Raw genomic sequence first — 53,071 nt, forward strand, 5'->3', positions numbered from 1 at the left:
TTGGCTTCCAGGCCTTCGGCGGTCTGGAAGCTGATGCTGATTTCCGGCCCCGCCGAGAGTGAGTTGTGCACCACCATCGACAGCCCCACCAGGGCCGCGACAATCGGCACCAGCCACACCAGCGAGACATTGAAACGCCGCGTGCGCAGCGCCGGAGCGCCAGGAACGGGCGGGGGATTTGCTGCGTTGGAACCTGGATGATCAGACATCTTCAACCTCTGCGTCCCAGATAAGCCGGGGATCGAAACTCATGGCCGCCAACATCGTCAGCACCACCACCAAACCAAAAAACAGAATACCCATGCGCGGGTCGATCGAACTCAGGGCGCGAAACTGCACCAGGGCCGCCACCAGGGCCACCACCAGCACGTCGAGCATCGACCAGTAGCCGATCAGCTCGATGAAACGATAGAGCTTGGCCCGCTCGCGCTGGGCCCAGAGGCTGCGGCGCTGGCAGGTCACCAGCAGGGTGCCGAGGACAAAGAACTTGCTGCAGGGCACCACCACGCTGGCGATGAAGATCAGCAGGGCGATGTCCCAGGAACCGTGTTTCCAGAACTCCACCACGCCACTCATGATGGTGTTTTCACTGGCGCTGCCAAAGATGCTGGTGTGCATCACCGGCAGCAGGTTGGCCGGAATGTAGAAGATCAGGCTGGCCAGCAGAAAGGCCCAGGTGCGCGCCAGGCTGTTGGGCTTGCGCGCATGCACCGGCGCATCGCAGCGCGGGCATTGATGCTCGGACGCCTGGCAGACCTGGCCGCAGGTGTGGCACAGCATCAATTGGTGGTCCCGGGCGTAGGGTGGAGCGCTCATCAGTAGCGGCCCTCCAGGTCATCCCAGAGGTAGCGGATGTCCTTGCCGGAAATCAGGATGATCAGCACCGTGAGCATCGCCAGGGCCCACAGCCCCAGCCCCGGATGCACATCGAGCATCCCCGCCAGCTTGACGATGGCCACCAGGATCCCCAGCAGGCACACCTCCAGCATGCTCCAGGGCCGCAGGTGCTCCAGAGCGCGCATGCTGGCCTTGAAGCCGGGCGCGGCGCGCCCCACATTGGCAAACCCCAGCACCCAGCACAGCAGGATGATCTGCAGGCACGGCGCAAGAATGATGGTCAGGCCGGTGATCGCGGCAATCAGGCTGATGCGGCCCTGGGCCAGGGCCTCCACCGATTGCCAGAGGGTTGCCTCGTTGCTCAGACCTTCGAGGCTGATCTTGATCACCGGAAACAGGTTGGCGAAGACGAACAACAACCCGGCGGTGATCGACAGGGCCAACAGCTGCTGCACACTCAGCCAACGGGCACGGGCCAGTACCGCGCCACAGCGCGAGCACTGGGCCGTCTGGCCTTTGCCGAGCGGCACGGACTCGTACAACGAATCGCAGTGTTCGCAGATGATCCAGTTGCGGGAAATAGTCATGGCCTTCAGATAGTCAGGAGGACAGCAGGTTCACTGAACGGAACCCGAAGCCGGGTATTTTCTGCAAAAGTAGAGGATGGTGTCTAGTTTTCTCTAGGACTGCACCCCACGCTCTACGCCATAATAGGCGCCCCCGGACATTTCGCTGACCATGACCGAATCCATTCCCTCCCCCGCCGCTCCCCACCGAACCCCCAAACAGTCCCGTGGCCACGAACGGGTGATGGCGATCCTCGACGCTTGTGCCCGGCTACTGCCCAGCCAGGGGGCGGCGAACCTGACCATGCACGGCATCGCCCGGCTGGCCGGTACCTCCATCGGTTCGCTCTATCATTTTTTCAGTGACAAGCAGCAAGTGCTGGAGGCCCTGGGCCAGCGCCACATCGAAGCCCTGAGCACCATCACCAGCGACCTGCTGGCGGTTGCTCCGCAGGTCTGGACGGGGTCCAGTGGCCGGCAAGTGATAGAGCGCATGGTGCTGCCGATCCTCGAATACCTGGAGCAGCACCCCGACCTGCTGCTGATGATCAACCCGGGGTTTGCCATGGGCCAGTTGCAGGCCCCGGACCTGCGCCTGCAGATCAAGAGCGTCTATCGCCAGGTCCTGGCGCTGCGCCTTCCCCGGGCCAGTGCCGCCGAGCGCGAGGCCTACGCCATGGCCATGCTCGGCCTGCCCATCGGCCTGTTCCAGCTGGCCCTGGAACACCCCGAGTTCAAGAGCCAGCTGCTGCTCGAAGAAGTACCGCGGGCGCTGGAAGCCTATCTGGCTGCCATCGAAGGGCGGCACCCGGCACCCTGAAACCGGCTCAGTGAGCCAGGCGCTGTTGCAGCCACTTGTCCCGCAGCACGTCGTAGACCCAGTGATAGACATAGGTGTACGGCAGGAAGAACAGCAGCACGCCGATGTCCAGGATGAACGCCTGCAGCAGGCTGATATTCAGCCACCAGGCAATCATCGGTACGCCCACTGCCACCAGCCCGCCTTCGAACATCAACGCATGCAGGACCCGGGTCCAGCCGTTGTGGACCCACTGCAAGCGCTTGAGCAACCGGTCGAACAGGCCGTTGAACACCACGTTCCAGGCCAGGGCCAACAGGCCGATGCCGATGGTCACCAGGCCCATGTCGGCCATGGGCTTGTCCATGATCCAGGACAGCAGCGGGGTGCAGATCAGCACCGCCAGCAGTTCAAAACCTACCGCCTGGAAGATGCGTTCGTTAAGGGATTTCTGAAGGCTCATGGTCGGCTCCTTGAATGAATGTGTTGCCGATCTTCCAGGACAAGGCCGATACTTCATAATCAATAACCATCGAGCAGGGCGATAGTTCATGGCCTCACATGAAGTGCTCCTGGCGTTTGTCCAGGCAGCCACCCAAGGTTCCTTTTCCGCTGCCGCGCGCAAGCTGGGCAAGAGCCAGTCCACCATCAGCGCGGCGGTGGCCAGCCTGGAGATCGACCTCGACGTGCAGCTTTTCGACCGTTCCAGCCGCAAGCCCGGCCTCACCCCGGCCGGGCATGTGCTGCTGCAGCGTGCCGAAGCAATCCTGGCTGCCACCAGCCGCCTGGAAATGGCCGCCAGCCAGCTGTCCCAGGGCATTGAGGCGAAACTCACGGTGGCGCTGTCGGACACCTACCAGTCGGATCGCTTCGAAAGCAGCCTGAGCGCCTTCGAGCAGCGTTACCCGGACCTCGAGCTGGAATGCCTGATTGCCGAGTGCGAAGACCTGATCGCCCTGGTGCAGAGCGGCCGGGCGCAGATCGCCTTTGCCGAGATGCAGGCCGACTACCCGGCGGACCTGGAGCACAAGACCATGCAAGAGCGCAGTGAGATTTCCCTCTACGTGGCCTGCAAGCATCCCTTGGCGCAGCAGGCCCGGGTCGATGAGGAAAGCCTGCGCCAGCACCGTGAATTGCGTCTGGCCACCGTGCTCAACCCCTACGACAGCCGCTGCCAGGGCCGGGTCTGGTCGGCCCCCAGCTACCTGATGCTGCTGGAGATGGCCCAGGGCGGCTTTGGCTGGGCGCCCCTGCCGCGCTGGCTGGTGGAAGGTTTTGGCGCGGGCAAGTTGCAGGAGCTGAACGTGCGTGGCTGGCCGCGCACCGTGGCGGTGGACGCGCTCTGGTCGCGCCTGCACCCGCCAGGGCCGGCGGGCAGCTGGTTGCTGGCGCAGATGCTGCAATGACCGCGCTCGTCAGCGCCGCCCGCTAGCCGATTGGCCGCAGGGTGCGCAAGTAGTCATGCAGCGTGCGCAAGGTCGCCGACTCCAGCGCCTGCACGGCGTAGCACAAGCCGATCCGCCGGCTGGGCGCCGGCAGGTGCAAGGCCCGGCTTTCTACCCCCTCGCGGCCCTGCACCAGCGACAGCGGCAGCATCGCCACCCCCAGGCCCGCCGCCACCATGTTCAGCGCCTGTTTCAAGCTCCCGGCATGCCCGGCCTGGGCTTGCACAGCACCGCCATAGAGCGCCATCAGGCGCTGGTGCGAGGCGTGCTCCGGGCAAGTGACCCAGTCCTCCACCCGGGGCTGGGGCTGCTCTTGCTCCAGCAGCCTGTGCCCCACCGGCACCGCCAGCACATAAGGCTCCTCCCATAACGGCAGGAACAATTCGTCCTCGCAGCACAGCTCTTCCACCGCCAGGCGCGCGTCGCCGACACAGCCTTCCTGCAAGGTCAGCAACAGGTTGGGCAACGCCTGCTGGGCCATTCGTACGAAAGCGGAGATCTGGCTGTCGGCAATATCACCTTCTACTCCCAGCTCCAGCGCCAAACGGCTTTCGTCCTGGCGAAACAGACGGCTCAAGCTCTCGGCCTCGGCCACCATGCGCCGGGCCTGGGGATACAGCACCCGCGCCTGCTCGCTGACTTCAACACCCCGTGGCTGGCGCAGGAACAACTGCGCCCCCAACTCGTCCTCAAGCTGTTTGATGGTCACCGACAAGGTCGGCTGGCTGATGCACAAGCGCTGGGCGGCAGCGGTGATGTTGCGCTCCTCGAACACCGCAAGGAAGGCTTTGAGATGGCGGATATCCATAGGAAATACCGATGACAGACAGAGGAATAAGGCATTTTTCAGCCTCAAGAGGGCTAAATATACTGCCCGCCCCGTAAAGCCATGCATTTTTCTTATTCCTGGAGTCCTCCCATGAGCAAGCCTCTCGTCATCATCACCGGCGCCAGTTCGGGCATCGGCGAGGCCACCGCCCGCCTGCTGTCGGCGGCCGGCCATCCCCTCCTGCTGCTGGCCCGGCGCGTCGAGCGCCTGCACGCCCTGGAACTGCCCGACAGCCTGAGCCGCGCGGTGGACATCACCGACCGCGCCGCACTGCTGGCCGCCGTGGCGGAGGCCGAAGCGCGGTTCGGCCCGGCGGACGCCCTGATCAACAACGCCGGGGTCATGCTCCTGGGGGACATCAGCCGGCAGGACCCGCAGCAGTGGGAGCGCATGCTCGACGTCAACGTCAAGGGGCTGCTCAATGGCGTACACGCCGTGGTGTCCGGGATGATCGAGCGCCGCCAGGGCACCCTGATCAACGTCAGTTCGGTGGCCGGGCGCAAGACCTTTGCCAACCACGTGGCCTATGTCGGCACCAAGTTCGCGGTCCACGGGCTCTCGGAAAACCTGCGCGAAGAGCTGGCGCCACACAATGTGCGGGTCATCACCATCGCCCCCGGTGCGGTAGAAACCGAACTGCTGAGCCACACCACCGACGAGGCCATCAAGGCCGGTTACCAGGCCTGGAAACAGGACATGGGCGGTACGGTGCTGAGTGCAGACGACGTGGCCGGGGCCATTGCCTTTGCCTACCAGCAGCCGCAGCAAGTGTGTATCCGCGAGATCGTCCTGGCGGCGACCCGTCAGCAGGCTTGAGCCGGGGCGCGGTTGGCGCCCCGGCGGGTTCGGTCGCAGCCTTCGGCAGCGGCTACTGGGGGAGCTGGGCCAGGCGCTGTTCGAGGAAGCGCCGCTCGGGGGCTTGCCGGACCAGGGCCAGGGCCCGCTGGTAGGACTGACGCGCCGCGGCGATATGCCCCAGTTGCCGGCAGAAGTCGGCACGAGCGGCATGGGCCAGGTGGTAATCCTGCAAGTCGCCGCGCAGCAGGATCGCTTCCACTTGCGCCAGCCCGGCACCGGGCCCGTCGCGCTGGGCCAGGGCCACGGCACGGTTGAGCTCGATCACCGGCGAAGGCTGCAGGCGCAGCAGCACGTCATACAAACCGACGATCTGCGGCCAGTCGGTCTGTGCTGCACTCGGCGCTTCGGCATGCACCGCGGCAATCGCCGCCTGCAGGCAATAGGGCCCGGCCTGGCCGCTGCGCAGGCCGCGCTCTACCAGGGCACAGCCCTGCTCGATCAAGTCCTGCTGCCACAACCCGCGATCCTGCTCGTCCAGCAGGACCAGCTCGCCGTCGCTGGAAAGGCGCGCGCCACGCCGTGACTCGTGCAACAGCATCAGCGCCAGCAGGCCCATCACCTCCGCTTCCGGCAACAGTTCCAGCAGCAGGTAGCCCAGGCGAATGGCTTCGCGGGTCAGGTCCTCCCGGGTCAGCTCGGCGCCCATGGAAGCCGAATACCCTTCGTTGAACACCAGGTAGATCACCCGCAGCACGCTCTCCAGGCGCTCGGGCAGCTCGCTCAACGCCGGCACCTGGTAGGGAATCCGCGCATCGCGGATCTTCGCCTTGGCACGCACGATGCGCTGGGCGATGGTGGCCGGCGTGGCCAGAAAGGCCCGGGCGATTTCCTCGGTGCTCAGGTCGCAGATCTCCCGCAGGGTCAGGGGTACCTGGGCATCCGCCGCCAGCGCCGGGTGGCAGCAGGTGAAGATCAGGCGCAGGCGATCGTCTTGCACGTCCTCGGCGCTCCAGTCGTCCTGTTCCAGTTGCTCGAGCTGGCTGAGCAGCGCCGCCTGTGACGCCGCGAAGCGCGCCCGGCGACGCAGGGCGTCGATGGCCTTGAAGCGGCCGACGGACACCAGCCAGGCCCGCGGGTTGTCCGGCACGCCATCGCTGCGCCAGCGCTCCACCGCCACGAAGAAGGCTTCATGCAGCGCCTCCTCGGCCAGGTCGAAATCCCCCAGCAGGCGGATCAGGGTGGCGAGGATCCGCCGCGACTGCTCGCGGTAGACCTGCGCCACCGTTGCCGCGATGACTTCCCGAGGCTGGTCGCTCATCAGTCCGGCAGGTCCCGGGTGACCAGGGCCACCAGGCGCTCCAGGCTCTGCCCCCAGCCCTCGTGAAAGCCCATGGCCTCATGGGCCTTGCGATCGGCCTCGGTCCAGTGCATGGCGCGGGCAGTGTAGAGGGTCTGGTTGCCCTGCTCCTCGAAGGTCACTTCAGCGGTCATGAACGGCTTGCCCGAGGGGATCCAGCCCGGCAGGTAGGCGTCGGTAAACACCAGCCGCGACGGCGCGGCGATCTCCAGGAACACCCCCATGGTCGGGTACTCGCTGCCGTCCGGGGCGCGCATCAGGGTACGAAACTGGCCGCCGACCCACAGGTCCATTTCACACTCCGGAGTGGTCATGCCGTGGGGCCCCCACCATTGCGCCAGCAAGGCCGGCTCGGTCCAGGCGCGAAAGACCTTGTTGCGCGGCGCGTCGATCAGGCGGCTGATGGACAGTTCATGCTCGGCGGGCTTGCGGCCCGCGGTCTGGAAAGTCATCGCGAAACTCCTGTTTATCGTTGTTTTCAGGGATTCAATTCACGTACCGGACGCACTTCGACACTGCCGACCCGGGCCGCCGGTATCTGCCCGGCCACCTGGATCGCTTCGTTCAAGTCCTTGGCCTGGATCAGGTAGAAACCGGCCAACTGTTCCTTGGTTTCGGCGAACGGGCCATCGGTGATCGACAGCTTGCCACCGCGCATGCGCACCGTGGTGGCGGTGTGCACCGATTGCAGCGCCTCGGCGGCAAGCATCCGCCCGCTGCCCTGGACCGACTCGGCATAGGCCAGGCACTCGGCATCCTCGGGGCTGTCGGGCAGGCTGTGCAGCAACTGTTCGTCGCTGTAGACCAGGCATAGGTATTTCATGGGCACCTCCGGATTCGGGCTGAGCAACTATGGTCGCTGTTCGCCGCTTTGGCGAACCGCTGGTTGCTCAGGGTTGCAGGTCGAACTGGGTGGTCCCGGTGAGCATGTCGAACGGCGCCGACCAGTGCTCGTGCACCACCAGCCATTGGCCCGCACGGCGCTGGTAAGCGACACTCACCCGCATCCAGCAGGCCTTGGTCACGCCCTCGGCATCGGTGCCACCGCAATGGGCCAGCCAGTGGGCGAAGGCCAGCTCTTCGTCGGCCAGCACCTGCAACTGATGGAACTCGAAAATGCCCGGGCCGGGGCAGACCTGCATGCACGCTTCCCAGTGTTCGCGATAGGCGGCCTTGCCCTTGAATTGCAAGGCACCGACCGCGTCGAAAGACGTGATGTCGTCGGCGTAGTAGCTGACAATACGCTGGATATCCCGGGCCATCACAGCCTGTTGCCAGTGGTCGATCAGGCTGCGGATCTGCGCTTCGTTGGATGGATTGTGCATGGCGAAACTCCTCATGAATGGAATGAACCGCTGCTGAACACCCCCTGCACCCACGCCGTTGAATGTTCAGTTCACCCTTAGTCGTCTGGCCATTCGCGCAATCGACACTGCGCATAAAAAAATTTACCCGCGGGGCAAAATCGCTAGAATCCGCACCCTCCCCCCACCGGATCTACGTGCCCGTGACCACTCGCCTGGTGCCTTACGAACAGCTCGACAGCCACCAGCATGCCCGCTTGCTGGAGCTTGAGGTGCTGCCCGGACAGAAGGCGTTTAGCGGGGACATTCATGGCGCGCTGTACACCCTCGGCAACGCGCCGCGGGGAGCGATCAGGGGCTTTGCCCTGCTCAGCGAGGAGTGGCCGGTGGCCTTCCTGCTGCTCAAGCGCCCGCCCTGCCTGCCGGCCTGGGCCGATGCCGACAGCGCCAGCCTGCACGCCCTGCAAGTGGACCGGCGGCACCAGGGCCGGGGCTTCGGCCAGGCCTGCCTGCAAGCGGTGCCTGAGGCCGCCCGCCAGGCCTGGCCCGAACTCAAGGGCCTGACCCTGGCGGTGGACAGCGACAACCAGCCGGCCCTCAGGCTGTACCGCAAGCTGGGCTGGGTGGAAAACGGCGAAGCCTGCAAGGGCCGGATCGGCTATGAACGGCGGATGGCGCTGGCGTTCTGACCCCGGGCCCGCGGCTGCAAACCCGATATCCGCTCTACAGCGACTGCACCATCTCGTGCCAGGCCATACCGCCGTGGTCCGACTCCGACGCCTTGATGTAGACAAAACCAAAGCGCTGGTACAGCGGTACATGGCGTTCCTTGCACATCAGGTGGATGCGCGCCTTGCCCAGTTCGCGCATGCGCGCGATGAAGGCTTGCAGCAGTTGCCGGGACAGGCCCAGGCCCTGGAAGTCCGGGTGCACCACCACCGACATGATCACCACTTCCGGGCCCGCCGGGTCGTGGCCGATCAGTTCCTTGAAGGCCTCGTCGGCCATCTGCACATCGAAGGTAGCGCCGGAGTTGATGAAGCCGGCCACCACACCCTGCACTTCGGCAACGATGAAACCTTCGGGCCAGGTGGCGATGCGGGTGGCGATCTTGTCCCGGGTCGCGGCCTCGTCGCCTTCGTAGGCCAGGGTCTCGATGGCAAAGCAGCGGTCCAGGTCGGTGGGCAGGACGGTGCGGATCAGCGGAGTCGAAGCGGTCATGGGCGGCAACCTGGGGTCGGAGAAGGGCCGCCGATTCTACCAACAGTGCAGCCTGCGTATGCATTACATAGGGATCGAAGGGGCCGCCGTAAAGCTTTCATATAAGCCCTGGCAACGCCTGCGCCAAGGGCTTATCTATCAGCTCCCCGACGTCAGGGTGGCCGGCCCGAGCGGGCTGGAACCGCCCCGTCCTGCCCCCAGGAGCTTTCCCATGAGCAATATCCAGATCGGCCTTCTACTGCTGTTCGGCATTGCCGCCTTCGGCTGCATCACCCTGTACATCGACTTTGTCCACGAACGGCGCCGCGGCGAAAAATCCCTGGGCCGGGATCACAGCCCCACCAGGCGGTAACCCACCTGCAACTCGGTGATCAGATGCTGGGGCTGGGCCGGATCGGCCTCCAGCTTCTGCCGCAGATGGGCCATGTGTACCCGCAGGTAATGGGCGCGGTCGACGTAGTCCAGGCCCCAGACTTCCAGCAGCAACTGGCGATGGGTCAGCACCCGGCTCTGGCCACGGATCAGCGCGCAGAGCAGGCGGTACTCGATCGGCGTGAGGTGCACAGGCAGCCCTTCGCGGCGCACCTCATGGGTGGCCAGGTCGACCTCGATGGCACCAAAGGCCACCTTGCTGGTAGCGGCCGCCGTACCGCTCTGGCCATGACGGCGCAGTTGCGCGCGAATCCGCGCCAGCAGTTCCGGCACGCCGAACGGCTTGACCAGGTAGTCGTCGGCGCCGGCATCCAGGGCGGCGACTTTCTCGTCCTCCCTATCCCGGGCCGACAGCACCAGGATCGGCACCGCCAGCCAGCCGCGCAGCTCGCTGATCAACTGCTTGCCGTCGCCGTCCGGCAGGCCCAGGTCGACGATCACCAGGTCCGGCTGGCGGCTGGCGGCATGGATCAGGGCGCGCTTGACGCTGTCGGCCTCGAACACCTGGAAACCTTCGTCCTCCAGGGCGATACCGACGAAACGGCGGATATTGGCTTCGTCCTCGACGATCAGGATGCGTGCGCTGCTCATAGGGTTTCCATGGAAGGCGGCTGACCCGCCGGCAAGGTGATGACAAAACTCAGCCCGGCATCGGCATGAGGCTGGGCCTCGATGCGCCCGCCATGGGCCTCGACGATACGTTTGGCCAGGGCCAGGCCCAGGCCGATGCCGGCCACGGCGGATTCCTGCTGACCGCGACTGAAGGCTTCGAACAGGCTGGCCGGGGAACTGCCCTTTGGGCAGCCCGGGCCGCTGTCGCTGACCTGCAGGATGATCTGCTGGTCGACCTGGCGGGCGCTGATCTGCACCAGGGTCCCGGCCGGGGTGTACTTGGCGGCGTTGTCCAGAAGGTTCACCAGCACCCGCTCCAGCAACAGCGCGTCCACTTCCACCAAGGGCAGCCGCGGCGCCATGGCCACTCGCAATTGATGCCCGGCCAGGGGCTCGCGCAGTTGGCGCAGGGCACTGCCGACAATCTCCTCCAGGGAGTTCCACTGGCGATTCAGGCGTACCCCGCGCTCCTGCATGCGCGCCATGTCCAGCAGGTTCTCGATCAGCCGCTGCATGGACGAAGCCTGATCGTGAATCCCTGCCAGCAGGTGCTTGAGCGGGCCCTGCGCAGCGTGGGGCAAGGCGGCGTCGGCGGCGCCGATGATGGTGGTCAAGGGCGTGCGCAGGTCATGGGAAATGGCCGCCAGCAGGGTGTTGCGCATGCGCTCGCCCTCCATCTGCAGCACAGTGCTCTGGGCCACCTCGACGTAATGCACGCGCTCCAGGGCAATCGCCAGCTGGCTCATGCAGGCCTCCAGCAGGCGCTGTTCTTCCGGCTCCTTGAGGCGCTCGGCATCCTCGGCTTCAAGCACCAGCACGCCACGCACCCGCATCGGCGCCTTGAGCGGCAGATAGCAGCCCTTGGCCGCCGCCAGGGTATCGGTGCCGCGCCCGGCCGGTTGGTCGTGGTCATAGGCCCACTGGGCGATGCTCTCGTCAATGGCCAGGGTATTGGCGCTCAGCGCCCGCACCCGATTCTCGGCATCCGGCAACGCCAGCCCGACCCGGGCCTCGAACACCCCACTGAAGGTACGCAGGGCCACGGCGCAGATCTGCTCCTCGGTCAACGCCGCCGACAGCTCACGGGCCAGCCCGGCCAGGGAGGTGGCACGGCGCTCGCCCGCGGCCGCGGTACGCGCTTCATGGCGCAGGCGCGCGGTGAGCTGGCCGGTGATCAGGGCAATCCCCAGCATCAGGGCGAAGGTGAAGAAGTACTGGGTGTCGTTGACCGTGAACGACCACACCGGCTGGACGAAGAAGAAATCGAAGCACAGCACCGCCAGCATCGCCGCCCAGACGCCGGGGCCACGCCCGTAGCGCAGCGCCACCAGGACCACGGTCAGCAGGAACAGCATGACCACGTTGGCCGGGTCGAACACTTTGAGCAGCAGCGCCGCCACCGCGGTGGCGGCAAAGCACGCCAGGCTCGCCCACAGGTAGGCCGGCGCGCGGCTGGGCGGCAGGCCGGCCTCGGGCTTGTCCACTGGCGCAGGGCGCCGGCTCAAGGGCCCGTTGGCGATCACGATCTGGTCGATTTCCGGGTGCTGGCGGCTGATGCGGTCGCTCACCGACTGGTGCCAGAACTGCCAGACCTTGCGCGGGTAATGGCCCAGCACCAGGCGATTGGCGTTGTGCTCGCGAGCGCAGGCCACCAGGGCTTCGGCGACATCCATGCCGGGCAAAGTGGCGGTCTCGGCGCCAAACTCGGCGGCCAGGGCCAGGGTCTTCATGGCCGCCGCATAACGGGCGGCGCCGGCGCCACGGCGCTGGGCCGAAGCCACGTGCACCACCATCCAGTCGGCTTCGAGCTTTTGCGCCAGGCGCGCGGCTTCGCGCACCAGGCGCTCGTCCGCCGGGTCGCCGGCGATCCCCACCAGCAAGCGCTCGCGGGCTGGCCACAAGGCATTGATCGAACGCTCGCGGCGATAGTCGCGCATCTGTGCATCGACCCGGTCGGCGGTGCGGCGCAGGGTCAGTTCACGCAGGGCCAGCAGGTTGCCCTTGCGAAAGAAATGCCGTGAAGCGCGTTCGGCCTGGGGCCCGAGGTAGACCTTGCCGTCCTTGAGGCGGCGCAGCAGGTCATCCGGCGGCAGGTCGATCACCAGCACTTCGTGGGCTTCGTCGAACAGGTGGTCGGGCACCGTCTCGCGCACCCGAATGCCGATGATCCCGCTGACGATGTCGTTGAGGCTTTCCAGGTGCTGGACGTTGAGGGTGGTCCAGACATCGATGCCGGCCCGCAGCAATTCCTCCACGTCCTGCCAGCGCTTGGGATGGCGCGAGCCGGGCACGTTGCTGTGGGCCAGCTCGTCCACCAGCAGCACCGCCGGGTGGCGCGCCAGGGCGGCATCCAGGTCGAACTCCGGCAACGCGTAGTCGCGGTGCATCAGGCGGTGGCGCTCCAGCACTTGCAGCCCTTGCAGCAGCTCGGCGGTTTCCCGCCGGCCATGGGTTTCCACCACCCCGGCCACCACGTCGCGGCCCTGGGCCACTTCGTTGCGCGCCGCGGTGAGCATGGCGCAGGTCTTGCCGACTCCGGCGTTGGAACCGAAATAGATCCGCAGTTTGCCCCGTTGGGCCGCTTGCTCGTCCTGCTGCAGTTTTTCCAGCAGCGCATCGGGATCGGGGCGACCGTCGCGGGGCGGCATGTCAGCATCGAGAACAGCCATGTGCATCCTTAAATGGACAAGGCGGCACTCGAAAGAGCGCCGCCTTGCAAGTCCCTGTCAGACCAGGCCGAGGCCGGCCAGCAGCATGTCGATCAGCTTGATCCCGGCGAAGGGTACCAGCACCCCGCCCAGGCCGTAGATCAGCAGGTTGCGGTTGAGCAGCGCCGCGGCGCCAATGGCCCGGTACTTCACCCCCTTGAGCGCCAGGGGGATGAGGAACACGATGATCAGCGCGTTGAAGATCACCGCACTGAGAATCGCCGAGTTCGGGCTGTTCAGGTGCATCACGTTCAGCGCCGCCAGTTGCGGGTAAGTGGCGACGAAGGCGGCCGGTACGATAGCAAAATACTTGGCCACGTCGTTGGCCACGCTGAAGGTGGTCAGGGCGCCGCGGGTCATGAGCATCTGCTTGCCCACTTCCACCACTTCGATCAGCTTGGTCGGGTTGCTGTCCAGGTCCACCATGTTGCCGGCTTCCTTGGCCGCCTGGGTGCCGCTGTTCATGGCCACCGCCACGTCGGCCTGTGCCAGGGCCGGGGCGTCGTTGGTACCGTCGCCGGTCATGGCCACCAGCTTGCCCTTGGCCTGGTAGTCGCGGATCAGTTGCAGCTTGTCCTCGGGCCGCGCTTCGGCGAGGAAATCGTCGACCCCGGCTTCCACGGCGATGGCCGCCGCGGTCAGGCGGTTGTCGCCGGTGATCATCACGGTCTTGATGCCCATGCGCCGCAGCTCGGCGAAGCGCTCCTTGATCCCGCCCTTGACCACGTCCTTGAGCTCCACCACGCCCAGGGCCTGGGCGCCTTCGCTGACCACCAGCGGGGTGCTGCCACGGCGCGAGACTTCATCGACCTTGGCCTGCAAGGCCGGCGGGAAGCTGCCGCCCTGGGCCTCGATATGCCGGCGGATGGCATCGGCCGCGCCCTTGCGGATGCTCCGGCCCTCGGGCAGGTCGACCCCGCTCATGCGGGTCTGGGCGGTGAACTGCACGAAGCTGGCGCCCAGGGCGTGAAGGTCACGCCCACGGATGTCGAACAGTTGCTTGGCCAGCACCACGATGCTCCGGCCTTCCGGGGTTTCGTCCGCCAGGGAAGCCAGTTGCGCGGCTTGCGCCAGTTCGCTGTCCTTGATCCCCGGCGCCGGCAGGAAGGCGCTGGCCTGGCGGTTGCCCAGGGTGATGGTGCCGGTCTTGTCCAGCAGCAGCACGTCCACGTCCCCCGCCGCTTCCACGGCGCGGCCGGAGGTGGCAATGACATTGGCCGACATCATCCGGCTCATGCCCGCCACACCGATGGCCGAGAGCAGGCCACCGATGGTGGTGGGGATCAGGCACACCAGCAGCGCCACCATCACCGTGGCGCTGATCACACTGCCGGTGCCGCTCATGGCCACGGCGAAGATCGAGTACGGGCTGAGGGTCACGATCACCAGCAGGAACAGCAGGGTCAGGCCCACCAGGAGAATGGTCAGGGCCACCTCGTTGGGAGTCTTCTGGCGCTTGGCCGACTCCACCATGGAGATCATGCGGTCCAGGAACGACTCGCCGGGGTTGACGCTGATGCGCACCACCAGCCAGTCCGACAGCACCCGGGTGCCGCCGGTGACCGAGGAAAAGTCGCCCCCGGCCTCGCGGATCACCGGCGCCGATTCACCGGTGATGGCGCTTTCGTCCACCGTGGCCACGCCTTCGATGACCTCGCCGTCCAGGGGCACCAGGTCGCCGGCCTCGATCAGCACCACCATGTCCTTGCGCAGTTCGCTGGCGGCCATGGGCAACCAGGCGGCGCCATGCCGGGGCTGTTGCAGCAGCTTGGCCAGGGTCTGGCGCTTCATGCCCTTGAGGCTCGCCGCCTGGGCCCGGCTGCGGCCCTCGGCCAGGGCTTCGGCAAAGTTGGCAAACAGCACGGTGAACCACAGCCACAGGGTGATGCTGAGGATAAAGCCGCTGGGGGCCTCACCCTCGCCGCCCAGGGACTGGAACCACAGCAGGGTGGTGAGAAGGCTGCCCAGGTAGACCACGAACATCACCGGGTTCTTCCACTGCGCCTGGGGCAGCAGTTTCTTCACGGCATCCAGGCACGCGGTGAGCACTAGCCCACGGTCGAACAACGCTATACGAGGGTTGCTACTCATGATCGACGTCTCTTACTCACTGGCCGCAACGGGCGAGGAATGCAGGGGCGCTTGGGCATCCAGCGCCAGGTTGAGTTGCAGCACATTGACCCGGGGCTCGCCCAGCAGGCCGAAGGTGCGGCTTTCGCTGTGCGCCTGCAGCAGCATCAGCACGTCCACGGCGGCCATTTGCCGCTGGCGGGCCACCCGGTTCAGTTGCAGCCGGGCGTTGGCCAGGGAGATGTGCGGGTCCAGGCCGGAGGCCGAGGCGGTCACTGCGTCCACTGGCACCGGCATGTCTGCCGCCAGGCCATTGAGCTGGCGATAGGCGCTGACCCGCGCGGCCACGCTGTCCACCAGCTTCTGGCTGGTGGGGCCCAGGTTGCTGGCGCCACTGGCCCCGGCGTTGTAGGGCTGGGGCACACTCTTGCTCGGGTCCAGCGGATCGCTGCCCAGGGTCATGCTCGGGCGGCCCTGGAAATACTCCGGGCGGTCGAACGCCTGGCCGATCAGCGCCGAGCCCACGACCCGGCCATCACGCTGCACCAGGCTGCCCTGGGCCTGGAACGGAAACAGCAGGTTGGCCAACCCCGTGGTAACCAGTGGATAGGCCAGCCCGGTGAGCAGCATGAAGAACACCGCCGACACCAGCACCGGGCGCAACAGGCCCTTGAACAGCAGCGCGGTGGCGCCCTGGGTTTGCATTTGCGTAGTCATCACAACCCCTTACTTGTAGGTCTGGCCGGCGAGCAACTGCAGTTGCTCCACCAGCGGGCCGAGCGCGAGGGCCGGCAGGAAAGTCAGGCCACCGACCACCAGCACCACGAACACCACCAGCAACATGAACAGCGGCGTGGCGGTGGGAATGGTGCCGGCACCGGCCGGGATGTTCTTTTTCGCCGCCAGGGAACCGGCCACGGCCAGCATCGGCAGCATGGTGAAGAAGCGCCCCATGAGCATCGCCAGGCCAATGGTGGTGTTGAAGAACGGTGTATTGGCGTTCAGGCCGGCAAACGCCGAACCGTTGTTGGCGGTGCCCGAGGCGTAGGCGTAGAGCACCTCGCTGAAGCCATGGGGGCCCAGATTGTTGAGGCTGTTGAGAGTGCCCGGCCACAGTGCCGCCAGGGCGGTGAAACCGAGGATGCAGATCGGGTGCGCGAGCACCGAGAGCATCACCAGCTTGATCTCCCGGGCCTCGATCTTCTTGCCGAGGAACTCAGGGCTGCGGCCGATCATCATGCCCACCAGGAACACCGTCAGCAGGGCGTACTGGATCAGGTTGATAAAGCCCACGCCGTCGCCGCCGAACACACAGTTGAGCATCATCTGCGCCAGGGGCACGAAGCCGCCCATGGGGGTCAGCGAGTCGTGCATGGCATTCACCGAACCGGTGGTGGCGCCGGTGGTGGTGGTGACGAACAGCGCGGTGTCGGCAATGCCGAAGCGCAGCTCCTTGCCTTCCATGTTGCCGCCGCTCTGGGTCTCCGACATCTGCTGGTCGGCACCGGCCTGGGTCAGCAGCGGGTTACCGCCCTGCTCCGCGGTGAAGACAATCGCCAGGAAGCCGATGAACATCACCAGGAAAGTGCCGAAGAACACCCAGCCCTGACGCCGACGCAGCAGCATGCTGCCGAAGGCGTAGGTCAGCGCCGAAGGGATCAGCAACATGCTGAGGATGTGCAGGACGTTGGTCAGCGGCGTCGGATTCTCGAACGGGTGGGCTGCGTTCATGCTGAAAAAGCCGCCACCGTTGGTGCCGATGTGCTTGATCGACTCGAAACTGGCCACGGCGCCGACGATCAGTTGCTGCTGGGCGCCTTCCAGGGTGGTGGCCAGGGCCTGGGAGTTGAGGGTCTGGGGCATGCCCTGCCAGACATAGACCAGGGCCATGATCAGGCACAACGGCAGCATCACCCGGTACAGGGTGCGGGTGAAGTCGACCCAGTAGTTGCCGATATCCGCCGAGCTGGAACGGCTCAGGCCGCGAATGAAGCCGGCTGCGGCGACAACACCTGCGGTGGCGCCGACGAACATCAGGAAGGTGATCACTGCCATCTGGCTGAAGTTCGACAGGCTGCTTTCACCTGAGTACGCCTGCCAGTTGGTGTTGGTGATAAAGGACGCGGCGGTGTTGAACGCCAGGTCCGGGGTCTGCGCCGCCAGCCCCAGGGGGTTGAGCGGTGTGCTGCCTTGCAGGCGCAGCAGCAGGTAGCCCAGCAGCATCATCGCCGCATTGGACAGCAACAGGGCCGAGCCATAGCGGGCCCAGCCCATGGTTTCAGCCGGGTCGATCCCCAGCAGGCGGTAGGTGGCACGCTCCGGCAAGGCGTGGCCACGGCCGCTGAAGACCCTGGCCAGCCATTGGCCCATCAGCGCGGCCAGCCCGGTCATCAGGCCGAGGATCACCGCGTATTCCAGCACAGTACTCAACATGTCGATGCTCCGTTCAAATCTTGCCCATGGCGACGATGACCAGGGCCGTCAACACAAAGAACCCCAGGGTCAGGCCCACGAAGATCAGGTCGAACATGGCTGGTTTCCTTTCTGGTAGATGCCCGGACGGGCGAATGAAAGTGGGTGGCAGTTGCTGCGTGCGGTCATCAGAATTTCTCGGCACGGATCAGCGCATAACCCAGGTAGGCAAACAGCAGCACGGCGCACAAACCACTGGCGCCGTAGATGAATGGCAGTGTCAGCAAGGCAGCTCTCCCCTTAATGCTCAAAGGCGGTGCCGGGAGCGCAAAGCGCAACCCGGGCACGGCCGGTCAGGGCACCCGCGACGGGCGCCGGCAGGGAGTCGGGAACGCCTCGTCCACCGCTCTCCTCTGCGCCACGCAGGTTAGGTGAGGGCGCATCAAGGTCGGGCACTGATTGCCGGGGGCGGCATTAAGACGGCGTAAAGATTGCGGCGGTGTGGGGCGGGAGAATCGGGGACGGGCCAGCGCCCCCGAGGGGGTCATTCACTTTTCAGGGGCAGCCAGATTTCCAGTACCCCGGTGCCGGCCTGGGGGTTGAAGTCGGCGCTGTAGCGCTCGAATTCCGGGGCATCGGCGGCCTCTCGACCCGACTGGGGCAGCCAGGTGTTCCAGATGTAGTCGAAGGTCCGGGGCAAGTCCTGCAAGGCGCCGCCATGCTCGAACACCGCATAGTGCTGCGGCTGCACCTCGATCCAGCGATAGCGCTCGGGCAGATCGTCGAGCTTGCTGATCTCGACCCCGGCGATGTACTCGAAGCCGCCCTGGCCGTCGGGGTTGCAGCAGATGCCATAGGTCTTGCGGTCGACCTGCCCCGGCACCTTGCCGATGTGCGGCACAAAGCGCTGCCACAGCAGGCCGATGTCCTGGCGAGTGGCAGGAGTGAATCGTTCGCCGAGGCCGGCGATCAGCAAAAAACGCTCCCTTTCGAAGCGCGGTTCTGGGCCTCTGCCCTGTTCTTGCTCATCCATGAATGCCACTCCTGCCGCAGAAAAGATGGGTTCGGCACGAAGTATAGAAGCCAATAGCCAAGGCCAGGATCAGAGCGCCGGAAGGTCTGCCGCGCCCGTACCAAGGATGAACTCCTGGTAGCCGGATAGAATCACGTACACCGCGAAATAGCAGAAGATCGCCGCAGATGCCAGGTAGGAATAGCGCAACAGCTTGTCCCCCAGCAGCTTGCCACCCTGGGTCGCGGCCAGGCACAGACCCAGGGTCCAGACCAGCCCGGCACAGAAAAAGCCGGCCAGGAACAATCCCGAATCGGCAATCCCACCGCCCCCGGATCGGGCAATCAGGGTGCCGCCCACGGCAGCGAACCAGAGGATCGCACTGGGGGACGACATGGCCAGGAAGATCCCGCGAAAAAACTCCCGGCGCGGCGAGCCCTGGTCCGCCTCCCCGGCGGTGGCCAGCACCGCGCTGTGATGGAGGGCGGCGTAGATCATCTTCGCCGCGAAGTACACCAGCAGGGCCGAACCGCCGATCCACAGCACCCAGCGCACGCTTTGGTATTGCAGCAGCACGGTCATCCCGGCCAGGGCCAGCAGCGCATAGATCAGGTCGCCGACACAGGTCCCCAGGCCCAGGCAGAAGCCCTGGAAATAACCCCGTTGCATGGCCAGGGTAATCATCGCGATATTGGCCACGCCGATGTCCAGGCACAGCGAAAGGCTCAACAAGAAGCCGCTGGTAAACTCCATCATTCATCCCGTTTGCTGCTGTTGTTCGAAGAGGGGCGAGGTGCGAGGAGCCCGGAAAAGCCGGGCCGGCTTAGGCAGCTCACAGCCCTTGCAGGCAAGAAGCGTGCACGTTATAGCGGCAAATCCTGCCCCCTCGCAAATCCGCCCGGCGCACCAAAAATAATTTTCCGCGCCTCTGGACAAGCCGGCGGCGGCGCCCGTATCGTCTGCCCCGCAGGCCACCGCAGTGGCCAACGTCGCTCGGACGGTTCCGGGCGCTTACGTCTTTTCGAGGCAACAATGGCCGAACAAGGTTCGCCGCGCCGCTTTGCGCGCATCGATCGTCTTCCCCCCTATGTTTTCAATATCACTGCCGAGCTGAAGATGGCTGCGCGTCGGCGCGGCGAAGACATCATCGACTTGAGCATGGGTAACCCCGACGGCCCTACCCCGCCGCATATCGTCGAGAAACTGGTCACCGTCGCCCAGCGCGAAGACACCCACGGCTACTCCACCTCCAAGGGCATTCCGCGGCTGCGCCGGGCGATTTCCCGCTGGTACAAGGACCGCTACGAGGTCGATATCGACCCGGAAAGCGAAGCCATCGTCACCATCGGATCCAAGGAAGGCCTGGCGCACCTGATGCTGGCCACCCTGGACCAGGGCGACACGGTGCTGGTGCCCAACCCCAGCTACCCGATCCACATCTACGGCGCGGTCATCGCCGGCGCCCAGGTGCGCTCGGTGCCGCTGGTGCCCGGGGTGGATTTCTTCGCCGAGCTGGAGCGGGCCATCCGCGGTTCGATCCCCAAGCCGAAGATGATGATCCTCGGCTTCCCGTCCAACCCCACCGCCCAGTGCGTGGAGCTGGACTTCTTCGAACGGGTGATCGCCCTGGCCAAGCAGTACGACGTGCTGGTGATCCATGACCTGGCCTACGCCGACATCGTCTACGACGGCTGGAAAGCCCCGTCGATCATGCAGGTGCCGGGCGCCAAGGACATCGCGGTGGAGTTCTTCACCCTGTCCAAGAGCTACAACATGGCCGGCTGGCGCATCGGCTTCATGGTGGGCAACCCGGAACTGGTCAGCGCCCTGGCGCGGATCAAGAGCTACCACGACTACGGCACCTTCACCCCGTTGCAGGTGGCGGCGATTGCCGCCCTGGAAGGCGACCAGCAATGCGTGCGCGACATTGCCGAACAGTACCGGCAGCGGCGCAACGTGCTGGTCAAGGGCCTGCACGAACTGGGCTGGATGGTGGAGAACCCCAAGGCCTCGATGTACGTCTGGGCCAAGATTCCCGAGGCCTACGCGCACCTGGGCTCCCTGGAGTTCGCCAAGAAGCTGCTGGCCGAGGCCAAGGTCTGTGTCTCGCCGGGGGTGGGTTTTGGTGAATACGGCGACGATCACGTGCGCTTCGCCCTGATCGAAAACCAGGACCGGATTCGCCAGGCAGTGCGCGGCATCCGCGGCATGTTCCGCGCCGACGGGCTGGCACCGAAAAACTGAGATGGCTTGAGCCACAAAAAAACCGCAGCGATGCGGTTTTTTTGTGGCCGTGCTATCGGTGTTTCGCGGGCAAGCCCGCTCCTACGGGCGGTGCTCTTAAACCACCAACGACAGCAGCAGGATAAAGATCAGGCCCACCACCGAAAGGATGGTTTCCATCGCCGTCCAGGTCTTGAACGTCTCGGCCACGGTCATGTTGAAGTATTGCTTGACCAGCCAGAACCCGGCGTCGTTGACGTGGGACAGGATCAGCGAACCGGCGCCGGTGGCCAGCACCAGCAGCTCGCGGTTGACCCCGGGAATCATCCCTACCACCGGCACCACGATGCCGGCACCGGTGATGGTCGCCACGGTGGCCGAACCGGTGGCGATACGGATCACCGCCGCCACCAGCCACGCCAGGAGGATCGGCGAGATCTGCGCATTGACCGCCATATGGCCGATCACGTCACCCACGCCGCTGGTCACCAGCATCTGCTTGAAGCCGCCACCGGCACCGATGATCAGGATGATCGCCGCGGTCGGCGCCAGGCTGGCATCCAACAGTTTGAGAATCTGCTTGGAACCGATGCCCTGCTTGTAGCCGAAGGTGTACAGCGACAGCAGCAGCGCCAGCAGCAAGGCGGTGATCGGGTGGCCGATCATGTCCATCCAGATGCGGAAGAAGTGTCCGTCAGGCAGCGCCACGTCGGCGAAGGTCTTGAGCAGCATCAGGAACACCGGCAGCAGCACGGTCACCAGGGTCACGCTGAAGCTGGGCAACTGGGCGGCCTGGGGCTCGCGGGCCAGTTGGTCCACCAGTTCCTGGGACGGATTGCCGGGAATGTACTTGGCAATGAAAGTGCCGTAGATCGGCCCGGCGATGATCGCCGTGGGCAGTGCCACGATCAGCCCATACAGGATGGTCTTGCCGATGTCGGCGCCGAACACGCCGATGGCCAGCAGCGGCCCCGGGTGCGGCGGCACCAGGCCGTGCACCGCCGACAGGCCGGCCAGCAGCGGAATGCCGATCTTGATCAGCGACACCCCGGTACGCCGGGCAACGATGAACACCAGCGGAATCAGCAGCACGAAGCCGATCTCGAAGAACAGCGGGATGCCCACCAGGAAGGCGGCGAACATCATCGCCCACTGCACCCGCTCCTTGCCGAACGAACGGATCAGGGTCTGGGCGATCTGATCGGCGCCACCGGACTCGGCCATCATCTTGCCGAGCATGGTACCCAGGGCCAGGATGATGCCGACAAAACCGAGCACGCCACCAAAGCCGTCCTGGAACGCCTTGATGATCTTGTCCACCGGCATGCCCGACGTCAGGCCGAGGAAACCCGCGGCGATGATCAGAGCGATGAAGGGGTGCAGCTTGAATCGGGTGATCAACACGATCAGCCCGATGATAGTGACCACTGCATCAACCAGCAGATAGGTCTCTTGGGACATGCCAAACATGGGATTGCCTCCGGTTTGTTGTTTTTATTAAAGCGTTAAAAACAAGGGCCGAGTGGGATAGCGCTACCTTTTTCGAGCCAGCACTTAATGTGAAGGTTCCAGGCCATGCTCCAGCCACCATTGGTTGGCCAGTTCGGCCAGGCGCTGGACGCTCAGGGTGCTGGCATCCAGGGCCAGGGTGAGCGGCTCCCCCACCGGGGATTCGAGAGTGGCGAACTGACTGTCGATCAGGGTCGAAGGCATGAAATGCCCTGGCCGGTGCGCCACACGGTCGGCGGCGACTGCCGGAGTCAGTTCGAGAAAGACAAAGCCCAGGCCGGGCGTGGCGGCGCGCAGGCGCTCGCGGTACTTGCGCTTGAGCGCCGAGCAGGTCAGTACCGGGTGCTGGCCGGCGGCCAGGGCACGACGCAGTTCATCGCACAGGCTGTCGAGCCAGCCGGCACGGTCTTCGTCGTCGAGGGGAATGCCGGCACTCATCTTGGCGATGTTCGCCGCCGGGTGGAAGGTATCGCCTTCAATGGCCATGGCGCCGCTGCGCTGGCACAGGGCCTGACTGACACTGGACTTGCCGCAGCCGGCAACACCCATGATGACCAGGGCGGTGATGGGTTGACTCATGAAACACCTCAGCGCGCAGACAGCGCTACCTTCGCAAATAAAAAATCTAGTACAAAAACAGTGTCTGCCGACGCCTTCTTGTCATTTTTGTGGGTTGCCGCGTATATAGTCCGCCAAACCAAAGAGCGAGGGTCAGGCACACCTCGCTCACGCATTGCAGCTGTTTCAGGACAGCGCTACCTTAGAGACTTGAATTTTGTTTGGCAAGCCGTCTGATGACCACTCATAAAAACGATAAAAACACCCGTACCACGGGCCGTCCCACCCTCAATGAAGTCGCCCGCCTGGCCGGAGTCAGCCCGATTACCGCCTCCCGGGCCCTGCGCGGCGTCAGCAGCGTGGCCACCGAACTGGTGGAAAAGGTGCAGAAGGCCGCGCAGGAACTGAACTACGTGGTCAACTCCGCCGCTCGCGCCCTGGCTTCGGCGCAGAGCCAGTCGGTGGTGGTGCTGGTGCCGTCGCTGTCCAACCTGCTGTTCATCGAAACCCTGGAAGCCATCCACCAGGTACTGCGCCCCAAAGGCTTCGAAGTGCTGATCGGCAACTGCCACTATTCTCGGGACGAAGAAGAAAACCTGCTGCGCAACTACATGACCTACCAGCCCCGGGGGCTGCTGCTGACCGGTTTCGACCGCACCGAAAGCGCCCGACGGATGATCGAGGCGAACAACATTCCCTGCGTCTACATGATGGACCTGGACTCCGGCGCCGGGCTCAACTGCGTGGGCTTCTCGCAATTGAACGCCGGCGAAACGGCGGCCCAGCACCTGATTTCCCGCGGGCGCAAGCACCTGGCCTACGTCGGTGCGCAACTGGACCAGCGCACCCTGCTGCGCGGCGAAGGTTTCCGCCGTGCCCTGCAGCAGGCCGGGCTGTACAACCCCGACCTGGAACTGCTGACCCCACGGCCCTCGTCCGTCGGCCTGGGAGCCGAGCTGTTCCTGCAACTGATGCAGAGCCAGCCCCAGGTGGACGCGATCTTCTTCGGCAACGACGACCTGGCCCAAGGCGCGCTGCTGGAAGCCATGCGCTGCGGGATCAAGGTGCCCGAGCAGGTGGCGGTGCTGGGCTTCAACGACCTGCCCTCCTCCGAACACATGGTGCCGCGCCTGAGCAGCATCAGCACTCCGCGCGAAGCCATTGGCCGCCGCGCCGCCGAACAGATGCTGACCCTGCTGGCCGGCAACAGCGTGGCCGAGCCGGTGGTGGACATGGGCTTTGAACTGCGGGTTCGGGAAAGCACCTGAAACGCCTCAGGGCCTGACGCTCAGGACACTGAGCAACAGGCCGAAGCCCACCAGCACCGCGCCGAACAACTGATCGATCCGGCGTTTGTAGGCCAGTAGCCGGCCGGCAATCGCCGGTGCCGAGAAAAACAGCGCCACCAGCACGAACCACAGCACGTGGGCCAGGACGATGATCGCGCCGTAGCCGATCTGCACCGGCAAGGCCGTGCCCGGCTGAATCACCTGCATGAACAGACTGAGAACGAAAATCATCGTCTTGGGGTTCAGGGCATTGGTCAGAAAGCCACTGCGCAAGGCGCCCCAGGTCGACATCCGAGCCCCCTCTGCCGGTTCTTCCCCCGGACGTTGCTCAGGGCTGCGCAACAGCTTGATGCCCAGGTAGATCAGGTACAGCGCACCCGCGATCTTCAAGCCGGTAAACCACAGCAGCGACTGCTGCAACAGCACCCCCACCCCCAGCAAGCTGTAGCCGATATGCACCATGACCCCGAGCCCGATGCCCAGGGCCGTGAACACGCCGTGGCGGCGCGAAAGCAGCAGGCTGTTGCGGGTTACCAGGGCAAAGTCGGCCCCGGGGCTGAGTACAGCAAGAATGGTAATGGTGATTACGAGTAACAGTTCGGTCACGTTGAATACGCCTAGGCTATAGAATCAGGCGCTACTGTATTGGGACCATGACCCAGGCCGATAACGATGAAAACTGACATTCCTGGTGATAAAAACTCACAACTCTCGCGACGGCGCCTGCCCCCGCTAAGCGCCTTGCGCTGCTTCGAAGCCGCTGCACGCCTGGAAAGCTTCACCCAGGCCGGCGCCACCCTGCACCTGACCCACGGCGCCATCAGCCGTGCGGTGCGCGCCCTGGAAGAGGACCTCGGCACCCCTCTCTTTGAGCGCCGCAGCCAGCGGGTCTTTCTCACCGCCGCCGGAGCCGAACTGCTGCACAGCGTGACCCAGGCCCTGGACCTGATCGAGAGCACCGCCAGCCGCCTGCGAGCCCCGGCTCCCGCAGCACCGCTGGTGCTGTCCTGCGAGCCGACCCTGCTGATGCGCTGGCTGATTCCGCGCATGCCGGGGTTCTATGCCGAGCACCCGCAAGTGCCGATCCAGCTGCTGGCCGGCGGCGGGCCCTTCTCGTTCGGTGCCGGTATCGACCTGGCGATCCGCCGCAACGACTTTGCCTGGAGCCGCGACACCCAGGCCCACTGGCTATTCGACGAAGCCATAGGCCCGGTATGCCGCCCCGAGCGCCAGGCCGACTGGACCCCGGCAACGGCCGGGCTGGCGCAACTGGCGGCGCAGGCACCGCGCCTGCACAGCGCCACCCGGCCGCACGCCTGGCAACAGTGGCTGCAATTGCAGCAACAACCGGTTGCCCCGACGCCACCGGAGCAGGTCTTCGAGCACTTCTACTTCAGCCTGCAAGCGGCCGTGGCCGGGCTGGGTCTGGCCATTGCCCCCTGGCAACTGGTGCGTGACGACCTGGAGGGCGGGCTGCTGTGTGCGCCCTTCGGCTTTGTCGCCGATGGCAGCGCTTATTACCTGCTTTCCCCCCAGGCCATAGACCCGGATTCGGCCAGCGGAAAACTGCTGCACTGGTTGCGCCGGCAAGCCCTGGCGTAGGCACTCAGGCAGGCGGGGCCACGGCCCCCAGCGCCGGGTCCTCGCCGCTGAGCAATTGCACCAGGGCCAGGGCCCCCTTCTGCAAAGGCTGGTTCTTCAACCACACCGCGTGCACCGGCAACACCAGGCCGTTGTCGATGTTCTTGAAATGCAACCGTTGCAAGCGCCCCGCCGCCAGCAACGGCTGGATCACCGACAGCGGGAAATTGCCCCAGCCGATCCCCGCCTCCACCATGTGCAGGGCCATCGCCAGGCTGTCGGTGCGCCACAGCGACTCGCCCACCAGGGGCCGGGTATCACTCAGGGGCAGGTCGCGGCTGGCCACCACCACCTGACGGACCTTGATCAGCTCTTCCAGGTACAGCGAACCGTCACTGGCCTGGAACACAGGGTGCCCGGCACAAATGCAGGCAATCATCCGCTCGCAGCCCAGGTACTGGAAATACTCCAGGGCATTCACGCTCAACCCGGCAAAGGCCACGCCGACGCTGACCCGGCCACTGTGCAAAAGGTGCAGCACGTCATCCTGGGGAGCACTGAGCAGCTCGACTTCCAGCAGCGGATAGCGCTCGGCAATCAGCTTGATGGCGGCCAGTACCCGTTGCTTGTCGATGTCATCCACCACCGCGATCGACAGCTTGCTCTCCAGGCCCAGGGACAGCTCGACGGCATGCACCTGCAATTGCTTGAGCTGGTCGGCAATCAGCCGCGCATGGGGCGCCAGGGACAAGGCCAGCGGCGTGGGCAGCGGCTCGCGGTGGCTGCGATCGAACAGCGCATACCCCAACTCCGCCTCGAGGTTGGCGATGCCCATGCTCACGGCCGAAGGCACCTTGCCCAAAGAACGCGCCGCCGCAGAAAAGGAGCCGCGATCGAGCACGGCGAGAAACAACTGGATGCTGTCGCTGGAGAAGTTCATGAGAAACAACCTATCAGGAAAACTGAAAGCTTCCGACTTTTTCTGTCACCTTGATTGAAGCTATCTTCCGCGCCCTGCGCCACCCTCAGGCTGGCCATTCCCATTCAAAATCGAGGAACCCGCATGCAAGGCGTGAAACGCAAACTGGTCTATGTCTCTTTATTCGAAGTGTTCGGCATGACCTTCTCGGCCCTGGGCCTGGCCCTGCTGTCCGGCACCTCGCCCAGCAGCACCGGGCCGCTGGCGGTGGTCATCACCAGCATCGCGGTGACCTGGAACTTCATCTACACCACCCTGTTCGAGCGCTGGGAAAGCCGCCAGCCATCGCGCACCCGTACAGTCAAGCGGCGCATTGCCCATGCCGTGGGTTTCCAGTTGACCCTGATCGTGTTCCTGATCCCGCTGATCGCCTGGTGGATGGCGATCAGCCTGGTGCAGGCCTTTCTCCTGGACCTGGCGCTGATCCTGTTCATCCCCTGCTACACCTTTGCCTTCAACTGGCTGTTCGACCGGGTTTTCGGCTTGCCGGCCTCGGCCCTCCCCGATCCGGCCTGAGATACCCGTATCGGCAAATTGATCGTCGCCGAGACGACGCCACGCTGTTAGATTCCCATGGCCATCCAGTACCACGAACAAGGAAGCGTCATGGGAACCCGCTGCAGAATTCTCGGTAAAGCCTCGTCCATCAATGTCAGGAAAGTCTTGTGGACCTGTGAGGAGCTTGGGCTTTCCTACCAGCAGGAAGACTGGGGTAGTGGCTTTCAGTCCACCCATACCCCCGAGTTTCTCGCCCTCAACCCCAATGCCCAGGTACCGGTGCTGATCGACGACGCCGGGGTCCTGTGGGAATCCAACAGCATCTGCCGCTACCTGGCCAACCTGCACCCCGGCAGCGGCCTGCTGCCCACGGCCCCGCGCGCCCGGGCCCTGGTTGAACAGTGGATGGACTGGCAGGCCACCGAGCTGAACCCGTCCTGGAGCTATGCCTTCATGGGCCTGGTGCGCCAGCATGCGGATTACCAGGACAGCCAGCGCATCGGCGCCAGCCTGCTGGCCTGGAATGCCAAGATGCAAATCCTCGAACGCCAGCTCGAGCGCTCGGGCGCCTATGTTCTGGGCGAGGATTTCAGCCTTGCGGATATCGTTCTTGGCCTCTCGGTGAATCGCTGGAAGATGACCCCCATGGAGCACCCGGCCTACCCCGCCGTGGCCGCCTACTACGAACGCCTCAGCCTGCACCCGGGCTTCATGCTGCACGGGCGCAATGGCATCGCCTGAGCTGGCCATCCCTCCTCTGGCCCATCGGAGATTCGAAATGAACGGACTTAACGTACTACTGACCGGCGCTTGCGGCAGGATCGGCAAGGTGTTTTTTCAGGGCTCCCAGGAGCGCCACCGCTTCACCCTCACCGACCGGGTGGAGCCGGACTTCGAAATCCCCGCGCCACACCGCTTCGTGCGCCTGGACCTCGACGACCCGCAAGCCATCGGCCGCCTGCTCCCGGGGATCGACGTCATCGTGCACCTGGCCGGCATTCCCCATGCCAGCGCCAGCTTCGACGAGTTGCTGCCGAACAACATCCTCGCCACCACCTACCTGTTCGAGGCCGCGGTACAGGCCGGTTGCCGGCGCCTGGTATTTGCCAGCAGCGCCCAGACCATCGAGGGCTACCCGGTGGACCGGCAGATCACCCCGGGCATGCCGGTGATGCCAGCCAACCTGTATGGCGTGAGCAAGTGCTACGGCGAGGCGCTATGCGCCTTCTATGCCGCCAAGCGCGGGCTGTCCTGCATTGCCCTGCGCATTGGTGCGTTCGAGGACCCGAAACACCACGAACTGACCACCACCCGCGACCTGAGCGCCTGGCTCAGCCCACGGGATGCAGTGCAGCTGTTGCAACGGGCAGTGGAAACCCCGGGGGTGCAACTGCTGATCGGCCACGGCATTTCCAACAATCGCTTCAAGCGCCTGGACCTCAGCGAAACCACCCGGGTGCTGGGCTACGAACCGGTGGACGATGCCTTCCAGGAAGATTTCGGCATTCCCATCACCTACTGAGCCACCACCGGGCACCCGCCGTCACGCGCGGGTGCCCGGCATTGCGCTATAAATCCGGCAGATGTAACGAAATACGACAATAAATCAGCGCATCCTCCGGTTTACGCACGTGGATTCACAATCCTTGGTTTCCGTTAGCAGGCTAAGATTTCCGCTCTGTGTCCTGTGGAACTCCCTGCATGCCCGCCTCTGCCCCGCTCACCAGCGACCTCGACCCTCAACGCGCCGCCGGCATCAGCGCGCGCATCGACCGCCTGCCTGCCGTGGCCACGATCTGGCGCCTGGTGGCGCTGCTGTCCATTGGCGGTTTTTTCGAGCTGTACGACCTGTTCCAGACCGCCTACATCAGCCCGGGGCTGATCCGCGACGGGATCTTCGCCAGCGGCAACCAGGGGGTGTTCGGTTTTTCCGACCAGGCGGCCTTCGCCTCGGCGACCTTTCTCGGCCTGTTCCTCGGCGCCAGCCTGCTGAGCCCGATAGCCGACCGCTTCGGACGCCGGGCGATCTTCACCTTCGCCCTGATCTGGTACACCCTGGCCACGGTGCTGATGGGGCTGCAGAGCACGGCGTTGGGGATCATCTGCATGCGATTCCTGGTGGGCATCGGCCTGGGCATCGAACTGGTGACCATCGACGCCTACCTCAGCGAACTGGTGCCCAAGCGCATGCGCAGCTCGGCCTTCGCCTTTGCCTTTTTCGTGCAGTTCCTGTCGGTGCCGGCAGTGGCGCTGATGTCCTGGTGGCTGGTGCCCCAGGCGCCCTGGGGGATCTCCGGCTGGCGCTGGGTGGTGCTGGCCAGCGCGGTGTTCGCCCTGTTCATCTGGTGGTTGCGCTCACGCTTGCCGGAGTCGCCACGCTGGCTCGCCCAGCACGGGCGCTTCGACGAAGCCGACCGGATCCTGCAAGGCCTCGAGACCCGTTGCGCCCGGGACTACGCCAAGCCGCTGGATGAGCCCGAACCCCAGGCCGTGGATATCCAGGGCCGTGGGCGCTTCGCCGATATCTGGCAACCGCCCTACCGCCGCCGGGCCCTGATGCTGATCGTGTTTCACGTGTTCCAGGCCATCGGCTTCTTCGGATTCGGCAACTGGCTGCCGGCGCTGCTGTCGGGCCAGGGCGTGAGCGTCACCCACAGCCTGCTGTACGCCTTCATCATCACCCTGGCCTACCCCCTGGGGCCGCTGCTGTTCGTGCGTTTCGCCAACCGCTTCGAGAACAAGTGGCAGATCGTCGGCTCGGCCCTGGGCGCCATGACCTTCGGCACCTTGTTCGCCCTGCAGAGCAGCGCCCTGGGGCTGATTGTCTGCGGGGTGATGATCACCTTCTGCAATGCCTGGCTGAGCTTCAGCTACCACTCCTACCAGAGCGAATTGTTCCCCACCAACATTCGCGCCCGGGCGGTGGGCTTCTGTTACTCGTTCAGCCGCTTGTCGACGGTGTTCAGCAGTTTGCTGGTGGGCTTTTTCCTCGAGCATTTCGGCACGCCCGGGGTCCTGGCCTTTATCGTCAGCAGCATGCTGATCGTGATCCTGACCATCGGCCGCTTCGGGCCGCGCACCCGCAACCTGGCCCTGGAAGACATTGCCCACGCATGAAGACGGCGCCGGCAGCGGTTGCCTGAAAGCGGCAAGACTTGTCCGCTTGCTGGCAGCCACGACCGGCGTCTTGAGCCAAGCCCTTGATATACAAGGGCGTATCAATCGGCATGGAACTTGCTAAAACCTCAGCCTAGTTCTCTTACACAGGTTCCCGATCATGTTGGTCAACGCCCAGAAATCCGTTTCGGTGCAGCCCACCTCGCGCACCGATATGGACCCGACTACCGCAGCCGCCAGCGCGCTGTACAGCGGCATGCTGCAACAGGCCCAGAACTCCGTGACCTATCCGGCGTCCCAGTCCTCCAGCCAGCAGGCCAACAGCGTGGACGACAACGTCAACGCCGCCTTCGCCAAGACCCGCGTGCTGCTCCAGGCCACGCCACCGACCGCCAGCGCCGCGCAGGCTACCAGCGCGACGGAAACCGGCGCGCTGAGCGAGTTCAAGGACTACATGAGCAAGACCCCGGAACAGCGCCTGCGCGACAGCATCCTCAAGGACATGGGGCTGACCGAGGAAGACCTGAAGAACCTGCCGCCAGAGCGCCAGCTGGCGATCAACCAGGAAATTGCCCAGCGCCTGCAGGACAAGATGCAACTGGCCAAGGAAGAGAAAGACGCCAAGGACAGCGCCAAACCGGTGGACGAGAAGTTCCTCGCCGCGCTGTAACCCCGCTGGACGCAAAAGGGTTCCCCATGGGAACCCTTTTTTGTGCCCGGCGAAAACCGGCTACTGCAACTGCAGGGTCGAGTTGAACTGGCTGATGGCATCCACCACGTGCCGCGAGCCCTGCTGGATCTCCAGGATCACCTCCCCCGCCTCATTCGCCAGTTCGACCCCGAGCCCGGTGCGGCTCAGGCTCGACTGCATGCTGGTCACCGCGCTCGTCGACAGGTCGTGGTTCTTGCGCACCACCTCGACGATTTCCACCGTCGCCTGGCTGGTGCGCGCCGCCAGGCTGCGCACCTCGTCCGCGACCACGGCGAAACCGCGCCCATGCTCACCGGCACGGGCGGCCTCGATGGCCGCGTTGAGGGCCAGCAGGTTGGTCTGGTCGGCGATCCCGCGGATGGTCTGGACGATGCTGCCGATGATGTCCGACTGCTTGCTCACCGCATCGATGCTGTGGGCCGCTTCATTGAGGTCATGGGAAATCTGCTGAATGATTTCCACGGTCTGCTGCACCACCTCCGAGCCCTTCTGCGCACAGGCGTCGTTCTGCACCGAGGTGCTGTGGGCGGACTCGGCGGCGGAGCGCAAGGTGGTCATCTGATCGGTGATGTCGCTGGCGATCTTCACCACCTTGTACAGGCGGCCCTTGGTATCGAACAGCGGGTTGTAGGAGGCTTCGAGAAACACCGTCTGCCCATACTTGTTTTCCCGCTCGAAACGATGGGAGTGAAACTCGCCCCGGTTCAACGAAGCCCAGAATTGCTTGTACTCCGGAGATTCAGCCTCGGAACGGTGGCAGAACATGCTGTGATGCTGGCCAACGATTTCATTCAGGGTGTACTGCATGGTCTTCAGGAAGTTGTCGTTGGCGGTGATGATCCTGCCGTCCGGGCTGAACTCGATGATGGCCATGGAACGGCCGATAGCGTTCAGCAGGCTCTGGTTCTCATGTTCGACATGGATGCGTTCGGAGATGTCCGACGCCACCTTGATCACACTGCGCACCTGACGATCGGCATCGAACACCGGCATGTAGCTGGCTTCGAGCCAGATCTCCCGGCCACGCTTGTCCAGGCGCAGAAAAGTCCCGCTGACCGGTTCGCCACGCCCCAGGTCGCGCCACAGCTTGCTGTACTCCTCGCTGCGATAGAACTCTTCCTCACAGAAAATCCGGTGATGCTTGCCACGTATGTCTTCTGCGGAGTAGCCCATGACCTGGCAGAAGTTTTCATTGGCATCCAGCACGATGCCATCGGGCGAGAACTCGATCATCGCCATGGAACGACTGATCGCCGCCAACTTGGCGTTGGCCTCGCTCAGCGCACAGTTGAATCGTTCGATTTCCAGCAGGTCAGCCTTGTGATGTAGGTTAAACATGGTTGTATCACCTTCAACGCTGTCTTTTGATTGACGGAAGTTTCTAGTCTTTCAACTGATCCACCACAACGATCTATAAAACAGGGCAAGCGCCTCCCTCCATATGAGAGAGGAAGTGTCAGGTGATAAATGATGTTTAATCGGAGAGTCCATGTTGCAACGCTCTTATCAAGCCATCCTTTACTTGATGCCCCATTTCCGGGCCTGACCTAACAAAGTTAAGAAACTCCATCTAAATCGACACTCCTGATACTGCGGTGCCTCTAACTGCGCACTCTCGCCTTTATTCATGGATTCAATACTGCGCCCTGGATGAAGGTCGCACGCATACCGGTTACAACGGCGCAGGCCGCGCGGGACGGATACTCATAGGCCAACAGATACGAATTTTCACAATTGAGCATAGACAGCCGCAGTCTCTATGCAAGGCCACTAGTCAGTCTGTTTTCACAACTTTCGAGGTATTGAAGTGCATTCGCGACAAGTAACAAACAAGACATAAACAGAGCCTGTGGCAAAGCCCGGGAAGCTCCCGCACTAAAACTCTTCGAGGGTCGACAGAAACGCCTGGACCAGCACACTCGACTCCCGCCCCGGCGCCGCTACCAGGGCGAACTCCCGCTCCACTCCTGTGCTCAGTTCCAGCACCCGCAACCCTTCGCGCTGCACCGGTAACGTACTCTGTGGCACCAGAGTCACTCCCAGCCGCTCGCGCACCAGGCTGAAGGCACTGTTCCATTCCCGCACCTCCACCCGGACGTCGGCCAGGGGGATCCCGGCCTCGGCGGCCAGGCTGCGGGCATTCACCGAACAGCCCCCGGTGGCCAGGACAAAGGGCTGCGCCAGCAAGGTTTCAAGGTCGATGGTCGAGGCCTGCCAGGAGTGATCTTCAGGTAGCACCGCGACCCAAGAATCACGCCCCAGCAACCAAGAGCGGCGCTCGGGGGCCGGGTTGAGCACGACCCCAAGGTCCACCAGTTGCGCCTCTAGCAGCGTTTCGACCTCATCATCACTGACCTCCAGCTGCACCACCTCGATGCCCGGATACAGCTGCTTGAAACGCCGCAGCAACGGCGGCAGGAAAGTCGCCAGGACCATGGGAAAGCCCGCCAGTCGCACACTGCCTTGAGGAATGCCCCGCGCCGCGTCCACCTGCCGGCGGACCTCGGCCAGGGCCTCGAGCATCACCCGCGCCTGGGCCAGCACCTGCAAACCGATCGCCGTGGGCAGCGCCTGGCGGCTCTCGCGGACAAACAGCTGCACCCCGAGCATGTCCTCCATCTGGGCCAGGGCCTGGCTGGCCCCGGACTGGGTCATGCCCACCTGCTCGGCGGCCCGGGTGATGGTGGCGCACTCGGCAATCGCCACCAGCAGGCGCCAGTGCATCAGGTTCATCATGGCAGTAGCTGTCCTTATGGCAGTGTTCTGAAAGATTAATTTTACCCATGTTGCCGCCTTGCACGACACTGGCTCGCACGTTCACCAGAGACCTGCCGATGAAACTCTACTACGCCCCACAAGCCTGCTCCCTGGCCTCCCATATCGTGCTGCGCGAGCTGCAATTGCCGTTCGAGGCCATCCGCGTCGACAACCGCAGCAAGCGCACCGCCGACGGCCGGGACTTCCTCGCCATCAACCCCAAGGGCTACGTAGCCGCGCTGCAACTGGACGATGGCCAGGTCCTGACTGAAGGCCCGGCCATCCTGCAATACCTCGCCGACCTCAAGCCCGAGTCCGGCCTGGCCGCGGCCAATGGCAGCTGGGAGCGGGTGCGCCTGCAGGAAACCCTGAACTTCATCACCAGCGAAGTGCACGGGATCATGGGCTGGCTGTTCAATCCGGGGTTCGATGATGGGGTGAAAGAGGTGTTCAAGCAGAAGTTGTTCAAGCGCCTGGCCTTGCTCGAGCAGTCGCTGGAACACCAGGACTACCTGCAAGGCGCGCAGTTCGGGATCGCCGATGCCTACCTGTTCACCGTCCTGCGCTGGACGGCATTGTTCGCCATCGACCTGGCGAACTGGCCGGCGCTGTCGCGGTTCCAGGCTCGGGTCGAACAGCGACCGGCGGTACGCGATGCCCTGGCGCTGGAACTGGCCTGAGGGGAGAGAGCACGAAGCCCGCGGGGCGGGCTTCGTCAAAGTGATCAGTGGCCGAAGATATTCACTTCGGTCTTCTTGGCCTTTTTCTCGGCGCGTTTCTCGTCTGCGCTCTTTGCCGGCTTTTTCTTGGCATTTTTCTTGGCGTTCATACCTTTGGACATGACGTTCACTCCACTGATGCGGGAAAGGCTTCAGGTATAGCACCTATAGTCGGCCAGGGTTCTTTTATAATCCGCCGGCCCCTGTTGCCAAATCCGGAAACCTCATGCCTGACCTCCAGATCAACCTGCTTGCCGAGGTTGAACGGCCCTTGCTGAACAAGTTCTATCGCCAGCACCGGTCATCCATGCGCGCCGCTTCCGAGGGGCAGCTCTGGGTTGCCAGAAGCAGTGAAATCATCGCTGGCATGAGCCTGAGCCCGGCAGCTGAAGGCTATTGGCTGACGGGCCTGTTCGTCGCCCCGACCAGTCGCGGCCAGGGGCTGGCCACCCAGCTGGTGGGGCAGGCCGTGCAAAGCGTCGAAGGCCCGGTCTGGCTGTTCTGCCATCCGGACCTGCAGGCCCTGTACCGGTCGATGGGCTTCTGCAGCACGACCTGCCTGCCACACGCCTTGAACGAACGGCTGGCCCGCTACCAGCGCAGCAAACCGTTGCTGGCCATGGCCATCGACCGGCCTGGGTCGAGGCCCTGACACCGGGCGGGCCGGGGCTTATTCGTCGGCGTTGGGGTCGAGGTCGGGAAACAGCACTTCGGTGAAGCCGAACTTGCTGAAATCGCTGATCCGCGAGGGATACAGCCGGCCGATCAGGTGATCGCACTCATGCTGCACCACCCGGGCGTGGAAACCCGAGGCCACGCGCACAATGGGCTCGCCCCTGGGGTCGAAGCCTTCGTAGCGGATGTGCTGGTAGCGCTGCACCGCGCCGCGCAGGCCGGGAACCGAGAGACAACCTTCCCAGCCCTCTTCCAGCACCGGGCTCAAGGGCGTGATCAGCGGATTGATGAGGATGGTTTGCGGCACCGCTTCGGCTTCCGGATAACGTTCGCTGTGCTCGAAGCCGAAGATCACCAGTTGCAGGTCGACACCGATCTGCGGCGCCGCCAGGCCGACGCCACCCACGCTTTCCATGGTCTGGAACATATCGTCGATCAGTTCCCAGAGCTCGGGGCTGTCGAACATTTCCGGCGGTACCGGCGGGGCGATGCGCAGCAGGCGCTCATCGCCCATCTTGAGGATTTCACGGATCATGATCAGGCTTCGTCAGTGGTCGGCTTGAGCGAGTGGTCCCGGCCCAGTCCCGAAACGTGTTGTTTTTCGTCGTGCTGGTCAAAGTCCTTTTCGCCAGGGTCCTTGCCTTCGGCCGACATGTGTTCGATCACCGCGTTCATCTCCGCTCCCAGCAACAGCACCGCGGCGGAGATATAGAAGTACAGCAACAGCACGATGATCGCACCGATACTGCCATACATGGCGTTGTAGTTAGCGAACGTCTTCACGTAGTAGGCAAAACCCAGGGAAGCGACGATCCATACCACCACCGCCAGCACCGAGCCCGGGGTGATGAAGCGGAACTTCTGCTGCACATCGGGCATCACGTAGTACATCAGGGCCACGGCCACCATCATCAGCAGCACGATCACCGGCCAGCGCAGGATGGTCCACAGGGTGACGATGAAGTCCTCCAGGCCCACCTGCCCCGCCAGCCAGGCCATCACCTGCGGCCCCAGCACCATCAGCGCCGCGGCGGCCAGAAGCATGCCGGCAATGCCCACGGTGTAGAACACCGACAGCGGGAAGCGCTTCCAGATCGGCCGCCCCTCGACCACGTCGTAGGCGGCGTTCATCGCGCTCATCATCAGGCGTACACCCGCCGAAGCGGTCCACAGGGCGATGACGATACCGATGGACAGCAGGCCACCCTTGGACTGCTGCAATTGATCGATGACCGGGTTGACCTGCTCCAGGGCCTCGTGGGGCAGCACCAGCTCCGACTGCAGGCGCAGCCAGGTGAAGAAGTCCGGCAGATGGAGGAAACCGATCAGGGCGATCAGGAACAGAATGAAGGGGAACAGCGAGAACAGCATCTGGTAGGCCAGTGCCGAGGCGTAGGTGGACATCTCGTCCGCGATGAACTCATTCACCGTGCGGATCAGTACCCGGTGCAGGGGCAAACCTTTGAGGTCCGGAAAAATCATAGCGTCTCCTTTCGCCGCAAAAAGGTTGAAGTCGATAGCGACTCAGGGGGCGTTTTCTACAACAAATTAGCCTAGTTGGCGAACCGCAACCATTTCCAGTGGCCGATTCCCCTCTCTCACCCACACCTCACATGAAAACGGCCATCCGTGGATGGCCGCTGCAGTGGGTCATCGAACAGGCCGTTTTCAGGCCTTGTCGATGGTCTTTTTCACTGCATCCTTGGCTTTGCCCACCGCTTGCTGGGCTTCGCCTTTCTTCTCCTGCAGCTTGCCTTCAGCCTGCAGCTTGGTGTTGTCGGTGGCTTTGCCGACACCTTGCTTGACGTTACCGATGGCTTCGTTAGCCAGACCTTTTGCCTTATCCGCTGTGCTGCCCATGGTATTTCTCCGTAGAACATTCATTGATCGAACAAAGGGGATTGCGTCGTTACCCAAGGTTGACCCGCGGCTTTCGCGCAGAGTTTCAATTATTTTTTCCGGGCATTTCATCGCGCCGCCCAGGTAGCGCTTTATGTTTGCCGGGCAACCCGGGAGAATGCTCCCCCTGTTCAGGCCAAGCACTGAAGATCCAATCCCCGTAGGAACGTTATGAAACTCGATAAAAAGCAGGCTATCGCCCGCAGGAACCAGGAACTGGGCGGTGCGGTGCTGGGCGTCAACAACTGCCACTTCGCGGAGCTGAACCGCAACCGCAATATCTGGTGGTTCGATATCCTGGTCACCCGCCTGGCCATCGGTCAGTACGAATGGGTGCACCTGCTGCTGCACACCCCGGACACCGATCAACTGCTGCACCTGAAAGTGCCTACGGTGTTCCTACGGGAAAAACTCGAAGGCCTGGTGATCCGCAACGAAGGCAAGCGCAAGGCCGCCCTGAGCCTGGAGTTGAGCGCCGACAAGGACTCCTTCCTCAAGGACGTGCGCCCGGCCGGCACCGGCGTGAGCTTCGCCCAGTTCCAGCAGTAAGGCGGGCGCCGCCCAATAAAAAAGCCCCGCACTGGCGGGGCTTTTTTGTGGGCGCTGCGGCTTACTTCTTCACGCCGAGCTTCTTCAGCTCTTCGTCACGCAGCTCGCGGCGCAGGATCTTGCCGACGTTGGTGGTTGGCAACGCATCGCGGAACTCAACAGCCTTGGGCACCTTGTAGCCGGTGACATTGGCACGCATGTGCGCCATCACCTGCTCCTTGGTCAGGGTCACGCCCGGCTTGACCACGATGAAGATCTTGATGGTCTCACCGGATTTCTCGTCCGGCACGCCGATCGCCGCGCACTGCAGCACGCCCGGCAGCGAGGCCAGTACGTCTTCCAGCTCATTGGGATAGACGTTGAAACCGGAGACCAGAATCATGTCCTTCTTGCGGTCGACGATGCGGATGTAGCCATTGGGCTGGATCAGCGCGATATCACCGGTCTTCAGCCAGCCTTCGCTGTTGAGGACTTCATCGGTGGCATCCTGGCGCTGCCAGTAGCCCTTCATCACCTGCGGGCCCTTCACGCACAGTTCGCCGACTTCGCCCAGGGGCAGCTCTTCCCCGGCGTCGTCCACCACCCGGCACAGGGTCGAAGGCACCGGAATGCCGATGGTGCCGATCTGGATGTTCTGGATCGGGTTGACCGTGGCCACCGGGCTGGTCTCGGTCATGCCGTAGCCTTCGCAGATCGGGCAGTTGGTCACTTCCTTCCAACGCTCGGCCGCCGCCAGTTGCAGGGCCATGCCACCGGACAAGGTGACTTTCAGCGCCGAGAAATCCAGCTTGCGGAACGCTTCACTGTTGCACAGGGCGACAAACAGGGTGTTGAGGCCGACAAAGCCGCTGAACTTCCACTTCGACAGCTCCTTGACCATCGCCGGCAAGTCCCGCGGGTTGCTGATCAGGATGTTGTGGTTGCCCATGAGCATGATGGCCATGCAATGGAAGGTGAACGCATAGATGTGGTACAGCGGCAGCGGGGTGATGAGGATCTCGCAGCCTTCATTGAGGTTTGAGCCCATCAGCGCCTTGCACTGCAGCATGTTGGCCACCAGGTTGCGGTGGGTCAGCATGGCGCCCTTGGCGACCCCGGTGGTGCCACCGGTGTATTGCAGCACTGCCACGTCGCTGCTGGCAGGGTTGGCTTCCTGCACTGGCTGGCCATGGCCCTTGCGCAGAACGTCATTGAACTTGACGGCCTGGGGCAGGTGATAGGCCGGCACCATCTTCTTCACGTACTTGACCACGCTGTTGATCAGCAGGCGCTTGAGCGGCGGCAGCAGGTCCGCCACTTCGGTGACGATCACGTGCCTGACCCCGGTCTTGGGTACCACGGCCTCTGCCAGGTGGGCCATGTTGGCCAGGCAGACCAGGGCCTTGGCGCCGGAGTCGTTGAATTGGTGTTCCATTTCCCGCGCGGTGTACAGCGGGTTGGTATTGACCACGATCAGGCCGGCGCGGATCGCACCGAATACCGCGATCGGGTATTGCAGCAGGTTGGGCAGTTGCAAGGCGATTCGATCGCCGGGCTGCAAATCGGTATGCTGCTGCAGGTACGCGGCAAAGGCCCCGGACAGTTCGTACAGTTCACCGTAGGTGATTGTCTTGCCGAGGTTGCTAAAGGCCGGTTTGTTAGCGAAACGTTGGCAGGACTGCTTCAACACCGCCTGAATATTCGGATACTCGTCTGGATTGATATCGGCAGCAATCCCAGCTGGGTACTTATCCTTCCAAAAGTCTTCGATCATGGAAGCCCACTCCTCAGCAACGCGAATTCATCACCGCATTTGATGCGATTATTATTTGTCTGTGTTTTTTATTGGTGTCTATTGTTGGTGAGTCTGGCTTTTACTTAGGCCGAGAAGTCACAAAGCGCGCCGAGAGTAGCAGCTTTGGAAAAGGCCGACTAGAGCCAAAGAAGGCCTGAATAGTCACAAAAATGACTCAAGACATTTAAATAGTCACTTTTAGAGTAAAAATTCTACCCACCTGAATTCCGCTCTGGCCCGGGGCTTTGCGCCCCTCGGAATACAGAGCGGGCAAGCCGGTTGCGCCAACCGGCTTGCCCGCCAGGCAAAAGCCTGTAAGCGCGCGTTTTTTTTGGCACCGGTGAGCGCACCTTTTGGCACCGCTCACTAGGCCCCCGCGCCATCTGGCGACGACGGCCACGCGATATCCGAGGGGAAACCCGCCTGCTGTTCGATGCGGTTCAGCTCGACCCGGTAGCGCTTCCACAGGTTCAATCTTGCGATTTCATCCTCAGTTGCGTCCCCAATATCAACCGCATCTTGTAACGGCCCCATACGCGCCACGGCGCCTGCTAGCAGCATGCTTCGATGATTCTTCGCCACTTCTGCCAGCTCCCCCGGAGACGGCTCCACAGCGAGTAAGGGAGTAATAGAAAAATGCTCATCGCCAGCGACATCATCGGCGTGATTTATAGAACGACAACCTTTCAGGTCATTTCGTATTGCATAGCTCATAGCGCGAACTCGAATCCATGGACGAAAATACGGCCCGAACTTGCATTGCAGGCCCAATAAATCTTGGAGTCCTCAAGCACGAGCGTTGCGGGTGTCGGCGACGTCAGAAAATTAGAGCTTGATAGCCCAACAGGCGCCGGGTTAGTCGGCGAGCTGTAGCCGCCATAGGACGGATTCGGCGCAACAACCATTGCGGCGGATGTGGCAAGCGTGATGCTCATGACAACGATGATTTGCCCTGCGTATGGGGAGACGAGAGATCCCACCCCAGCCACCGCCCACGCCCCCGATGACGGATCGCCACCAACACCCGTCACCAGGACTGGCATTGCCAGCAGGCTGGAACCCGACGCCGGTTTATAGCGCCACGACCGCCCGCGCTGAAAAAAGCTCAACGGAAGCTTGCCTGAGTTGACAGGAACCCAGCTCACAATGGCCTTGAAAGCAAATCCAGCAGGCATTACAGGGTCGGTAGGACTTAGAGACGCCAACAGCGCCCGCTCCCCATTTGAACCATTCCAGATGACCCAAATATTGTAGGAAGAGTCAGCCTTTAAAAGCCCTGTATCCAGTCCTCCTGCTCCACTTACCCCTAGATCGCAGCTCAACGAAACACTATTTAAGATCCGTTGCTGCCCCGCCGCGTTCTTCACGCAGACCGCATTTGCGGTTAACCCAATGATGGTCCCTGTCCCAGTTGCCCAGACTCTCAAATCAGAGGAAGAACCCGCGATACCACCAGTAGCGAGCAGACCGTCAACTTCGAATTTTGTATAGGCGTCGGTGATCCCATACCCAGCTAAAGTCGTTGCCTTTCCCGCTTTTCCACCAAGCGCAGCATCCATTTCGCCTTTCGTGTATGCATCGCTAATGCCATACCCAGCGAGATTGCTCGCCCTGTCCGCTTTGCTCGCAAGCGCATTGGTCATTGTCGTTGCGAAGTTTGGGTCATTGCCGAGGGCTTCAGCCAGCTCATTGAGCGTGTTGAGCGCTTCAGGAGACGAGGCGACCAAATCAGCGATTCTTTGCTGAATCGCCGACTCGGTCTCGGCCTTTGTGAAAGCATCAGTAATGCCGAATCCTGCAATAGTGGTCGGCTTGCCACCGAGCTTTAACCATGTATTTGCATTGACCTGGATCGCCTGAACGGCCTTGAGGATCTGAGAGTCATCAGCAGCGTCCAGAGTCAGGCCTGCACCCTCGACCAGATGAACCAGCTCCCGCTGCACTGCGTTCAACCACGCTGCCTTAAGCAGCGTAGCCGCGACACCTGAGCCAGGATTGCCCTCAGTGAACTCACCCTGGGCGTTTGCCGACGCGGTACTTTCACCGATCTTTTGCATTAGTTGTCTCCGTAACCGAAAAGCAGAATGGATTCTGCGGGCTTCATTTGACTGAGCCTGCACTCAAGGGACTTGTTCCCCCAGGACGCCAACGGGTCGCCTGCTCCGGTGATTCCTGCAACGGCCCGGCTCACCGTCACCGCTGGCGCGTTGACGCGCCATGTGAACGCCCAGTCGCCGCCGTTGATTGCATCGCCAGCTCGCGCTATGCCTGCGCGAGCTGGACGGAAGGTATCGATGGTTATGTCGTAGCCCAGCGACTTTGCCAGGACGATAAAAAATGACCGGCTCTGACCGCCACGACCTTGCAGCTTGCTGACAACCGCCTGTACACGCTGGCGAACCGATTGAGGCACACCAACAAGGCAGGGATCAGGCAACGCAAGAACGCGCTCCCAGTCGGCAAGCCCCATTCCAGAGTCAGCAAAAATGGCGCTGTAAGTCGCCTCGGCTTGAGCATCGGAAAGCGTCAGAGCGCTGGCCTCGGCTTCGATGGCAGCCGACAAGCGAGGCGCCGACCCGTCATAGGAGACTGGTGGGAGCAGCAGCCGAAGCTGGTCGGCAAGACTCGTCATTCCATCAGCCCTAGCGTGATGGCTCCGGGACGAATCCAGCCGATCAAGCCAGCGTCATCAGAGGCTTTGACGTTTCCGGCCGGGGCCGTAACGGAGCGATCTGTAACCCCGGCCAGATTGTTGAGCATGGCCTCAATCTGTGAGCGCTTGAGCATCTCGCGAGGCTTTAGTGTCCCGAGCAACGTGTTGTAGGCGACCTGCGCGGCCGCTTGCACGTCAGCAAGCTTGTAACCGTCCGCCAGCTCTACAAGAGCAGTGGAGTCGACTGTGCGGACCACTGGGGCATAAACCCACACATCGGCAATCACCGAGCATTCGCCCAGGATGAACTCCTTGCAGCTGGCTATGACTTCGGCCGATGGGATGCCGGTACTGGCGGTGATCACCACGTCGACAGTGCCCGCACCACGACGCATAGGCAGCACCAGTGCATCTGCCACACCGTCCACGCTTCTGGCCCAGCGCTTGAAGTCATAAGCCGTGCCACCTGCTGGCGGCGACTGTATGAGGTCAAGGAGCCGGGCAAGCAAGGACTCGGTCTTTTCCTGGTCATCGCCACCGGCAGTCTCACCAACGAAGCTGGCGGCTGCGTCCATGCCCAATGGCGGGCTGGTTAGCGCAAGGCCACCAGTCAGCTTGTTGAGTTGGGCGCCGACAGTCTGCGCCCGGACAAGAACGGTTGCAGTGCCATCGGTGCCAATTGTCGCGCTAGATAATGCGTCGAACTTCTCACCGGTAACGACATGAGTGAGGGTAGCTCCTGGCAACAACTCGACATCTACAGCACCTTTCAGCGCGACGGTCCCTGTCGCGCCTACTGCACTCTTGCGCAGCACTCCCCGAATGGCAGCCGCATGCACCAGTTCTTCTTCGTCGGCGGTGTCTGGGAAGATCTGGCGATACACCCAGGCGAGCTTCTGATACAGGCCCTCGATAGCCGCAGCGACGGCAGCAGAGCGCACATAGTTGTCACTGTCCGTGCCGATATCAGCCTCGGGCTGAAGGTTGCGAATGTCGCGCAAGATCGCGGCGAGAATGCTTTCCAGGGCAGGCGCAGAAAAGGCCATATCAGATCACTCGTACAGGTTGGTGAAACACCTGCGGATTGCCGGTGGCGTCGATGATGTCGATTTGCAGTTCGAGCCAGCCGTTGTGTGGCTGCTCGGCGGTGATGGTGATCTTCTTGGCGCGGCCGTCATCGAGCAGTGGCTTGAGGGCTTGCTCGGCGTATTGCTTGGCAAGGATGCCCACTCGGGGCAAATCCTTTTCGCGGCGAAGTTCATGCAGGCGTGAGCCCAGGGCTGGGTCTTTCCACCATGTGCCGAGTGGCGTAATGAGACGGATGTAAACGGCGTTCGCAAGCGTATTGATACGCCGCCCCGTTAAATCGCCAGTAGTTGAGTTTATGCCTGCGTCCATGGGATGGATGATGCAGGCACAAAGGGCATTTCTTATTTCAGGTCGGTTTAAGAGTATTTTATTTAGTTAGGAACCCTAACAGCACTCAGTACTGGAAAAATACAAGCGGTGTGGCCGTTGGTTAGCAATCTACCGAAAAACAGAACCGTCGCGCCCTCCAAGTCCTCTGCCTCAGTCCTATGAAGCTGGCGTAGAACTGAGCACTCCTCAGAATTCAGCAGAAAACTGAAGTCAGACCACTCCCCACTATTCAGAAAATACGCACCGTCACCTCTACTATTCACCTCGTAGATCGGTCCCCAAAAACCATAGATTTTATTAGGATCGCATTTGTGTAAATTCACCTCTGAACACCTGACAAATAGCTCGTCAGCGGTTCCTTGAATATAACCCGGGATATCCAAAACTCGCGTATCGCCAATGAATTTGTCTGACATCAAACGATCTAGCAACCAGGACAAGGATCTATGCAACGTAACCGGTCCAGCCGCCCCCTGAGCTAAAGACACGACACCTCTTTGATCCTGGACATTGTCAGTAAACGAGTCAGCTGGAGTTAGTTGTGGATTACCCCACGGCACGTCAATGATTATATGAGTCTGTGGATTATAGTTTGCGTCGTCATCTACCGCAGTATCATATTTCCAACCACTTATAGAAGACGCCTGCCTACAGCCAGGCCTATGAAAAGCACCAAAACAAGCAGCCCGCCCACCAGAAGCTTTGCGAAAGTAAGACTTATGGTAACACTCAGGACAAATCAGATTCCTCCTGTAGCTGTACAGCGTATGAGGATGTAGCGCCTGAAAAACTACCGTGTCATATGTGATCGAATCATTCTTGCAAACTGCATGTTCCATCTGTGGCTTCCTCCCTATCCAAGCGCCAATAGATAGCAGAGTTTCACTGAAGGCGCGATGGCTTAGGGCCGCCACCATGGTCATGTTGATTATAAATATCTCGATCTGCCTGCATGCTCCGCACACCGTCCGAAACTTCATCATCGGCCTTGATACTGCCTTGCGTATACTGGTCCCCGGTGATTTCAACCATCGGCGTATCAAACTGAATTTTATTCCGAGCCTTCACAACAAGCTCATCAGTCACAATCTCGACAACCCGCCCACGCTTCATATGAACGTAATCACCTTCATCGGTGTACAGCGAAACCTCCCCATCCTTCAGCGCCAATCGGTAACGCCCATCCTCACTGGCAACAACTACTGAGTGTTTGCTGTTCCCACCGACCGGGATAACGATGTACTCAGCACCCGGCAGCGGCGCAGAGGTGAAGCCGTAATACTGGAACTGCTCGCCCACCACCGCCTCACCCGCCAGCCCTTGCATCTGCACACCAATCAGCTTGCCGTGCGTGTTACGAGCTGCAACAGCCCGGAAGGGCAATCGAAAGCCAGACATCACGCGACGGACCTGCTCGCGCACCAAACGCCCCATATCGGCCATTACGCCCCCCTGATCATCTGAATAAACGCAGCATCGGCATTGGTTTTGCCCTTGTGCTTCTTCAACTTGTTGCCATCCAACACCCACATCTTGTCTTCACGCAGGCGCAGCTCAGTTATTTCCCCTTCACCACGGGACAGCCTGAGGGTGCGTGACATAAGAAAGTAGGTGTCATTGAGTCCATGCGGCTCACTGCGGACGACTACCCGCTGTCCAGGAGCCCATACCCGCCCATTGTCGGCACGATGCCCTTTGACGATGGCGCGTATTTCAAAGCCCTCCAAGCGACTGTCAGCGAGGAGCTTCCTGGCGCGGGTCGTGGCCATGTCCTGGTTCTCACTGGAGCTATCGATTACCACCTTCGGACGGAAGATCCCGCGACGCGCCAGCGTCTCGTCCTGGATCACCGAACGCAGGTGAGCACGCTTGGTATCAAGCCCGTCGTTGTCGTACTGCCCGTGTTGGCCCAGGACCGTTATCTGGCTGTATCGATTGGCAATTGATCGACGAACACTCAAGCGCTCAACGTTGTTGCCCACGCCATCCTCAAGCAGTACCAATGTGCCGACTGGTGGCGCGGTGTAGTCCGGCCCACCGATGATCAAACGACCATCCGGCTCAACCCAGGGCCATAGCCCATTTGCCTCAGAAACCTGTAACAGCGCCTCCCAAGCGGTCTGGCCGGGCTCTACCTGGACCAGTCGCCGGGTCTTGGCCTTGTCTGCGCGGATCTCGACTTGATAAGCCCCCAACGGCTTAACCACCTGCTCCAGGATCTGCGCCAGTGATGCCTCACGCATCGAAACAAACGGCGCCGAGCAGTCAACCAGGGGCGCCGCGTTGTCCCGGCCATTGATCCGCATGGCAATACCACGGCGGGATATGTCGTGTTCAAACTCATCGATTTGCCCAGTCAAAACCCGGTCGCCATCGAGTGTCAGCGAACACGGCGCCCCTTCCTTGATCACCTCAGGGAGACGCAAAGCGTTCTTGGTGTGCAACTCAAGCTCGAAAGCGTCGGCCGGGGTCAACAAATCGGATTCGACTGACCAGCCGTCCCATGAGTCATGGGCCAAGCCACCGATAGACAGGCGAATGGATGGCATAGGGTTATTCAGCATAAGCACGCAGCACCTTCCCGGCCGGGATGTTATGGGGGGTCTTGAGGTCCGGATTAAGGCGGATCAGTTCCACTGAACGCGCATGGTCGCCGTACCAGCGGTGGGCCAGTAGGCGAAGGCTTGCCGGCGTCTGCACAACCCGCTCAATCATGGGCGGGCTTTGCAGTATTACCTGACGGCCTCGGGCTTGAATCATGGCGGCGGTGTTGCGTAGCGCCTCAATAACTGGCCGCGAGTCCTCGACACTGAACAGGCGACGCTGAAGCAGGATTGAGCCCTGAACCAACGAACGCACCAAGTTAACCAGCCCCTCGACCTCCACCGGGCTCAGCGTTGGCTTCTTGGCTTCAGCCTCAATCAAGATTGCCACCGCCTGAGCATGGGCAACCGCCAGCTCAGTGACGACCAGGACGACCAAGGAAAAGGCGCTTGCCTCCACCGGATCATCAGGCATGCGATTCGGCAACAGATCCGTATCAGGAGCCACGCCCTCGCGGGCGCTTATCAGAAAGCTGTTTCCCACCCTGGCAGCGTCAGTGGTCAAACCATCACCGCCCGGCATGGCGGCTGGAATGCCAGACCGAGAGAGCAACGCCAATGAGGAGCTTGGAGTGCTGCCCTGTACAGAACTGCGGATTTGCGTTGGAGTTCGAAACAGGTCGCTTAGCGGGTCGAACGCGGCCGATGGATGTTTCGCCATTGACGCAACGCCAGATACAACTCCCAGAATCTGCGAGCGCAATTGCTGCACGCGTAAGAAAATACCCGGCAGCCCTAGCGCCTTCTCGATCAACCCCACCCAGCCCCCGCCAATCCACGACTGAATCTCAGCGACCAGGGAATCGATCCGACCGAACAAGTCGAATATCCCATCCTGCCACCTGTATTGATCTTCAGGCTCCAAGACGCCGATATCGACAAACTCAAATTGCCGGGCGAAAAACGGCAGATCTGGTGTGTCCTCAACGAACACCAAGCTAACCACGGCAGCATCAGGAGCATCCGCTACATGCTTGATTTCGACATTCTGAGACACGACGTTCAGACTGCCGTAAATCGGGTGGATCAGCTCGCCAGGGCCGACAATCTCCAAAGCACGAATAATGTTCTGAAGCTCAATTTCATAGTTGACCCCGAACACCACCAGTTGCATGGGAAAGCGGCGCGCGCCCCGACCAAGATCCCGGACACTGTCTCCATCTTTAAAAGGGGTGCCATGCTCAGCCAAAGAGCGCTGCCACTGTACGCTCTCCTCAACAACCTGGATCGGAACACCCCGAAAGGATGCGTCCAGCAAAGTTTCTGCCCAACTCATTGGCCGCGCCTCATCTGGATATCCGTTCGGCGTTCGACTTCAGCCTGTATCAAGTGCGAATCCGACCGCACTTCGATCACCAAGGGCTGATCGAGCAACCGCCGCAGCCGGGCCTCAGCCGCTGACGTTTCAGCGCCCGCACTCACAGCCCGGTTTGCAACGCCTGCCGCCCACTGGTTGGCGCTTTCGATAGGCAGACCCGCAGCCGTCATGCCCGTTTGCTGATGAGTCAAACGTTGCGCCTGGGACGACAGCCAGTCTGAGGACTGCTCAGGGTTCTGTGCGGCGAGGTCTATCCGGTTGCGATAGAACGCGGTCTGATAGGCCCGCTGGCCGTCATCGAGCAGCACGCTACGCTGAGCATCACGCAGTCGCCCCTCATCGGTACTGGCACTGGCTCCCCCCACTTGCGTGGTGCCGAAAGCAAGCGCTACGGGAGCAAGCCAAGGCGCTATAAACCCGCCCGGCTTGCCCTTGCCCTGGGAAGGCTGTCCGCCCGGCAGGTCCGGCAGACCTGCACCCGCAAGCATGGCCGCAGGCCAGTTAGTGACGAAAACCGAACTCACGCCAGTGGCCTCCTCCAACACCTTGCCAACCGCAATGTTCTTCAGTGTCTCAGGGCCACCCATGAACTTGTTGAGCAGCGCCCCTGCTCCTGCTTTGGCACCACGCCCCGCGTAATAGCCACCAACCCCCAAGGCTGCACCACCGAGCAGCATCTGCTCTCCGGACAGGTTCAGGTCATCGAGCAGATAGTTCCCCATATCCGCTAGCCCTTTGTTTAGCGGGGTTGCCATCCGGTCAATTGCTTGATTCAGAGTCGCTTTGACGCGGGCAGCGGAGCCACTGGCGCTATGGGTATTTTCCTTCAAGTCGCGATTGAAGATCGGCGAGGAGGTTTCCAGCTCTTTGGCCCCTGACTTGAAGTCGTCGAGGCGTTCGCCCGTCAGCATGCTGCGCATGCCTCGAACGGTGTCCTGGTCCATGCCCTTAAAGACAATGCCCATGAACTTGGCGCGCTGCTCATCGGTTTTCATCGCGCTGTACTTTCTTTTCAGATCTTCGAAAACCTCCATTGGGTTTCTGGAACTGCCATCCTTCTTGTTGAAGAACTGAACACCACTGGCCTTAGTGATCTGATCCCGGTATTGCTTGTTGCTGAAAACTCGTAGGGTCGACTCCGCCAAAGTCCCGAGCCGGTCAGGTTGCAACTCCACCTTAGAAAGCGCCTCGGTAAAAGCCAGGGCCTGCTCAATGGACATGCCGGCCGCAGACGCAACACCGCCAATTTTCGGAAACAGGTCGGACAGGTTCTCCAACTCGGCATTTCCCAACCGACCAGCAACTGTCATTTTTTGCAGGAGATCAAGGGCCGCGTCGGCCTTGTTCAAGTCGATATTGAAGGCACTAGCCGCCGCTACAACCGCCTTACCCAAAACGGCAGAGTCCGCACCTGTGACGGCGGTTGCCTGCCCGACGGCATCGGCTGTCTTCTTGGCCGGGTCATACTTGACCCCGGATGCAATGAGCGTATTGAAACCGCTGTCCACATCCTCCCGACTGATGCCGTAGTCGGTGGCGATCCGGAAGCCCTCACGCTTCCAATCCTCTTTCTCCTCGGGTGACATGTCGGCGGTTTGCTTGGTGCGGATCAACTGGCGGTCTAATCGAGCGCTACCCGTCAGGCCAGCAACAACTCCTACCCCCAAGCCAAGTCCAGCTAGTTGGCCCTGAGCGGAGCTACCGAAGCCTTTAAGTCGGTCAAACTCCTGACGCACACCAGCAGCTATAGTCTTGAGGGCTCGCAGGTTGCGGCCACCATTCTGAGCCAAACGCCGAAAAGCCGACTCAGTGCGCTCAACGCTCTGGCGCAAAGGCTGCACACCTTGCCTATCAGCCCCGCTCAACTCGGTTTTTGCATTGCGGGCGGCTGTACGAGCAGCATTAGCCATCTCTTTCAGTTCGGCCGTGGTCTTGGTGAATTCGAATCGAGTATCAGCCCCGGCCTTTGCTGTCTCACGCATCGAGCTACGCATGGTCTTGTAGCTAACCGCCCCGGCTTGGCCGATCTTGGTAACAGCCGCGCCAGCCTTCCATGCTTCATCGGCCAGGGACTTTGCCCCCTCCTTACCTGCTTTGCGCAAGTCACGGTTAAGCATCTCGACCTCGCGCCTACTGTTGCCCGAATGGGCCTGTATACGAAGCGCGACGCGCAGATCGGAACTCATTCAACACCCCCGAAGGTCTTGCAGATACAAGAAAGGCCCGGAACCGAGCCTTTCGCTACTTGGGTTTAGGCAGCGGTACACGCTTGCGCTGGGCGACGTAGCGTGTGCCCTGGACCTTGCCGATAATCAGCCCGATACGGGCCTCTATTTCCGGCTTGGTCATCTTGCGGATTTCGTCTAGCCGGTAGCCGTTCCGGACAAGCCCATGCTCGATCCTTCGCCAGTCGGCGATACCGCGCTCAGCGGCTTGAGCTTTTTTTCCAATTCGGCGTCAGCGTCGGCGATGATGGCGAGGTCGCTCTCATGCAAGGCTCCACACAGAAGCTCTGTCGTTAGCGCCCCCTGTGGAATATCCCCCAGTGCCAGCAACTGGCGCCGGTACACGTCCACGGTAATCAGTTGCAGGGGGCCGCTCGGGTACTCCTGCTGGGCGTTAATCAGATCACCCGTTACCGGCGCCCGTAACGTGAAATCCTTATGGTGACTTCCGGCGTAATACACGCCGATACCCAGACACCCGGTTATGGTCAGGCCGTCCCATTGCTTGCTCGCTTTTTCGGTCATCTTGTTACTCCAGGTAGAAGTTCAGCGCGGTAATAGTCAGATCCCGGGTAGCCTCACCCTCGACCTGATACTTGGAGCCCATTTCCGCCAGTGAGCAGCCGGTCCAGGATTGGCGCTTTCCGCCACCGTCCTGGGGATAGATGGTCAACTTGGCGTCCATCAGTGCGCGCCAATCGGGCTCACCCGCTTTCGGAATCGGAACAGAGATTTTCAACTCATGTTCTTCAATACCCTTTGCCGTGCCAGTTGGGCGACCGGTGCGGTTCATGGTTTTCACGACCTTGCGACCAGTCTTTAGGCTTGGCTCAACGCTGGTCACTTCGTAGTCAGTGCCATTGATCTCCAGGACAATTTGTCCCACATAGTTATCAGCCATTCGGTGTCACCTCTTACAAAAGCAGATCGATACGACCGGCGAAAACGTGCAAGCCGTTAACAACATCGGTCGGAATAGAGGCATTCAGGCGGTTCACGTCCTGGGCCGACCGCTCGACCACTAAGCCAGCGGCATTGGCGTCAACCTCTTCAACGATCTCCAGTTCCTCCAGCTTCTTGAGCACGTCGAGCAGTTCGCCACGCACTGCCCCCGGAGTTTTGACGGAAAGTTTGGAGCGGGGGAATCGCAGCCGGACACGCTCGCGACAGGCATTGCGAACGTAATAGAGCGTCCGAATAGTGGTCAGGTCGAGCAGAGAAACGTCATTGGCACCGGCCGCCGACTTGGTGTAGGTGCTGACTGCTCGGACAATTTGCACAACATCACCCGCCCCCACCTCCAGCGGCGTTACTCCATTAGCCAGAGCCGTTTCTTGCTCAGTTCGGCCAAGGCGCCTGGTGATACCCGGGGCTTGAACACCACCCAGCACAAGAGTGTTCAGCGGGCGTGCTGGATCTTCTTCGGAGGCGATCACTGCGGCATAGGCTGCCGCCACTTGGCGCGGACTCGATGCAGTTCCTGGCAAAACGGCCAACGTGATGGCGCCAGAGTTCAAAGAAGCAGCCAAAGTAGTGGCGGCTGACAAGGTGCCAGTCAATGCAGCTACACCGATGATGCTCTGTTGCTCAATGGAGTCGGTGTAAGTCTGGATATGGGTGCGCAACGCAGTGAGCGCCGACTGGGTGAACCACGCCGGAACAAGGATAGTGAATCCACCCATCGCAGTAGCATCCAGCGCGGCAGAAATGTTTGGCTCTGCGTCACCTTCCACCACCACGCCAACGGCCGAGATGGCGACATAGCGATAGGCTTTGATTGCGGCCTCAGTCATCTCTTTCGCCACCGGACCGAACAGTTCACCCGCCTCATCGGCGCTGTAAAACTGGGTCGGCACGTTGGCTGGCACCGTTGCATTCGGCCCCAGGGGCACTATCAAGCAAATGCTCTGCCTGTTGGTTGGCAGCGTCCGCACCGCCAAGCTGGTGTTGAACTCAAAGTAAGCACCCGGCTTGCGGATCGATGCCGGAATGGTGTCAAAGGAAATGCTCATTCGTCGGCTCCTTTTGCGGGGCTTTTGGCACCGCTACGCGTCTTTTTAACAAGCAGTAGCTCGCCCTCGGCAACGCGGCGGCGGTAATACGAAGTGTCGGGAACCTCGACCGCATCGGCCGGAGCTGGCTCGATGCGCGTCAAAGGGTCTGACTCCCTGGGCACCAGCAAACCTGGCGCGGCGATAACGTGCATTACACGTCCCTCAATTCGATTGTGTCGGTTACCACCGGCTCGGGGTTATCCGATGGCGCGTGGTATTGCATGTCTATGCCGAGGAGTTCCGGCAGCGCTTGAGCGGGCTTTTCCCAATCCAATTCAATGACAAATGATTGGCCCAGGACTGACAGGTGGTCGCTCGCAAACCTCCCATTGATCAGGTTTGAAAGCTCGGTTGGCCTGATAGCGGCTCTGCCCTCCCAGGGTTGCCAATCCACCAGTTGGTGCATACAGGCTTCCCAAAGTGCATAGCTACCAATCTCCGAGCTGGTGCCACCGCGCCGGGTATCCCGTTCGCTGCGAGCATTTCGGGTGGCGATTACCAGCCGGAACGTGATCGGCACGCTGTAACGTGCTTGGCTTTTCCGGTTAAACACCGCCTTTGGCACCATGACCAGGACTGCCGGGCAGCGATTCAACAACCCTGACAAGAGGTCCGGGTCGCTCAATTCGCCGCCGTAGCTTTCAACCTTAAGGCGCTGCAAGGTCTTACACAGCGCCTTGAGTCGAGCCTCAATCAGATCCTCCAGCTCCCCCAACATCACAAAGCCCTCAGGGTGCGACGGCTCATGAGTCGCGGGTTGCTAGTGATTTCGAATCTAGACTGCCCCCCTTCCGCCGCTCCGCGCTCTTTGTCCTCTGCGGCCAACGCCTCCAAGCGCCTGATCACGTCCTTGTAAATGACGCGGACAGTGGAATTCTCATGGCCCGCGTCGTCGTACAGGTGATAGCGAGCGATCTCTGCCAGATCGTCCGCCACCCAGGCGGGCGCGTCTTCATTGGCGGGGCGAAACCGAAGGTAGAAAGAAACCTCACTGCGCGCCCGTGTAACTACATCAGCGATCCGTGCCAACGTAGCCACAGCCGTCTCAACTTGTTCGGGCTCCCAGTCGTTGAGCGGCTTGCCTGCCGCAGCGGCCACCAGTAGCTCAGGCTCAATAGGGAGCAGTTCACTAGGTGTTGCAACTTGAGTCAGTTGGCGAGCCCCAAACCGAAACAGAAGCTGACTAGCGGACGGCAGTGAGATATTCATTTCGCTGCGCCTCGGGCCTTGCGGGTCTTGGTTTGCTCGCCTTCGGCTTGCGGCTGATCGACTACAGGACCAGGAGCGCCATCCAGAACCTGAGTCGCCCCGCTGTCGCCGCTCGACGACTGCCCACCCAGAACGCTGGCGGCGTTCTCCAGGCCTGACAGTTGATCCGAAGGAGTGAGACTTACGGCTGGGTCAGCAGGCAGTTCAACAACACCGCCCAAGGGCGCAACGATTGCTTGAGGCGCTTGCGACTGGCCGTCTTCCTGGGCGCTGGACGCTTGCGGCGGCAACGCTTCCGAACGATTTCCATCGAGTTGGTCCCCCGGGCCGGGTTCATCATCTTCATAAC

The 53,071-nt window shown here is 62.3% G+C and carries 61 protein-coding genes and 1 pseudogene (2 of these 62 cut by a window edge); 16 read left to right on the forward strand and 46 right to left on the reverse strand.

Going from position 1 to position 53,071, the window contains the following annotated elements; all coding sequences use genetic code 11:
- The 3 genes in view from AC1RMG_RS14385 to AC1RMG_RS14395 are tightly spaced (each overlapping or abutting the next) and all read right to left on the reverse strand, a layout consistent with a single transcriptional unit that may run on beyond the window.
- Nucleotides 1-209: the start of a PqiB family protein gene (locus AC1RMG_RS14385; protein WP_015636705.1), read on the reverse strand. The gene continues 1,483 nt to the left of window position 1, outside the view; the window shows 209 of its 1,692 coding nt (coding positions 1-209); its start codon is at nucleotides 207-209; the stop codon falls past the left edge of the window.
- Nucleotides 202-816, reverse strand: coding sequence for a paraquat-inducible protein A (locus tag AC1RMG_RS14390; RefSeq protein WP_011062811.1), 615 nt, complete (start codon nucleotides 814-816; stop codon nucleotides 202-204). Before AC1RMG_RS14390 ends, AC1RMG_RS14385 begins: the two co-directional genes overlap by 8 nt.
- Nucleotides 816-1,424: a paraquat-inducible protein A gene (locus AC1RMG_RS14395; protein ID WP_015636707.1), complete on the reverse strand. Its 609-nt coding sequence runs from the start codon at nucleotides 1,422-1,424 to the stop codon at nucleotides 816-818. Before AC1RMG_RS14395 ends, AC1RMG_RS14390 begins: the two co-directional genes overlap by 1 nt.
- Before the next feature lie 151 nt (nucleotides 1,425-1,575).
- Between AC1RMG_RS14395 and AC1RMG_RS14400 the strand changes: the two genes are divergently transcribed.
- Nucleotides 1,576-2,223 (forward strand): TetR/AcrR family transcriptional regulator, encoded by a 648-nt coding sequence (locus AC1RMG_RS14400; protein WP_493169461.1) that lies wholly within the window; start codon nucleotides 1,576-1,578, stop codon nucleotides 2,221-2,223.
- 7 nt (nucleotides 2,224-2,230) lie between these two features.
- Here AC1RMG_RS14400 and AC1RMG_RS14405 read toward each other — a convergent pair whose 3' ends face one another.
- Complete coding sequence (locus AC1RMG_RS14405; RefSeq protein ID WP_011062813.1) at nucleotides 2,231-2,665, reverse strand: multidrug/biocide efflux PACE transporter; 435 nt, start codon at nucleotides 2,663-2,665, stop codon at nucleotides 2,231-2,233.
- A gap of 88 nt (nucleotides 2,666-2,753) precedes the next feature.
- Between AC1RMG_RS14405 and AC1RMG_RS14410 the strand changes: the two genes are divergently transcribed.
- A complete protein-coding gene (locus AC1RMG_RS14410; RefSeq protein WP_015636709.1) occupies nucleotides 2,754-3,608 on the forward strand; it encodes a LysR family transcriptional regulator in 855 nt (284 codons plus the stop codon).
- Between the two features lie 22 nt (nucleotides 3,609-3,630).
- Here AC1RMG_RS14410 and AC1RMG_RS14415 read toward each other — a convergent pair whose 3' ends face one another.
- Nucleotides 3,631-4,455, reverse strand: a complete 825-nt coding sequence (locus tag AC1RMG_RS14415) for a LysR family transcriptional regulator (protein WP_368995905.1) — start codon at nucleotides 4,453-4,455, stop codon at nucleotides 3,631-3,633.
- Nucleotides 4,456-4,566: 111 nt separating this feature from the next.
- Between AC1RMG_RS14415 and AC1RMG_RS14420 the strand changes: the two genes are divergently transcribed.
- Entirely contained in the window at nucleotides 4,567-5,292 is a 726-nt protein-coding gene (locus AC1RMG_RS14420; protein ID WP_053159842.1) for an SDR family oxidoreductase, read from the forward strand.
- Between the two features lie 52 nt (nucleotides 5,293-5,344).
- Here the strand turns inward: AC1RMG_RS14420 and AC1RMG_RS14425 are convergent, their stop codons facing one another.
- The 4 genes from AC1RMG_RS14425 to AC1RMG_RS14440 form a co-directional block, all read right to left on the reverse strand.
- Nucleotides 5,345-6,592 carry an RNA polymerase sigma factor gene (locus AC1RMG_RS14425; protein WP_011062817.1) on the reverse strand — a complete coding sequence of 416 codons (1,248 nt, stop codon included), beginning with the start codon at nucleotides 6,590-6,592 and terminating at the stop codon, nucleotides 5,345-5,347.
- Nucleotides 6,592-7,083, reverse strand: a complete 492-nt coding sequence (locus AC1RMG_RS14430; protein ID WP_169892065.1) for an SRPBCC family protein — start codon at nucleotides 7,081-7,083, stop codon at nucleotides 6,592-6,594. The genes AC1RMG_RS14425 and AC1RMG_RS14430 overlap by 1 nt, the downstream gene beginning before the upstream one ends.
- Nucleotides 7,084-7,109: 26 nt before the next feature.
- Complete coding sequence (locus AC1RMG_RS14435) at nucleotides 7,110-7,454, reverse strand: YciI family protein (RefSeq protein ID WP_011062819.1); 345 nt, start codon at nucleotides 7,452-7,454, stop codon at nucleotides 7,110-7,112.
- Nucleotides 7,455-7,521: 67 nt separating this feature from the next.
- Nucleotides 7,522-7,956, reverse strand: a complete 435-nt coding sequence (locus AC1RMG_RS14440; protein WP_493169464.1) for a YybH family protein — start codon at nucleotides 7,954-7,956, stop codon at nucleotides 7,522-7,524.
- 182 nt (nucleotides 7,957-8,138) lie between these two features.
- Here AC1RMG_RS14440 and AC1RMG_RS14445 point away from each other — a divergent pair, with 182 nt between their 5' ends.
- Nucleotides 8,139-8,624 carry a GNAT family N-acetyltransferase gene (locus AC1RMG_RS14445; protein ID WP_019093588.1) on the forward strand — a complete coding sequence of 162 codons (486 nt, stop codon included), beginning with the start codon at nucleotides 8,139-8,141 and terminating at the stop codon, nucleotides 8,622-8,624.
- A 34-nt stretch (nucleotides 8,625-8,658) separates the two neighbouring features.
- On the opposite strand, the gene AC1RMG_RS14450 is transcribed toward AC1RMG_RS14445, so the two are convergent.
- Nucleotides 8,659-9,156 (reverse strand): GNAT family N-acetyltransferase, encoded by a 498-nt coding sequence (locus AC1RMG_RS14450; RefSeq protein ID WP_072450738.1) that lies wholly within the window; start codon nucleotides 9,154-9,156, stop codon nucleotides 8,659-8,661.
- Between the two features lie 211 nt (nucleotides 9,157-9,367).
- Here AC1RMG_RS14450 and AC1RMG_RS14455 point away from each other — a divergent pair, with 211 nt between their 5' ends.
- On the forward strand, nucleotides 9,368-9,508 hold the full coding sequence (locus AC1RMG_RS14455; protein ID WP_015636715.1) for a hypothetical protein: 141 nt from the start codon (nucleotides 9,368-9,370) through the stop codon (nucleotides 9,506-9,508).
- Here the strand turns inward: AC1RMG_RS14455 and AC1RMG_RS14460 are convergent.
- The 9 genes from AC1RMG_RS14460 to AC1RMG_RS14500 all read right to left on the reverse strand — a co-directional run bounded on the left by AC1RMG_RS14460 (nucleotide 9,487) and on the right by AC1RMG_RS14500 (nucleotide 19,155).
- The gene (locus AC1RMG_RS14460; protein ID WP_011062823.1) at nucleotides 9,487-10,179 is read right to left on the reverse strand and encodes a response regulator; all 693 of its coding nucleotides are present in this window, start codon (nucleotides 10,177-10,179) and stop codon (nucleotides 9,487-9,489) included. The two genes, AC1RMG_RS14455 and AC1RMG_RS14460, sit on opposite strands and share 22 nt — an antisense overlap.
- On the reverse strand, nucleotides 10,176-12,848 hold the full coding sequence (locus AC1RMG_RS14465) for a DUF4118 domain-containing protein (RefSeq protein WP_169892264.1): 2,673 nt from the start codon (nucleotides 12,846-12,848) through the stop codon (nucleotides 10,176-10,178). The genes AC1RMG_RS14460 and AC1RMG_RS14465 overlap by 4 nt, the downstream gene beginning before the upstream one ends.
- A gap of 78 nt (nucleotides 12,849-12,926) precedes the next feature.
- On the reverse strand, nucleotides 12,927-14,999 hold the full coding sequence (kdpB, locus tag AC1RMG_RS14470) for a potassium-transporting ATPase subunit KdpB (protein ID WP_011062825.1): 2,073 nt from the start codon (nucleotides 14,997-14,999) through the stop codon (nucleotides 12,927-12,929).
- Nucleotides 15,000-15,011: 12 nt separating this feature from the next.
- Nucleotides 15,012-15,695 (reverse strand): potassium-transporting ATPase subunit KdpC, encoded by a 684-nt coding sequence (gene kdpC, locus AC1RMG_RS14475; RefSeq protein WP_015636717.1) that lies wholly within the window; start codon nucleotides 15,693-15,695, stop codon nucleotides 15,012-15,014.
- Nucleotides 15,696-15,704: 9 nt separating this feature from the next.
- Nucleotides 15,705-17,411, reverse strand: a complete 1,707-nt coding sequence (kdpA, locus tag AC1RMG_RS14480) for a potassium-transporting ATPase subunit KdpA (protein WP_232641785.1) — start codon at nucleotides 17,409-17,411, stop codon at nucleotides 15,705-15,707.
- 13 nt (nucleotides 17,412-17,424) lie between these two features.
- Nucleotides 17,425-17,595, reverse strand: a complete 171-nt coding sequence (locus AC1RMG_RS14485) for a hypothetical protein (protein WP_011062828.1) — start codon at nucleotides 17,593-17,595, stop codon at nucleotides 17,425-17,427.
- On the reverse strand, nucleotides 17,579-17,677 hold the full coding sequence (gene kdpF / locus AC1RMG_RS14490) for a K(+)-transporting ATPase subunit F (protein WP_019093583.1): 99 nt from the start codon (nucleotides 17,675-17,677) through the stop codon (nucleotides 17,579-17,581). The genes AC1RMG_RS14485 and kdpF overlap by 17 nt, the downstream gene beginning before the upstream one ends.
- A gap of 257 nt (nucleotides 17,678-17,934) precedes the next feature.
- A complete protein-coding gene (locus AC1RMG_RS14495; protein WP_011062830.1) occupies nucleotides 17,935-18,423 on the reverse strand; it encodes a GyrI-like domain-containing protein in 489 nt (162 codons plus the stop codon).
- A 69-nt stretch (nucleotides 18,424-18,492) separates the two neighbouring features.
- Complete coding sequence (locus AC1RMG_RS14500; RefSeq protein ID WP_011062831.1) at nucleotides 18,493-19,155, reverse strand: LysE family translocator; 663 nt, start codon at nucleotides 19,153-19,155, stop codon at nucleotides 18,493-18,495.
- A gap of 279 nt (nucleotides 19,156-19,434) precedes the next feature.
- On the opposite strand from AC1RMG_RS14500, the gene alaC reads away from it, so the two are divergent.
- On the forward strand, nucleotides 19,435-20,646 hold the full coding sequence (alaC, locus tag AC1RMG_RS14505) for an alanine transaminase (protein ID WP_342400644.1): 1,212 nt from the start codon (nucleotides 19,435-19,437) through the stop codon (nucleotides 20,644-20,646).
- A 96-nt stretch (nucleotides 20,647-20,742) separates the two neighbouring features.
- On the opposite strand, the gene AC1RMG_RS14510 is transcribed toward alaC, so the two are convergent.
- On the reverse strand, nucleotides 20,743-22,095 hold the full coding sequence (locus tag AC1RMG_RS14510) for a GntP family permease (protein ID WP_011062833.1): 1,353 nt from the start codon (nucleotides 22,093-22,095) through the stop codon (nucleotides 20,743-20,745).
- An 84-nt stretch (nucleotides 22,096-22,179) separates the two neighbouring features.
- Nucleotides 22,180-22,713: a gluconokinase gene (locus tag AC1RMG_RS14515; protein ID WP_011062834.1), complete on the reverse strand. Its 534-nt coding sequence runs from the start codon at nucleotides 22,711-22,713 to the stop codon at nucleotides 22,180-22,182.
- Between the two features lie 215 nt (nucleotides 22,714-22,928).
- On the opposite strand from AC1RMG_RS14515, the gene gntR reads away from it, so the two are divergent.
- Nucleotides 22,929-23,960 carry an HTH-type transcriptional regulator GntR gene (gntR, locus tag AC1RMG_RS14520; protein ID WP_011062835.1) on the forward strand — a complete coding sequence of 344 codons (1,032 nt, stop codon included), beginning with the start codon at nucleotides 22,929-22,931 and terminating at the stop codon, nucleotides 23,958-23,960.
- A 6-nt stretch (nucleotides 23,961-23,966) separates the two neighbouring features.
- Here the strand turns inward: gntR and AC1RMG_RS14525 are convergent, their stop codons facing one another.
- A complete protein-coding gene (locus tag AC1RMG_RS14525) occupies nucleotides 23,967-24,587 on the reverse strand; it encodes a LysE family transporter (protein ID WP_011062836.1) in 621 nt (206 codons plus the stop codon).
- Between the two features lie 66 nt (nucleotides 24,588-24,653).
- Between AC1RMG_RS14525 and AC1RMG_RS14530 the strand changes: the two genes are divergently transcribed.
- Nucleotides 24,654-25,583, forward strand: coding sequence for a LysR family transcriptional regulator (locus tag AC1RMG_RS14530; protein ID WP_041119577.1), 930 nt, complete (start codon nucleotides 24,654-24,656; stop codon nucleotides 25,581-25,583).
- 4 nt (nucleotides 25,584-25,587) lie between these two features.
- Here AC1RMG_RS14530 and AC1RMG_RS14535 read toward each other — a convergent pair whose 3' ends face one another.
- Nucleotides 25,588-26,502: a LysR family transcriptional regulator gene (locus AC1RMG_RS14535; protein WP_011062838.1), complete on the reverse strand. Its 915-nt coding sequence runs from the start codon at nucleotides 26,500-26,502 to the stop codon at nucleotides 25,588-25,590.
- Between the two features lie 123 nt (nucleotides 26,503-26,625).
- Here AC1RMG_RS14535 and AC1RMG_RS14540 point away from each other — a divergent pair, with 123 nt between their 5' ends.
- From AC1RMG_RS14540 to AC1RMG_RS14560, 5 genes are all read left to right on the forward strand, one after another.
- Complete coding sequence (locus AC1RMG_RS14540; protein ID WP_015636721.1) at nucleotides 26,626-27,057, forward strand: PACE efflux transporter; 432 nt, start codon at nucleotides 26,626-26,628, stop codon at nucleotides 27,055-27,057.
- 90 nt (nucleotides 27,058-27,147) lie between these two features.
- A complete protein-coding gene (locus AC1RMG_RS14545) occupies nucleotides 27,148-27,780 on the forward strand; it encodes a glutathione S-transferase family protein (protein WP_011062840.1) in 633 nt (210 codons plus the stop codon).
- 37 nt (nucleotides 27,781-27,817) lie between these two features.
- The gene (locus tag AC1RMG_RS14550; RefSeq protein ID WP_015636722.1) at nucleotides 27,818-28,561 is read left to right on the forward strand and encodes an NAD-dependent epimerase/dehydratase family protein; all 744 of its coding nucleotides are present in this window, start codon (nucleotides 27,818-27,820) and stop codon (nucleotides 28,559-28,561) included.
- Nucleotides 28,562-28,740: 179 nt separating this feature from the next.
- Nucleotides 28,741-30,156: an MFS transporter gene (locus AC1RMG_RS14555; RefSeq protein ID WP_019093580.1), complete on the forward strand. Its 1,416-nt coding sequence runs from the start codon at nucleotides 28,741-28,743 to the stop codon at nucleotides 30,154-30,156.
- 160 nt (nucleotides 30,157-30,316) lie between these two features.
- Nucleotides 30,317-30,826: a hypothetical protein gene (locus AC1RMG_RS14560; RefSeq protein WP_011062843.1), complete on the forward strand. Its 510-nt coding sequence runs from the start codon at nucleotides 30,317-30,319 to the stop codon at nucleotides 30,824-30,826.
- A gap of 60 nt (nucleotides 30,827-30,886) precedes the next feature.
- On the opposite strand, the gene AC1RMG_RS14565 is transcribed toward AC1RMG_RS14560, so the two are convergent.
- The 3 genes and pseudogenes from AC1RMG_RS14565 to AC1RMG_RS14575 form a co-directional block, all read right to left on the reverse strand.
- Nucleotides 30,887-31,426, reverse strand: coding sequence for a methyl-accepting chemotaxis protein (locus AC1RMG_RS14565; RefSeq protein ID WP_225368817.1), 540 nt, complete (start codon nucleotides 31,424-31,426; stop codon nucleotides 30,887-30,889).
- A gap of 6 nt (nucleotides 31,427-31,432) precedes the next feature.
- Nucleotides 31,433-32,206, reverse strand: a pseudogene (locus AC1RMG_RS14570) (PAS domain-containing protein); the annotation flags it as partial.
- 537 nt (nucleotides 32,207-32,743) lie between these two features.
- Nucleotides 32,744-33,604, reverse strand: coding sequence for a LysR family transcriptional regulator (locus tag AC1RMG_RS14575; protein ID WP_220223161.1), 861 nt, complete (start codon nucleotides 33,602-33,604; stop codon nucleotides 32,744-32,746).
- Between the two features lie 98 nt (nucleotides 33,605-33,702).
- Between AC1RMG_RS14575 and gstA the strand changes: the two genes are divergently transcribed.
- Both gstA and AC1RMG_RS14585 read left to right on the forward strand, forming a co-directional pair.
- Nucleotides 33,703-34,305: a glutathione transferase GstA gene (gstA, locus tag AC1RMG_RS14580; RefSeq protein ID WP_262211933.1), complete on the forward strand. Its 603-nt coding sequence runs from the start codon at nucleotides 33,703-33,705 to the stop codon at nucleotides 34,303-34,305.
- A gap of 265 nt (nucleotides 34,306-34,570) precedes the next feature.
- Nucleotides 34,571-34,996 carry a GNAT family N-acetyltransferase gene (locus AC1RMG_RS14585; protein ID WP_015636728.1) on the forward strand — a complete coding sequence of 142 codons (426 nt, stop codon included), beginning with the start codon at nucleotides 34,571-34,573 and terminating at the stop codon, nucleotides 34,994-34,996.
- A gap of 18 nt (nucleotides 34,997-35,014) precedes the next feature.
- Here AC1RMG_RS14585 and def read toward each other — a convergent pair whose 3' ends face one another.
- From def to AC1RMG_RS14600, 3 genes are all read right to left on the reverse strand, one after another.
- On the reverse strand, nucleotides 35,015-35,554 hold the full coding sequence (gene def, locus AC1RMG_RS14590; RefSeq protein WP_011062848.1) for a peptide deformylase: 540 nt from the start codon (nucleotides 35,552-35,554) through the stop codon (nucleotides 35,015-35,017).
- A 2-nt stretch (nucleotides 35,555-35,556) separates the two neighbouring features.
- Nucleotides 35,557-36,501, reverse strand: a complete 945-nt coding sequence (locus tag AC1RMG_RS14595; RefSeq protein ID WP_015636729.1) for a YihY/virulence factor BrkB family protein — start codon at nucleotides 36,499-36,501, stop codon at nucleotides 35,557-35,559.
- Between the two features lie 186 nt (nucleotides 36,502-36,687).
- Complete coding sequence (locus tag AC1RMG_RS14600; protein ID WP_011062850.1) at nucleotides 36,688-36,879, reverse strand: CsbD family protein; 192 nt, start codon at nucleotides 36,877-36,879, stop codon at nucleotides 36,688-36,690.
- Between the two features lie 210 nt (nucleotides 36,880-37,089).
- Here AC1RMG_RS14600 and AC1RMG_RS14605 point away from each other — a divergent pair, with 210 nt between their 5' ends.
- Nucleotides 37,090-37,467, forward strand: a complete 378-nt coding sequence (locus AC1RMG_RS14605; RefSeq protein WP_015636730.1) for a hypothetical protein — start codon at nucleotides 37,090-37,092, stop codon at nucleotides 37,465-37,467.
- Nucleotides 37,468-37,528: 61 nt separating this feature from the next.
- Here the strand turns inward: AC1RMG_RS14605 and fadD1 are convergent, their stop codons facing one another.
- From fadD1 to AC1RMG_RS14690, 17 genes are all read right to left on the reverse strand, one after another.
- Nucleotides 37,529-39,220 carry a long-chain-fatty-acid--CoA ligase FadD1 gene (gene fadD1, locus AC1RMG_RS14610; protein WP_011062852.1) on the reverse strand — a complete coding sequence of 564 codons (1,692 nt, stop codon included), beginning with the start codon at nucleotides 39,218-39,220 and terminating at the stop codon, nucleotides 37,529-37,531.
- 387 nt (nucleotides 39,221-39,607) lie between these two features.
- A complete protein-coding gene (locus tag AC1RMG_RS14615) occupies nucleotides 39,608-39,955 on the reverse strand; it encodes a tail fiber assembly protein (protein ID WP_493169469.1) in 348 nt (115 codons plus the stop codon).
- The gene (locus tag AC1RMG_RS14620) at nucleotides 39,952-41,298 is read right to left on the reverse strand and encodes a hypothetical protein (protein WP_493169471.1); all 1,347 of its coding nucleotides are present in this window, start codon (nucleotides 41,296-41,298) and stop codon (nucleotides 39,952-39,954) included. The genes AC1RMG_RS14615 and AC1RMG_RS14620 overlap by 4 nt, the downstream gene beginning before the upstream one ends.
- On the reverse strand, nucleotides 41,298-41,873 hold the full coding sequence (locus AC1RMG_RS14625; protein WP_493169473.1) for a YmfQ family protein: 576 nt from the start codon (nucleotides 41,871-41,873) through the stop codon (nucleotides 41,298-41,300). Before AC1RMG_RS14625 ends, AC1RMG_RS14620 begins: the two co-directional genes overlap by 1 nt.
- A complete protein-coding gene (locus AC1RMG_RS14630) occupies nucleotides 41,870-42,940 on the reverse strand; it encodes a baseplate J/gp47 family protein (protein WP_493169475.1) in 1,071 nt (356 codons plus the stop codon). The genes AC1RMG_RS14625 and AC1RMG_RS14630 overlap by 4 nt, the downstream gene beginning before the upstream one ends.
- 1 nt (nucleotide 42,941) lies before the next feature.
- Nucleotides 42,942-43,292, reverse strand: coding sequence for a phage GP46 family protein (locus tag AC1RMG_RS14635; RefSeq protein WP_493169477.1), 351 nt, complete (start codon nucleotides 43,290-43,292; stop codon nucleotides 42,942-42,944).
- Between the two features lie 903 nt (nucleotides 43,293-44,195).
- Nucleotides 44,196-44,756: a phage baseplate assembly protein domain-containing protein gene (locus AC1RMG_RS14640; RefSeq protein ID WP_493169479.1), complete on the reverse strand. Its 561-nt coding sequence runs from the start codon at nucleotides 44,754-44,756 to the stop codon at nucleotides 44,196-44,198.
- A complete protein-coding gene (locus tag AC1RMG_RS14645) occupies nucleotides 44,756-45,877 on the reverse strand; it encodes a phage baseplate assembly protein (protein WP_493169481.1) in 1,122 nt (373 codons plus the stop codon). The genes AC1RMG_RS14640 and AC1RMG_RS14645 overlap by 1 nt, the downstream gene beginning before the upstream one ends.
- The gene (locus tag AC1RMG_RS14650; RefSeq protein WP_493169483.1) at nucleotides 45,867-47,192 is read right to left on the reverse strand and encodes a DNA circularization protein; all 1,326 of its coding nucleotides are present in this window, start codon (nucleotides 47,190-47,192) and stop codon (nucleotides 45,867-45,869) included. The genes AC1RMG_RS14645 and AC1RMG_RS14650 overlap by 11 nt, the downstream gene beginning before the upstream one ends.
- Nucleotides 47,189-49,420 (reverse strand): phage tail tape measure protein, encoded by a 2,232-nt coding sequence (locus AC1RMG_RS14655; RefSeq protein ID WP_493169486.1) that lies wholly within the window; start codon nucleotides 49,418-49,420, stop codon nucleotides 47,189-47,191. Before AC1RMG_RS14655 ends, AC1RMG_RS14650 begins: the two co-directional genes overlap by 4 nt.
- Nucleotides 49,421-49,597: 177 nt before the next feature.
- Nucleotides 49,598-49,984, reverse strand: a complete 387-nt coding sequence (locus tag AC1RMG_RS14660) for a hypothetical protein (protein WP_072450754.1) — start codon at nucleotides 49,982-49,984, stop codon at nucleotides 49,598-49,600.
- 4 nt (nucleotides 49,985-49,988) lie between these two features.
- Entirely contained in the window at nucleotides 49,989-50,360 is a 372-nt protein-coding gene (locus tag AC1RMG_RS14665) for a phage tail protein (RefSeq protein ID WP_072450755.1), read from the reverse strand.
- A 13-nt stretch (nucleotides 50,361-50,373) separates the two neighbouring features.
- Nucleotides 50,374-51,471 (reverse strand): phage tail sheath C-terminal domain-containing protein, encoded by a 1,098-nt coding sequence (locus AC1RMG_RS14670; RefSeq protein ID WP_493169489.1) that lies wholly within the window; start codon nucleotides 51,469-51,471, stop codon nucleotides 50,374-50,376.
- On the reverse strand, nucleotides 51,468-51,665 hold the full coding sequence (locus tag AC1RMG_RS14675) for a DUF2635 domain-containing protein (protein WP_072450757.1): 198 nt from the start codon (nucleotides 51,663-51,665) through the stop codon (nucleotides 51,468-51,470). The genes AC1RMG_RS14670 and AC1RMG_RS14675 overlap by 4 nt, the downstream gene beginning before the upstream one ends.
- Nucleotides 51,665-52,231 carry a phage protein Gp37 gene (locus tag AC1RMG_RS14680; RefSeq protein WP_493169491.1) on the reverse strand — a complete coding sequence of 189 codons (567 nt, stop codon included), beginning with the start codon at nucleotides 52,229-52,231 and terminating at the stop codon, nucleotides 51,665-51,667. The genes AC1RMG_RS14675 and AC1RMG_RS14680 overlap by 1 nt, the downstream gene beginning before the upstream one ends.
- On the reverse strand, nucleotides 52,231-52,722 hold the full coding sequence (locus AC1RMG_RS14685; protein WP_493169493.1) for a phage protein Gp36 family protein: 492 nt from the start codon (nucleotides 52,720-52,722) through the stop codon (nucleotides 52,231-52,233). Before AC1RMG_RS14685 ends, AC1RMG_RS14680 begins: the two co-directional genes overlap by 1 nt.
- Nucleotides 52,719-53,071, reverse strand: partial view of an HI1506-related protein gene (locus AC1RMG_RS14690; protein WP_493169495.1) — the 3' portion only. 142 nt of this gene lie beyond the right edge of the window; the window shows 353 of its 495 coding nt (coding positions 143-495); its start codon lies off the right edge, out of view; its stop codon occupies nucleotides 52,719-52,721. Before AC1RMG_RS14690 ends, AC1RMG_RS14685 begins: the two co-directional genes overlap by 4 nt.

The sequence above is a fragment of the Pseudomonas sp. GW822-FHT04H02 genome (assembly GCF_058800645.1).

Excerpts from the sequence above, each read along its gene's own strand:
- AC1RMG_RS14635 (WP_493169477.1), bottom strand. The coding sequence starts at position 43,292 with ATGGACGCAGGCATAAACTCAACTACTGGCGATTTAACGGGGCGGCGT.
- def (WP_011062848.1), bottom strand. The coding sequence starts at position 35,554 with ATGATCCGTGAAATCCTCAAGATGGGCGATGAGCGCCTGCTGCGCATC.
- AC1RMG_RS14555 (WP_019093580.1), top strand. The coding sequence starts at position 28,741 with ATGCCCGCCTCTGCCCCGCTCACCAGCGACCTCGACCCTCAACGCGCC.
- AC1RMG_RS14495 (WP_011062830.1), bottom strand. The coding sequence starts at position 18,423 with ATGGATGAGCAAGAACAGGGCAGAGGCCCAGAACCGCGCTTCGAAAGG.
- AC1RMG_RS14430 (WP_169892065.1), bottom strand. The coding sequence starts at position 7,083 with ATGACTTTCCAGACCGCGGGCCGCAAGCCCGCCGAGCATGAACTGTCC.
- AC1RMG_RS14615 (WP_493169469.1), bottom strand. The coding sequence starts at position 39,955 with ATGAGCTATGCAATACGAAATGACCTGAAAGGTTGTCGTTCTATAAAT.
- kdpB (WP_011062825.1), bottom strand. The coding sequence starts at position 14,999 with ATGAGTAGCAACCCTCGTATAGCGTTGTTCGACCGTGGGCTAGTGCTC.
- AC1RMG_RS14405 (WP_011062813.1), bottom strand. The coding sequence starts at position 2,665 with ATGAGCCTTCAGAAATCCCTTAACGAACGCATCTTCCAGGCGGTAGGT.
- gstA (WP_262211933.1), top strand. The coding sequence starts at position 33,703 with ATGAAACTCTACTACGCCCCACAAGCCTGCTCCCTGGCCTCCCATATC.
- AC1RMG_RS14625 (WP_493169473.1), bottom strand. The coding sequence starts at position 41,873 with ATGACGAGTCTTGCCGACCAGCTTCGGCTGCTGCTCCCACCAGTCTCC.
- AC1RMG_RS14400 (WP_493169461.1), top strand. The coding sequence starts at position 1,576 with ATGACCGAATCCATTCCCTCCCCCGCCGCTCCCCACCGAACCCCCAAA.
- AC1RMG_RS14540 (WP_015636721.1), top strand. The coding sequence starts at position 26,626 with ATGCAAGGCGTGAAACGCAAACTGGTCTATGTCTCTTTATTCGAAGTG.
- AC1RMG_RS14535 (WP_011062838.1), bottom strand. The coding sequence starts at position 26,502 with ATGAACTTCTCCAGCGACAGCATCCAGTTGTTTCTCGCCGTGCTCGAT.
- kdpC (WP_015636717.1), bottom strand. The coding sequence starts at position 15,695 with ATGACTACGCAAATGCAAACCCAGGGCGCCACCGCGCTGCTGTTCAAG.
- AC1RMG_RS14515 (WP_011062834.1), bottom strand. The coding sequence starts at position 22,713 with ATGAGTCAACCCATCACCGCCCTGGTCATCATGGGTGTTGCCGGCTGC.
- AC1RMG_RS14660 (WP_072450754.1), bottom strand. The coding sequence starts at position 49,984 with ATGACCGAAAAAGCGAGCAAGCAATGGGACGGCCTGACCATAACCGGG.
- AC1RMG_RS14450 (WP_072450738.1), bottom strand. The coding sequence starts at position 9,156 with ATGACCGCTTCGACTCCGCTGATCCGCACCGTCCTGCCCACCGACCTG.
- AC1RMG_RS14460 (WP_011062823.1), bottom strand. The coding sequence starts at position 10,179 with ATGAGCAGCGCACGCATCCTGATCGTCGAGGACGAAGCCAATATCCGC.
- AC1RMG_RS14665 (WP_072450755.1), bottom strand. The coding sequence starts at position 50,360 with ATGGCTGATAACTATGTGGGACAAATTGTCCTGGAGATCAATGGCACT.
- AC1RMG_RS14550 (WP_015636722.1), top strand. The coding sequence starts at position 27,818 with ATGAACGGACTTAACGTACTACTGACCGGCGCTTGCGGCAGGATCGGC.
- AC1RMG_RS14675 (WP_072450757.1), bottom strand. The coding sequence starts at position 51,665 with ATGCACGTTATCGCCGCGCCAGGTTTGCTGGTGCCCAGGGAGTCAGAC.
- AC1RMG_RS14640 (WP_493169479.1), bottom strand. The coding sequence starts at position 44,756 with ATGGCCGATATGGGGCGTTTGGTGCGCGAGCAGGTCCGTCGCGTGATG.
- AC1RMG_RS14425 (WP_011062817.1), bottom strand. The coding sequence starts at position 6,592 with ATGAGCGACCAGCCTCGGGAAGTCATCGCGGCAACGGTGGCGCAGGTC.
- AC1RMG_RS14670 (WP_493169489.1), bottom strand. The coding sequence starts at position 51,471 with ATGAGCATTTCCTTTGACACCATTCCGGCATCGATCCGCAAGCCGGGT.
- AC1RMG_RS14455 (WP_015636715.1), top strand. The coding sequence starts at position 9,368 with ATGAGCAATATCCAGATCGGCCTTCTACTGCTGTTCGGCATTGCCGCC.
- AC1RMG_RS14410 (WP_015636709.1), top strand. The coding sequence starts at position 2,754 with ATGGCCTCACATGAAGTGCTCCTGGCGTTTGTCCAGGCAGCCACCCAA.
- AC1RMG_RS14630 (WP_493169475.1), bottom strand. The coding sequence starts at position 42,940 with ATGGCCTTTTCTGCGCCTGCCCTGGAAAGCATTCTCGCCGCGATCTTG.
- AC1RMG_RS14645 (WP_493169481.1), bottom strand. The coding sequence starts at position 45,877 with ATGCTGAATAACCCTATGCCATCCATTCGCCTGTCTATCGGTGGCTTG.
- AC1RMG_RS14395 (WP_015636707.1), bottom strand. The coding sequence starts at position 1,424 with ATGACTATTTCCCGCAACTGGATCATCTGCGAACACTGCGATTCGTTG.
- AC1RMG_RS14565 (WP_225368817.1), bottom strand. The coding sequence starts at position 31,426 with ATGACCACCTTGCGCTCCGCCGCCGAGTCCGCCCACAGCACCTCGGTG.
- AC1RMG_RS14545 (WP_011062840.1), top strand. The coding sequence starts at position 27,148 with ATGGGAACCCGCTGCAGAATTCTCGGTAAAGCCTCGTCCATCAATGTC.
- AC1RMG_RS14420 (WP_053159842.1), top strand. The coding sequence starts at position 4,567 with ATGAGCAAGCCTCTCGTCATCATCACCGGCGCCAGTTCGGGCATCGGC.
- AC1RMG_RS14440 (WP_493169464.1), bottom strand. The coding sequence starts at position 7,956 with ATGCACAATCCATCCAACGAAGCGCAGATCCGCAGCCTGATCGACCAC.
- AC1RMG_RS14510 (WP_011062833.1), bottom strand. The coding sequence starts at position 22,095 with ATGTTTGGCATGTCCCAAGAGACCTATCTGCTGGTTGATGCAGTGGTC.
- AC1RMG_RS14530 (WP_041119577.1), top strand. The coding sequence starts at position 24,654 with ATGAAAACTGACATTCCTGGTGATAAAAACTCACAACTCTCGCGACGG.
- AC1RMG_RS14575 (WP_220223161.1), bottom strand. The coding sequence starts at position 33,604 with ATGATGAACCTGATGCACTGGCGCCTGCTGGTGGCGATTGCCGAGTGC.
- AC1RMG_RS14680 (WP_493169491.1), bottom strand. The coding sequence starts at position 52,231 with ATGTTGGGGGAGCTGGAGGATCTGATTGAGGCTCGACTCAAGGCGCTG.
- AC1RMG_RS14685 (WP_493169493.1), bottom strand. The coding sequence starts at position 52,722 with ATGAATATCTCACTGCCGTCCGCTAGTCAGCTTCTGTTTCGGTTTGGG.
- kdpA (WP_232641785.1), bottom strand. The coding sequence starts at position 17,411 with ATGTTGAGTACTGTGCTGGAATACGCGGTGATCCTCGGCCTGATGACC.
- AC1RMG_RS14585 (WP_015636728.1), top strand. The coding sequence starts at position 34,571 with ATGCCTGACCTCCAGATCAACCTGCTTGCCGAGGTTGAACGGCCCTTG.
- AC1RMG_RS14465 (WP_169892264.1), bottom strand. The coding sequence starts at position 12,848 with ATGCCGCCCCGCGACGGTCGCCCCGATCCCGATGCGCTGCTGGAAAAA.
- AC1RMG_RS14620 (WP_493169471.1), bottom strand. The coding sequence starts at position 41,298 with ATGCAAAAGATCGGTGAAAGTACCGCGTCGGCAAACGCCCAGGGTGAG.
- AC1RMG_RS14560 (WP_011062843.1), top strand. The coding sequence starts at position 30,317 with ATGTTGGTCAACGCCCAGAAATCCGTTTCGGTGCAGCCCACCTCGCGC.
- AC1RMG_RS14655 (WP_493169486.1), bottom strand. The coding sequence starts at position 49,420 with ATGAGTTCCGATCTGCGCGTCGCGCTTCGTATACAGGCCCATTCGGGC.
- AC1RMG_RS14435 (WP_011062819.1), bottom strand. The coding sequence starts at position 7,454 with ATGAAATACCTATGCCTGGTCTACAGCGACGAACAGTTGCTGCACAGC.
- AC1RMG_RS14595 (WP_015636729.1), bottom strand. The coding sequence starts at position 36,501 with ATGATTTTTCCGGACCTCAAAGGTTTGCCCCTGCACCGGGTACTGATC.
- AC1RMG_RS14650 (WP_493169483.1), bottom strand. The coding sequence starts at position 47,192 with ATGAGTTGGGCAGAAACTTTGCTGGACGCATCCTTTCGGGGTGTTCCG.
- gntR (WP_011062835.1), top strand. The coding sequence starts at position 22,929 with ATGACCACTCATAAAAACGATAAAAACACCCGTACCACGGGCCGTCCC.
- fadD1 (WP_011062852.1), bottom strand. The coding sequence starts at position 39,220 with ATGATCGAAGACTTTTGGAAGGATAAGTACCCAGCTGGGATTGCTGCC.
- AC1RMG_RS14390 (WP_011062811.1), bottom strand. The coding sequence starts at position 816 with ATGAGCGCTCCACCCTACGCCCGGGACCACCAATTGATGCTGTGCCAC.
- AC1RMG_RS14500 (WP_011062831.1), bottom strand. The coding sequence starts at position 19,155 with ATGGAGTTTACCAGCGGCTTCTTGTTGAGCCTTTCGCTGTGCCTGGAC.
- AC1RMG_RS14415 (WP_368995905.1), bottom strand. The coding sequence starts at position 4,455 with ATGGATATCCGCCATCTCAAAGCCTTCCTTGCGGTGTTCGAGGAGCGC.
- alaC (WP_342400644.1), top strand. The coding sequence starts at position 19,435 with ATGGCCGAACAAGGTTCGCCGCGCCGCTTTGCGCGCATCGATCGTCTT.
- AC1RMG_RS14605 (WP_015636730.1), top strand. The coding sequence starts at position 37,090 with ATGAAACTCGATAAAAAGCAGGCTATCGCCCGCAGGAACCAGGAACTG.
- AC1RMG_RS14600 (WP_011062850.1), bottom strand. The coding sequence starts at position 36,879 with ATGGGCAGCACAGCGGATAAGGCAAAAGGTCTGGCTAACGAAGCCATC.